This window comes from Mycobacterium colombiense (assembly GCF_001665835.1).
GTDB classification, from domain to species: Bacteria; Actinomycetota; Actinomycetes; order Mycobacteriales; family Mycobacteriaceae; genus Mycobacterium; species Mycobacterium colombiense_A.
Map to the genome: position 1 here is coordinate 115,344 of NZ_LZSX01000035.1, position 54,484 is coordinate 169,827.

63 protein-coding genes and 1 pseudogene (1 of these 64 running past the window's edge) are annotated in these 54,484 nt (G+C 67.9%); 28 read left to right on the forward strand and 36 right to left on the reverse strand.

What is annotated here, in order from left to right:
• A protein-coding gene (locus A5760_RS08610) for a DUF4192 domain-containing protein (RefSeq protein WP_064879652.1) crosses the window boundary here: on the forward strand, positions 1-713 show its 3' portion. The gene continues 346 nt to the left of window position 1, outside the view; only the last 713 of its 1,059 coding nucleotides appear in the window; the start codon falls outside the window, past its left edge; it ends in the stop codon at positions 711-713.
• Between the two features lie 20 nt (positions 714-733).
• On the opposite strand, the gene A5760_RS08615 is transcribed toward A5760_RS08610, so the two are convergent.
• The 3 genes from A5760_RS08615 to A5760_RS08625 form a co-directional block, all read right to left on the reverse strand.
• Positions 734-1,423 (reverse strand): metal-dependent transcriptional regulator, encoded by a 690-nt coding sequence (locus tag A5760_RS08615; RefSeq protein ID WP_064879654.1) that lies wholly within the window; start codon positions 1,421-1,423, stop codon positions 734-736.
• 128 nt (positions 1,424-1,551) lie between these two features.
• The gene (sigB, locus tag A5760_RS08620; protein WP_064879658.1) at positions 1,552-2,511 is read right to left on the reverse strand and encodes a sigma-70 family RNA polymerase sigma factor SigB; all 960 of its coding nucleotides are present in this window, start codon (positions 2,509-2,511) and stop codon (positions 1,552-1,554) included.
• Positions 2,512-2,679: 168 nt separating this feature from the next.
• The gene (locus A5760_RS08625; protein ID WP_155764258.1) at positions 2,680-3,114 is read right to left on the reverse strand and encodes a DUF3099 domain-containing protein; all 435 of its coding nucleotides are present in this window, start codon (positions 3,112-3,114) and stop codon (positions 2,680-2,682) included.
• Positions 3,115-3,172: 58 nt separating this feature from the next.
• On the opposite strand from A5760_RS08625, the gene A5760_RS08630 reads away from it, so the two are divergent.
• Positions 3,173-3,412, forward strand: coding sequence for a DUF3039 domain-containing protein (locus tag A5760_RS08630; protein ID WP_064879665.1), 240 nt, complete (start codon positions 3,173-3,175; stop codon positions 3,410-3,412).
• Here the strand turns inward: A5760_RS08630 and A5760_RS08635 are convergent, their stop codons facing one another.
• Both A5760_RS08635 and A5760_RS08640 read right to left on the reverse strand, forming a co-directional pair.
• Positions 3,413-4,414 carry a YihY/virulence factor BrkB family protein gene (locus A5760_RS08635; protein WP_064879667.1) on the reverse strand — a complete coding sequence of 334 codons (1,002 nt, stop codon included), beginning with the start codon at positions 4,412-4,414 and terminating at the stop codon, positions 3,413-3,415. It lies immediately after the preceding gene.
• Between the two features lie 65 nt (positions 4,415-4,479).
• Positions 4,480-4,665 carry a DUF7455 domain-containing protein gene (locus tag A5760_RS08640; protein ID WP_064879797.1) on the reverse strand — a complete coding sequence of 62 codons (186 nt, stop codon included), beginning with the start codon at positions 4,663-4,665 and terminating at the stop codon, positions 4,480-4,482.
• A 133-nt stretch (positions 4,666-4,798) separates the two neighbouring features.
• Here A5760_RS08640 and A5760_RS08645 point away from each other — a divergent pair, with 133 nt between their 5' ends.
• On the forward strand, positions 4,799-5,173 hold the full coding sequence (locus tag A5760_RS08645; RefSeq protein WP_064879669.1) for a DUF952 domain-containing protein: 375 nt from the start codon (positions 4,799-4,801) through the stop codon (positions 5,171-5,173).
• Here the strand turns inward: A5760_RS08645 and A5760_RS08650 are convergent.
• From A5760_RS08650 to ppgK, 3 genes are all read right to left on the reverse strand, one after another.
• Entirely contained in the window at positions 5,113-5,535 is a 423-nt protein-coding gene (locus A5760_RS08650) for a RidA family protein (protein ID WP_064879799.1), read from the reverse strand. The two genes, A5760_RS08645 and A5760_RS08650, sit on opposite strands and share 61 nt — an antisense overlap.
• Before the next feature lie 100 nt (positions 5,536-5,635).
• Positions 5,636-7,168 carry an RNA polymerase sigma factor gene (locus A5760_RS08655; RefSeq protein ID WP_155764259.1) on the reverse strand — a complete coding sequence of 511 codons (1,533 nt, stop codon included), beginning with the start codon at positions 7,166-7,168 and terminating at the stop codon, positions 5,636-5,638.
• Positions 7,169-7,343: 175 nt separating this feature from the next.
• On the reverse strand, positions 7,344-8,153 hold the full coding sequence (ppgK, locus tag A5760_RS08660) for a polyphosphate--glucose phosphotransferase (RefSeq protein WP_064879673.1): 810 nt from the start codon (positions 8,151-8,153) through the stop codon (positions 7,344-7,346).
• Between the two features lie 101 nt (positions 8,154-8,254).
• Between ppgK and A5760_RS08665 the strand changes: the two genes are divergently transcribed.
• Positions 8,255-9,133, forward strand: coding sequence for an inositol monophosphatase family protein (locus A5760_RS08665; protein ID WP_064879675.1), 879 nt, complete (start codon positions 8,255-8,257; stop codon positions 9,131-9,133).
• Positions 9,134-9,142: 9 nt separating this feature from the next.
• Here the strand turns inward: A5760_RS08665 and cei are convergent, their stop codons facing one another.
• Complete coding sequence (gene cei, locus A5760_RS08670; RefSeq protein WP_064879677.1) at positions 9,143-9,793, reverse strand: envelope integrity protein Cei; 651 nt, start codon at positions 9,791-9,793, stop codon at positions 9,143-9,145.
• A gap of 181 nt (positions 9,794-9,974) precedes the next feature.
• Here cei and A5760_RS08675 point away from each other — a divergent pair, with 181 nt between their 5' ends.
• The gene (locus tag A5760_RS08675; protein ID WP_036468275.1) at positions 9,975-10,277 is read left to right on the forward strand and encodes a DUF4193 domain-containing protein; all 303 of its coding nucleotides are present in this window, start codon (positions 9,975-9,977) and stop codon (positions 10,275-10,277) included.
• 9 nt (positions 10,278-10,286) lie between these two features.
• On the opposite strand, the gene A5760_RS08680 is transcribed toward A5760_RS08675, so the two are convergent.
• Positions 10,287-10,772, reverse strand: a complete 486-nt coding sequence (locus tag A5760_RS08680) for a DUF3093 domain-containing protein (protein WP_064879679.1) — start codon at positions 10,770-10,772, stop codon at positions 10,287-10,289.
• Between the two features lie 25 nt (positions 10,773-10,797).
• Here A5760_RS08680 and dut point away from each other — a divergent pair, with 25 nt between their 5' ends.
• Both dut and A5760_RS08690 read left to right on the forward strand, forming a co-directional pair.
• Positions 10,798-11,262: a dUTP diphosphatase gene (dut, locus tag A5760_RS08685; RefSeq protein ID WP_064879681.1), complete on the forward strand. Its 465-nt coding sequence runs from the start codon at positions 10,798-10,800 to the stop codon at positions 11,260-11,262.
• Entirely contained in the window at positions 11,259-12,032 is a 774-nt protein-coding gene (locus A5760_RS08690) for a DUF3710 domain-containing protein (RefSeq protein ID WP_064879683.1), read from the forward strand. Before dut ends, A5760_RS08690 begins: the two co-directional genes overlap by 4 nt.
• 5 nt (positions 12,033-12,037) lie before the next feature.
• Here the strand turns inward: A5760_RS08690 and A5760_RS08695 are convergent, their stop codons facing one another.
• Positions 12,038-12,736 (reverse strand): hypothetical protein, encoded by a 699-nt coding sequence (locus tag A5760_RS08695; RefSeq protein ID WP_064879685.1) that lies wholly within the window; start codon positions 12,734-12,736, stop codon positions 12,038-12,040.
• Positions 12,737-12,873: 137 nt separating this feature from the next.
• Between A5760_RS08695 and A5760_RS08700 the strand changes: the two genes are divergently transcribed.
• Positions 12,874-13,242 carry an OB-fold nucleic acid binding domain-containing protein gene (locus A5760_RS08700; RefSeq protein WP_064879687.1) on the forward strand — a complete coding sequence of 123 codons (369 nt, stop codon included), beginning with the start codon at positions 12,874-12,876 and terminating at the stop codon, positions 13,240-13,242.
• Between the two features lie 53 nt (positions 13,243-13,295).
• Positions 13,296-13,952, forward strand: coding sequence for a DUF3159 domain-containing protein (locus tag A5760_RS08705; protein WP_064879688.1), 657 nt, complete (start codon positions 13,296-13,298; stop codon positions 13,950-13,952).
• Here the strand turns inward: A5760_RS08705 and A5760_RS08710 are convergent, their stop codons facing one another.
• Complete coding sequence (locus A5760_RS08710) at positions 13,953-14,630, reverse strand: potassium channel family protein (RefSeq protein ID WP_064879690.1); 678 nt, start codon at positions 14,628-14,630, stop codon at positions 13,953-13,955. It lies immediately after the preceding gene.
• Between the two features lie 28 nt (positions 14,631-14,658).
• Positions 14,659-15,324 carry a potassium channel family protein gene (locus A5760_RS08715; RefSeq protein WP_142279296.1) on the reverse strand — a complete coding sequence of 222 codons (666 nt, stop codon included), beginning with the start codon at positions 15,322-15,324 and terminating at the stop codon, positions 14,659-14,661.
• 126 nt (positions 15,325-15,450) lie between these two features.
• Between A5760_RS08715 and A5760_RS08720 the strand changes: the two genes are divergently transcribed.
• Entirely contained in the window at positions 15,451-17,445 is a 1,995-nt protein-coding gene (locus A5760_RS08720; RefSeq protein ID WP_064879801.1) for an APC family permease, read from the forward strand.
• Between the two features lie 41 nt (positions 17,446-17,486).
• A complete protein-coding gene (locus tag A5760_RS08725) occupies positions 17,487-18,671 on the forward strand; it encodes a class I SAM-dependent RNA methyltransferase (protein ID WP_064879695.1) in 1,185 nt (394 codons plus the stop codon).
• On the opposite strand, the gene A5760_RS08730 is transcribed toward A5760_RS08725, so the two are convergent.
• Together A5760_RS08730 and A5760_RS08735 are read right to left on the reverse strand one after the other, a co-directional pair.
• Positions 18,668-19,957: an SLC13 family permease gene (locus tag A5760_RS08730; protein ID WP_064879697.1), complete on the reverse strand. Its 1,290-nt coding sequence runs from the start codon at positions 19,955-19,957 to the stop codon at positions 18,668-18,670. The genes A5760_RS08725 and A5760_RS08730 overlap by 4 nt on opposite strands.
• Positions 19,958-20,003: 46 nt before the next feature.
• Complete coding sequence (locus tag A5760_RS08735; RefSeq protein WP_064879803.1) at positions 20,004-20,447, reverse strand: CBS domain-containing protein; 444 nt, start codon at positions 20,445-20,447, stop codon at positions 20,004-20,006.
• A gap of 214 nt (positions 20,448-20,661) precedes the next feature.
• Between A5760_RS08735 and dxs the strand changes: the two genes are divergently transcribed.
• On the forward strand, positions 20,662-22,587 hold the full coding sequence (dxs, locus tag A5760_RS08740; RefSeq protein ID WP_064879699.1) for a 1-deoxy-D-xylulose-5-phosphate synthase: 1,926 nt from the start codon (positions 20,662-20,664) through the stop codon (positions 22,585-22,587).
• On the opposite strand, the gene A5760_RS08745 is transcribed toward dxs, so the two are convergent.
• The 3 genes and pseudogenes from A5760_RS08745 to A5760_RS08755 all read right to left on the reverse strand — a co-directional run bounded on the left by A5760_RS08745 (position 22,584) and on the right by A5760_RS08755 (position 25,446).
• Positions 22,584-23,879, reverse strand: a complete 1,296-nt coding sequence (locus tag A5760_RS08745; protein ID WP_064879701.1) for an HRDC domain-containing protein — start codon at positions 23,877-23,879, stop codon at positions 22,584-22,586. The genes dxs and A5760_RS08745 overlap by 4 nt on opposite strands.
• A gap of 1 nt (position 23,880) precedes the next feature.
• A pseudogene (locus A5760_RS08750) lies at positions 23,881-24,547 on the reverse strand (DUF3000 domain-containing protein).
• 89 nt (positions 24,548-24,636) lie between these two features.
• A complete protein-coding gene (locus A5760_RS08755; protein WP_064879703.1) occupies positions 24,637-25,446 on the reverse strand; it encodes an enoyl-CoA hydratase/isomerase family protein in 810 nt (269 codons plus the stop codon).
• A gap of 87 nt (positions 25,447-25,533) precedes the next feature.
• Here A5760_RS08755 and hemE point away from each other — a divergent pair, with 87 nt between their 5' ends.
• Genes hemE through A5760_RS08775 form a run of 4 tightly spaced genes read left to right on the forward strand, consistent with a single transcriptional unit; the run spans position 25,534 to position 29,406 of the window.
• Positions 25,534-26,583 (forward strand): uroporphyrinogen decarboxylase, encoded by a 1,050-nt coding sequence (hemE, locus tag A5760_RS08760; protein WP_064879704.1) that lies wholly within the window; start codon positions 25,534-25,536, stop codon positions 26,581-26,583.
• Complete coding sequence (locus A5760_RS08765; RefSeq protein WP_064879706.1) at positions 26,580-27,956, forward strand: protoporphyrinogen oxidase; 1,377 nt, start codon at positions 26,580-26,582, stop codon at positions 27,954-27,956. The genes hemE and A5760_RS08765 overlap by 4 nt, the downstream gene beginning before the upstream one ends.
• Before the next feature lie 5 nt (positions 27,957-27,961).
• Positions 27,962-28,657, forward strand: a complete 696-nt coding sequence (gene hemQ, locus A5760_RS08770) for a hydrogen peroxide-dependent heme synthase (RefSeq protein ID WP_064879708.1) — start codon at positions 27,962-27,964, stop codon at positions 28,655-28,657.
• The gene (locus A5760_RS08775; protein WP_064879710.1) at positions 28,654-29,406 is read left to right on the forward strand and encodes a class I SAM-dependent methyltransferase; all 753 of its coding nucleotides are present in this window, start codon (positions 28,654-28,656) and stop codon (positions 29,404-29,406) included. Before hemQ ends, A5760_RS08775 begins: the two co-directional genes overlap by 4 nt.
• Positions 29,407-29,549: 143 nt before the next feature.
• Here A5760_RS08775 and msrB read toward each other — a convergent pair whose 3' ends face one another.
• The 4 genes from msrB to A5760_RS08795 all read right to left on the reverse strand — a co-directional run bounded on the left by msrB (position 29,550) and on the right by A5760_RS08795 (position 33,793).
• The gene (msrB, locus tag A5760_RS08780) at positions 29,550-29,975 is read right to left on the reverse strand and encodes a peptide-methionine (R)-S-oxide reductase MsrB (protein WP_064879712.1); all 426 of its coding nucleotides are present in this window, start codon (positions 29,973-29,975) and stop codon (positions 29,550-29,552) included.
• A gap of 68 nt (positions 29,976-30,043) precedes the next feature.
• Positions 30,044-31,387 carry an arabinofuranan 3-O-arabinosyltransferase gene (gene aftC, locus A5760_RS08785; protein WP_064879714.1) on the reverse strand — a complete coding sequence of 448 codons (1,344 nt, stop codon included), beginning with the start codon at positions 31,385-31,387 and terminating at the stop codon, positions 30,044-30,046.
• Between the two features lie 28 nt (positions 31,388-31,415).
• The gene (locus A5760_RS08790) at positions 31,416-32,981 is read right to left on the reverse strand and encodes an alpha/beta fold hydrolase (protein ID WP_064879716.1); all 1,566 of its coding nucleotides are present in this window, start codon (positions 32,979-32,981) and stop codon (positions 31,416-31,418) included.
• Positions 32,982-32,995: 14 nt separating this feature from the next.
• A complete protein-coding gene (locus A5760_RS08795) occupies positions 32,996-33,793 on the reverse strand; it encodes a pyrimidine reductase family protein (protein WP_064879718.1) in 798 nt (265 codons plus the stop codon).
• Here A5760_RS08795 and zapE point away from each other — a divergent pair.
• Complete coding sequence (zapE, locus tag A5760_RS08800) at positions 33,792-34,913, forward strand: cell division protein ZapE (protein WP_155764262.1); 1,122 nt, start codon at positions 33,792-33,794, stop codon at positions 34,911-34,913. The genes A5760_RS08795 and zapE overlap by 2 nt on opposite strands.
• Here the strand turns inward: zapE and A5760_RS08805 are convergent.
• The 3 genes from A5760_RS08805 to A5760_RS08815 form a co-directional block, all read right to left on the reverse strand.
• The gene (locus A5760_RS08805) at positions 34,891-35,439 is read right to left on the reverse strand and encodes a GNAT family N-acetyltransferase (protein ID WP_064879722.1); all 549 of its coding nucleotides are present in this window, start codon (positions 35,437-35,439) and stop codon (positions 34,891-34,893) included. The genes zapE and A5760_RS08805 overlap by 23 nt on opposite strands.
• Positions 35,427-35,957: a DUF1942 domain-containing protein gene (locus tag A5760_RS08810; RefSeq protein ID WP_064879807.1), complete on the reverse strand. Its 531-nt coding sequence runs from the start codon at positions 35,955-35,957 to the stop codon at positions 35,427-35,429. Before A5760_RS08810 ends, A5760_RS08805 begins: the two co-directional genes overlap by 13 nt.
• Positions 35,958-36,050: 93 nt before the next feature.
• The gene (locus tag A5760_RS08815; protein ID WP_064879724.1) at positions 36,051-36,812 is read right to left on the reverse strand and encodes a Clp protease N-terminal domain-containing protein; all 762 of its coding nucleotides are present in this window, start codon (positions 36,810-36,812) and stop codon (positions 36,051-36,053) included.
• Positions 36,813-36,935: 123 nt separating this feature from the next.
• Between A5760_RS08815 and A5760_RS08820 the strand changes: the two genes are divergently transcribed.
• From A5760_RS08820 to A5760_RS08835, 4 genes are all read left to right on the forward strand, one after another.
• Positions 36,936-37,262, forward strand: a complete 327-nt coding sequence (locus tag A5760_RS08820; protein ID WP_064879726.1) for a DUF732 domain-containing protein — start codon at positions 36,936-36,938, stop codon at positions 37,260-37,262.
• 125 nt (positions 37,263-37,387) lie between these two features.
• On the forward strand, positions 37,388-37,708 hold the full coding sequence (locus A5760_RS08825) for a DUF732 domain-containing protein (protein WP_064879728.1): 321 nt from the start codon (positions 37,388-37,390) through the stop codon (positions 37,706-37,708).
• Positions 37,709-37,754: 46 nt separating this feature from the next.
• The gene (locus A5760_RS08830) at positions 37,755-38,099 is read left to right on the forward strand and encodes a DUF732 domain-containing protein (RefSeq protein WP_064879730.1); all 345 of its coding nucleotides are present in this window, start codon (positions 37,755-37,757) and stop codon (positions 38,097-38,099) included.
• 30 nt (positions 38,100-38,129) lie between these two features.
• A complete protein-coding gene (locus tag A5760_RS08835; RefSeq protein ID WP_064879809.1) occupies positions 38,130-39,086 on the forward strand; it encodes a cytochrome c oxidase assembly protein in 957 nt (318 codons plus the stop codon).
• Between the two features lie 12 nt (positions 39,087-39,098).
• Here A5760_RS08835 and A5760_RS08840 read toward each other — a convergent pair whose 3' ends face one another.
• From A5760_RS08840 to A5760_RS08865, 6 genes are all read right to left on the reverse strand, one after another.
• Entirely contained in the window at positions 39,099-40,019 is a 921-nt protein-coding gene (locus tag A5760_RS08840; RefSeq protein ID WP_064879732.1) for a cation diffusion facilitator family transporter, read from the reverse strand.
• Between the two features lie 294 nt (positions 40,020-40,313).
• Positions 40,314-40,526, reverse strand: a complete 213-nt coding sequence (locus A5760_RS08845) for a hypothetical protein (RefSeq protein ID WP_007774815.1) — start codon at positions 40,524-40,526, stop codon at positions 40,314-40,316.
• Between the two features lie 89 nt (positions 40,527-40,615).
• The gene (locus A5760_RS08850) at positions 40,616-42,079 is read right to left on the reverse strand and encodes an aldehyde dehydrogenase family protein (RefSeq protein ID WP_064879734.1); all 1,464 of its coding nucleotides are present in this window, start codon (positions 42,077-42,079) and stop codon (positions 40,616-40,618) included.
• A gap of 25 nt (positions 42,080-42,104) precedes the next feature.
• Positions 42,105-42,935: a carboxymuconolactone decarboxylase family protein gene (locus A5760_RS08855; protein WP_196772035.1), complete on the reverse strand. Its 831-nt coding sequence runs from the start codon at positions 42,933-42,935 to the stop codon at positions 42,105-42,107.
• Positions 42,919-43,740 carry a mycofactocin-coupled SDR family oxidoreductase gene (locus A5760_RS08860; RefSeq protein WP_064879738.1) on the reverse strand — a complete coding sequence of 274 codons (822 nt, stop codon included), beginning with the start codon at positions 43,738-43,740 and terminating at the stop codon, positions 42,919-42,921. The genes A5760_RS08855 and A5760_RS08860 overlap by 17 nt, the downstream gene beginning before the upstream one ends.
• A gap of 7 nt (positions 43,741-43,747) precedes the next feature.
• Complete coding sequence (locus tag A5760_RS08865) at positions 43,748-44,578, reverse strand: mycofactocin-coupled SDR family oxidoreductase (protein WP_064879740.1); 831 nt, start codon at positions 44,576-44,578, stop codon at positions 43,748-43,750.
• Positions 44,579-44,650: 72 nt separating this feature from the next.
• Here A5760_RS08865 and A5760_RS08870 point away from each other — a divergent pair, with 72 nt between their 5' ends.
• Together A5760_RS08870 and A5760_RS08875 are read left to right on the forward strand one after the other, a co-directional pair.
• Positions 44,651-45,283, forward strand: a complete 633-nt coding sequence (locus A5760_RS08870) for a TetR family transcriptional regulator (RefSeq protein ID WP_064879742.1) — start codon at positions 44,651-44,653, stop codon at positions 45,281-45,283.
• A gap of 145 nt (positions 45,284-45,428) precedes the next feature.
• A complete protein-coding gene (locus A5760_RS08875) occupies positions 45,429-45,776 on the forward strand; it encodes a DUF732 domain-containing protein (protein ID WP_064879811.1) in 348 nt (115 codons plus the stop codon).
• 51 nt (positions 45,777-45,827) lie between these two features.
• Here A5760_RS08875 and A5760_RS08880 read toward each other — a convergent pair whose 3' ends face one another.
• The 3 genes from A5760_RS08880 to A5760_RS08890 all read right to left on the reverse strand — a co-directional run bounded on the left by A5760_RS08880 (position 45,828) and on the right by A5760_RS08890 (position 46,943).
• Positions 45,828-46,169 carry a DUF732 domain-containing protein gene (locus A5760_RS08880; protein ID WP_155764268.1) on the reverse strand — a complete coding sequence of 114 codons (342 nt, stop codon included), beginning with the start codon at positions 46,167-46,169 and terminating at the stop codon, positions 45,828-45,830.
• 94 nt (positions 46,170-46,263) lie between these two features.
• Entirely contained in the window at positions 46,264-46,638 is a 375-nt protein-coding gene (locus A5760_RS08885) for a DUF4189 domain-containing protein (protein ID WP_064879746.1), read from the reverse strand.
• Between the two features lie 86 nt (positions 46,639-46,724).
• On the reverse strand, positions 46,725-46,943 hold the full coding sequence (locus A5760_RS08890; RefSeq protein ID WP_064879813.1) for a hypothetical protein: 219 nt from the start codon (positions 46,941-46,943) through the stop codon (positions 46,725-46,727).
• A 128-nt stretch (positions 46,944-47,071) separates the two neighbouring features.
• Here A5760_RS08890 and A5760_RS08895 point away from each other — a divergent pair, with 128 nt between their 5' ends.
• Complete coding sequence (locus tag A5760_RS08895; RefSeq protein WP_064879815.1) at positions 47,072-48,346, forward strand: amidohydrolase family protein; 1,275 nt, start codon at positions 47,072-47,074, stop codon at positions 48,344-48,346.
• Here A5760_RS08895 and A5760_RS08900 read toward each other — a convergent pair.
• The gene (locus tag A5760_RS08900; RefSeq protein ID WP_064879748.1) at positions 48,343-49,230 is read right to left on the reverse strand and encodes an IclR family transcriptional regulator; all 888 of its coding nucleotides are present in this window, start codon (positions 49,228-49,230) and stop codon (positions 48,343-48,345) included. The genes A5760_RS08895 and A5760_RS08900 overlap by 4 nt on opposite strands.
• Positions 49,231-49,295: 65 nt before the next feature.
• Between A5760_RS08900 and A5760_RS08905 the strand changes: the two genes are divergently transcribed.
• Genes A5760_RS08905 through A5760_RS08920 form a run of 4 tightly spaced genes read left to right on the forward strand, consistent with a single transcriptional unit; the run spans position 49,296 to position 53,536 of the window.
• The gene (locus tag A5760_RS08905) at positions 49,296-50,234 is read left to right on the forward strand and encodes an SDR family NAD(P)-dependent oxidoreductase (protein ID WP_064879817.1); all 939 of its coding nucleotides are present in this window, start codon (positions 49,296-49,298) and stop codon (positions 50,232-50,234) included.
• Entirely contained in the window at positions 50,231-51,034 is an 804-nt protein-coding gene (locus A5760_RS08910; protein WP_064879750.1) for an acetoacetate decarboxylase family protein, read from the forward strand. The genes A5760_RS08905 and A5760_RS08910 overlap by 4 nt, the downstream gene beginning before the upstream one ends.
• A gap of 5 nt (positions 51,035-51,039) precedes the next feature.
• Complete coding sequence (locus A5760_RS08915) at positions 51,040-52,254, forward strand: amidohydrolase family protein (protein ID WP_064879752.1); 1,215 nt, start codon at positions 51,040-51,042, stop codon at positions 52,252-52,254.
• Positions 52,255-52,267: 13 nt separating this feature from the next.
• Complete coding sequence (locus A5760_RS08920; protein ID WP_064879754.1) at positions 52,268-53,536, forward strand: amidohydrolase family protein; 1,269 nt, start codon at positions 52,268-52,270, stop codon at positions 53,534-53,536.
• Positions 53,537-53,555: 19 nt separating this feature from the next.
• On the opposite strand, the gene A5760_RS08925 is transcribed toward A5760_RS08920, so the two are convergent.
• Positions 53,556-54,227: a TetR/AcrR family transcriptional regulator gene (locus tag A5760_RS08925; protein WP_064879756.1), complete on the reverse strand. Its 672-nt coding sequence runs from the start codon at positions 54,225-54,227 to the stop codon at positions 53,556-53,558.
• Positions 54,228-54,484: the final 257 nt, after the last annotated feature.

Below are 54,484 nucleotides of genomic sequence, written 5' to 3' on the forward strand. Positions count from 1 at the left end.
TCGACCACGTGGCCCTCGGCGGCCGCTGGCACTGCGCCGAGGGCTGCGGGTCGAGCGGCCTGGTCGACGATCCCGCGGCCTCCCCGCTGGCCGCCGCGGCGGTGCTGGAAGGCAGGCGGCTCTATCCGAGGCGTGCCGACCTGCAGGCGGTCATCGCGCCCGACGACCCGGCGCGCAGCGCCGCGCTGGCCGACGCGGTCCGGCAGCAGGCCGCCAGGAGACGGGCGGCGCATCGTGCGCATCCGGTCCGCTGCACCCGCGGCGACGTGGAGACGGCGATGGCCGCAGCCGCCAGGGTCGCGGCCGGGGAACCGCTGCCCGACAGCGAGATGGCGGCGCTGGGCTGTGCCCTGACCGACGCGCAGGTGCGCGACATCCTGTATGCCCTTGCGGTCGGGGAGAGCGCCGGCGACGTCGAGTCGTTGTGGGCGCTGCTGGCGCGCACGCTGCCGCCGCCGTGGCGGGTCGAGGCCCTGGTGCTGATCGCGTTCAGCGCGTACGCCCGCGGCGATGGCCCGCTCGCCGGGGTGTCGCTGCAGGAGGCGCTGCGCTGTGCGCCCGACCATCGGATGGCGGGGATGCTGGATACCGCGTTGCAGTCGGGTCTGCGGCCCGAGGACATCCGGGACCTGGCGCTGACCGGCTACCGGCTGGCCAAGCGGTTCGGCGTGCAGCTGCCGCCGCGGCGGCCGTTCGGCCGAAGGGCGGGATAGGTGGGCACGAACGGCCCGGGTCAGACCTTCTCGACCTTGACCGCGTGCGCCATCTCGTGCGGCAGGGTGACGTTCTCGTGGCCCGGGATGACGATGGTCACCCCGGCGGAGCCGTTCTCGACGGTGACGCGCGCGTTCGGGACGACGCCGGCGTCCTTCAGGCGTGAGATCAGGTCGATGTCGCCCTGGACGTGCTCGGTCAGCTGGCGCACCACCACGGCCACCGGCGCGCCGGCGGGCAGCTCGGTCAGCCGGACCAGAGGGCCGTCCTCGGACCAGGACTCGGGGCCCACGCCCAGATCGAGGAGTCCGGGGATCGGGTTGCCGAAGGGCGAGGTGGTCGGGTGGTTGAGTACCTTCACCAGGCGCCGCTCGACGTCCTCGCTCATCACGTGCTCCCAGCGGCACGCCTCGGCGTGGACCTCTTCCCAGGGCAGGCCGATGACGTCGACCAGCAGGCGTTCGGCGAGGCGGTGCTTGCGCATCACGGAAATGGCCAGCGCCCGGCCCTTGTCGGTGAGCTCGAGGTGGCGGTCACCGGCCACGTGGAGTAAACCGTCCCGCTCCATGCGCGACACGGTTTGGCTGACAGTCGGCCCGCTCTGATCGAGGCGTTCGGCGATGCGGGCACGTAGCGGCGTCACGCCCTCTTCTTCGAGGTCGTAGATGGTCCGCAAGTACATCTCGGTGGTGTCAACCAGGTCGTTCATTCAGCACCCTCCGTCGACGCTGAGTCTACTTGGCCAGCAGCGCGAATGGTTGTAACGCCTCCCAGGCAAGCAGTATGCCCGCCGCTGACGCGGCGGGCATACCGTCTGTACCTAGCTTGAGTGAGGTGTTAGCTCGCGTACGACCGTAGCCGGTCGGCGCGCTCCCCGTTGCGGAGTTTGGACATTACGTCCCGTTCGATTTGGCGGACCCGCTCGCGGGACAGGCCGAACAGCTTGCCGATCTGGTCCAGGGTGCGCGGCTGGCCGTCGTCCAGGCCGAAACGCAACCGGATCACCTGGTGCTCACGCTCGTCCAGGGTGGCCAGCACGCTGCGGATGTCGGTGTGCAGCAGCTCGGCGATCACCGCGTTCTCGGCGGACATCGCCTCGGCGTCCTCGATGAAGTCGCCCAGCGGGGCCTCCTCCTCGGAGCCGACGGGCATGTCCAGGCTTACCGGGTCGCGACTGTGCTCGAGCAGGTCGTTGATCTTCTCGACCGGGATGCCGGACTCGGCGGCAAGTTCCTCGTCGGTCGCCTCGCGGCCCAGGTTCTGGTGCATCTCGCGCTTGATCCGCGCCAGCTTGTTGACCTGCTCCACCAGATGAACCGGCAGCCGGATGGTGCGGCTCTGGTCGGCCATGCCGCGGGTGATGGCCTGACGGATCCACCACGTCGCGTAGGTCGAGAACTTGAAACCCTTTGTGTAGTCGAACTTTTCCATCGCGCGGATCAGCCCGAGGTTGCCCTCCTGGATCAGATCCAGCAGCGGCATGCCGCGACCCGTGTACCGCTTGGCCAGCGACACCACCAGACGCAGGTTCGCTTCCAGCAGGTGACGGCGCGCCGCCTGACCGTCGCGAACCACGGCCTCCAGATCGCGTTTGCGGTTCTCCCCGAGGCGCTTACGCGTTCCAAGCAGGTGTTCGGCGTAAAGCCCGGCTTCGATGCGCTTGGCGAGTTCAACTTCGCCGGCGGCATTGAGAAGTGCCGTCTTACCGATTCCGTTGAGATATACGCGCACCAGGTCCGCTGCGGGGCTTTGAGCATCCAGATCGCCGTCAAATCTGCTCGTGCTGGCGTTCGCCATAGCGACCTCCCGTTCGGCTTTGTTCTGTCATGGAGTTCAACGACAGATCAGCTCTGAGAGTTCCCAGCGATTCGCCATCTCACACGTCTTGACGTGCAGGAATGTGCCGCAGACCTGAGAATGTCCTGAGAAGTCCGCCCGTGCGGTCACCTTCACCAGAAACGACGGCTAGCCGTGATCGATTCCGCCCCCTGCGCCCGGAGGCCACTCCGGCTGCGGGTGCTGCGGGGGCTCGAGCGCACGATGTTCGGCCCGGGGGAAGAGGGGGGTGCGCTGGCGGGCGTTGTCGAACCGGCGCGGCTCGTCGGCGCTGCGCGGCGGCCGGTCATTCGCGATCAGAACGGCCATCCACGGCAACGGGATTGACAGCGCGACGATCGCCAGGGAGATCAGCCCGTTGTGCCACGCGCCGTAGGCGACCGCGGCCAGGATGAGCGCCGGGATCCGGAAAGCCATCAAGGTCAGGTACTTACGGACCCGCGCACGGTGCTGCTCCTCATACGAGGTCGCTGCCGCGGTGATGAGCACTGGGCGGCCTTTGTTGCCGTCAAAGTCATCGAACCCCGGATCGGAGCCGTGCTTCATTTCTCCACTGTCCCACAACTGGCGGATTCCGGCTCGGCCGGTTTCCGGGGCTGCCGGGCAGTGCACAATGTCAGGTATGCAGACCCAAACGATCGAACGCACCGAGACCGACGAACGCGTCGACGACGGGACCGGCAGCGACACCCCGAAGTACTTCCACTACGTCAAAAAGGACAAGATCGCCGAGAGTGCGGTGATGGGCAACCACGTCGTGGCGTTGTGCGGCGAGGTTTTTCCCGTCACCAAGGCGGCCAAGCCGGGCTCACCGGTCTGCCCGGACTGCAAGCAGATCTACGACCGGATGAAGAAGGGCTGATCACCGGGGCGGCTCCGCCGGCGCGACGTCGCGCTGCTGCGTCGCGGGGTTCGCAATCGGGCTGGCGAGGGTCTCCACGGTCCGCTTCAGGGCGGGCGACCGGGTGAACAGCCATTTGCGCAGCCGGTGGGCGTGCGTCCGGGGTGCGGGGAATTCCTCCTGGATGGCCGCGTTGAGTTCGGCGCCGAGCATGATCGCGAAGCCGCCGAAGAACGCGAACAACAAGAACGCGATGGGCGTGGAGAGCGCGCCGTAGGTGTAGCCGGTGCTGGTGATCCACCCCAGGTAGAACCGCAGGCCGAGCGTGGCGGTGACGAACACCGTGGTCGCCAGCATTGCGCCCAGGATCAGCCGGTGCGACGGCAACGGCTCGGGGAGTGCGACCCGGTACAGGATCATCACCCCGATCGTCAGACCGACAATCAGCGCCGGGTAGTAGCCGTAGCGCAGCACGTTGGACAGGCCCAGCGGGATGTGTTCACCCACCTTGCGCGGGCCCATCACCACCAGCGGCGCCGTGGCCACCACGAACACCAGCATCACCACGTAGAGGAACAGGGCGAACAGGCGCTGGCGCACCGGGTGGCGCAACGGCGTCTGGTCATGCGCCTCGACCACGGAGTCGACGAACGCCGAGATGGCCGACGACCCCGCCCACAACGAGATGATGAACCCCAGTGACACCACCTCGCCGCGGGCGTTGTTGGCGATGTCCCGGACGGTCGGCTCGATGATCTCGTTGACCACGCTGCGGGAGAACACGCTGTGTGCGGTCGAGATCAGCTGACGCAGGATGCTGGGCAGCATGTCGGGGCCGAACAGCGGCGCCACATAGGCCAACGTGCCCAGCATCCCGAGCAGCAACGGCGGCAGTGACAACGCCGACCAGAAACCAGCCTGAGCCGACTCCGAGAAAATCGAGTCGTCCCAACTCTTGGACAGGGTCCTCAGGGTGATTCGCCAAATGTGGTGGCGCGACGGTTTCGCGACCTGCTCGCTCATACCCGTCCAGCATTACCGAAGATCGCTCGCACCGCCCACATTGGCGATGGGCGAGTTCGCTGCGGCTAGCTTTCGCTGAACTCCAGCACGGCGTCCAGCTCGCTCAGCTTCGCCTCGTGCTCGTTGGCGTGATGCTGGCAGAAGAGAAGCTCAAGACCGGAAGGCAGCTTGGCGCGTACCCGAGCCGCAGCACCGCAGCGGTCGCAGCGGTCGGCACGGGTCAGTTCTGGACTCGTCAGAGTTGCATTCATGGCTTCTCCGTTCTCGTACATTCACTTTCTCAGACGTATGGCGTTTTCGCCTTGTTCCCCGATCGTTATCGGGTGTGTCGTTTCTCACGGGCTGGTCAAGTTTGGTTTGGGCGGTCTCTAGGGTGTCGAAGTTGTGACCTTCGTTCCTGACACCCTGGTGCACCTGTGCGGAACCGAGCAGTGGGTGCAGGCCCGCCGACGAGGCGCAATTTACCCGGACGCCGGGAGCGGTGGCGAGTTCATCCATCTGTCGGCGCCCGAGCAGGTGCACCTGCCGGCCAACCGGCTCTACCGCGGTCGTGACGACCTGGTCCTGTTGCACATCGACCCGGCCCGGCTTGCCGCGCCGGTGCGGTGGGAGCCGGGGGTGGCAACCGATCCCGAGTCGATGTTGTTCCCGCATCTGTACGGCCCCCTGCCGGTGGCCGCTGTGATCCGGGTCACCGCCTACCCGCCGGCCGGCGACGGCTCCTTCGCGCCGATCTCGGGCGACGGGGAGTCGACGTAGGCGTCGGCCTCGATCTCCACCAGCAACTCGGGCGCGATCAGCGCCGACACCTCGACCATGGTCGCCGCGGGGCGTATCGCACCGAAGACCTGCTCGTGCACGGCTCCCACCTCGCGCCAGCGCGAGATGTCGGTGACGTAGATGCGGGTGCGCACCACGTCGGTGAGCGCGGCGCCCGCTTGGTGCAAGGCAATCTCGATGCGGCGCAAAGCATCTCGTGCCTGGGCGGCAATGTCACCGGCGGGCCCGGTGCCGGTCGTCCCGGCCACCGCCACATGCGGACCGACCCGCACCGCGCGCGAGTAGCCGACCGCCAATTCGAAGTCGGATTCCGACGAGACGAGGGTGCGGTCCGCTGACATGGACGTCACCGTACGGCGCCCGCGCGGCGAGCGCAGCCGAATTTCAGCGCCCATCGAGATGGCGTGTGGGGCAACCTCTTTCGATCGACGGCCGCCTCGGCTAGTCGAGGTAGTCGCGCAGCACCTGCGAGCGGCTGGGGTGGCGCAGCTTCGACATCGTCTTGGACTCGATCTGGCGGATGCGCTCACGGGTCACGCCGTAAACCTGCCCGATCTCGTCCAGGGTGCGCGGCTGGCCGTCGGTGAGACCGAAGCGCAGCCTTACTACGCCCGCCTCGCGCTCCGACAACGTCTCCAGTACCGACTGCAGCTGGTCCTGCAGCAGCGTGAACGACACCGCGTCCACCGCTACCACGGCCTCGCTGTCCTCGATGAAGTCGCCCAGCTGGCTGTCGCCCTCGTCGCCGATGGTCTGGTCCAGCGAAATCGGCTCGCGGGCGTATTGCTGGATCTCCAGCACCTTTTCGGGCGTGATGTCCATTTCCTTGGCCAGCTCTTCGGGCGTGGGCTCGCGGCCCAGGTCCTGCAGCAGCTCGCGCTGGATACGGCCCAGCTTGTTGATGACCTCGACCATGTGCACCGGGATGCGGATGGTGCGGGCCTGGTCGGCCATGGCGCGGGTGATGGCCTGACGGATCCACCACGTCGCGTACGTGGAAAACTTGTAGCCCTTGGTGTAGTCGAACTTCTCGACCGCGCGGATCAGGCCCAGGTTGCCCTCCTGGATGAGGTCCAGGAACGCCATGCCGCGGCCGGTGTAGCGCTTGGCCAGCGACACCACCAGTCGCAGGTTGGCTTCCAGCAGGTGGTTCTTCGCGCGATCGCCGTCGCGGCAGATCCACACCATGTCGCGGCGCTGGGCGGCGGGCAGCTTGTCGCCGCGCTCGGTCAGCTCGGTCATCAGCTGCGTGGCGTACAGCCCGGCCTCGATCCGCTTGGCCAGCTCGACCTCTTCCTCGGCGTTGAGCAGCGCGACCTTACCGATCTGCTTGAGGTAGGCGCGAACCGAGTCGGCGGAGGCCGTCAGCTCGGCGTCTTTGCGGGCCTGCCGCAACGCCTCGGATTCGTCCTCGTCCCACACGAAATCGCCGGAGGCCTTGTCCTTTTCGCTGGGCTCGGCGATTTCCTCGTCGTCCTCCGCGGCGGCCACGGCGGCCTTGGCGGCGGGCTTCGCGGCGACTTCTTCCTCGCCCTCGACCTCGACCTCGACCTCGGCCTCGTCGGAGTCTTCGCCGTCGGACGCTACCTCCTCCTCGAGGTCGTCGAGGCTGAGGTCGGCCTCGATCTCGAGTTCTTCGCCCGGCTCACCCTCGAGGTCGGGTTCGTTGTCGAGATCCTCGACGGCACCGTCGGAATCGAGGGCGTCCGGATCCGCCGGCCCGCCCTTGGCCGCTTTGGTGCCGCGCGCCGACGGCGCCTTGGCGCCCTTGGCCGCGGCGCGGGTCTTCTTGGGGTCGGCGGCCGCGTCGTCGTCGGACTTGGTGGACGGCGATGCTGCCTTGGCCGCCCGCTTCGCGGGTGCCGATCCGTTGGCGGCCTTGGCCGCCGGTCGCTTGGCGGGGGACGACGGAGACTTCGTGGCGGTGCGTTTCACCGGCCCATCCGTCGCCGGGCTTGCTTTCGTCGCTGCCACTTACACCCCTTCGTTTGGGCTCACCTTCGGTGGGTATTGGGCATGGTTAACCGAAAGTGTCTGCTATGTCGATGTCGGCGTTGGTATCAGCGTGGTAGGTGCACGCTATCGGTTGGGCGTTCGCCGAGGACCATTGTAACGACAGTGCGCGGTACTACGGCTCTGCCGGGCGAAATCAGTGGGTCACGTCCGAGGTGGCGGCCATGGCCGCGCCGACGATCCCGGCGGTGTTGAGCAGGGCCGCGGCCACCACCGGGGTGCGGTTGGTCAGCAGCGGCACCCATTTGTCCGCCTTGCGGCTGATCCCGCCGCCCGCGATGAACAGATCCGGCCACACCGCGTTCTCGATGCTCACCAGCACTTTGGTCACCTGCCTGGCCCACTTTTCGTAGGACCAGTCGTTCTTCTCCTTCACCGAGGACGCCGCCCGCTGCTCGGCCTCCTTGCCGCCGACCTCGAGATGGCCCAACTCGGTGTTTGGTATCAGCGTCCCGTTGTGAATCACCGCGGAGCCGATCCCGGTGCCGAAGGTCAGCAACACCACCAGGCCCGACTGGCCCTTGCCCGCGCCGTAATGCTCCTCGGCCAGCCCGGCCGCGTCGGCGTCGTTGAGAACGGTGACTTCCTGACCGTTCAGCTCGGCGCTGATGATGTCGCGCGCGTTGGTGCCGATCCACGCCTTGTCCACGTTGGCCGCCGTCTGCACCACGCCGTGGGTGACGACTCCGGGATAGGTCACGCCGAGCGGACCGGTCCACTCGAAGGCGTTGACCACCTGGGCGATGATCTTGGCCACCGCCGAGGGCGTCGCGGGCTGTGGGGTCAGCAGCTTGACCCGCTCGCCGATCAGCTGCCCGGTCTCCATGTCGACGATGCCGCCCTTGATGCCACTGCCGCCGACGTCGACGCCGAATCCGAGACGCTGCGGCCTGCCGTCGGCGATGGCGGTGCCGGGCGTGTCCGTGGTCGAGTCGGTGCTGGTCATCGAATCTCCTCGGCGTGACAGGGCTGTCCGCCCACCTTAGCGCCGTGGCCATGTCGCCCGTGGCGTCTGCGCGGCCGTCGCGACTGTGATGCGATAGACCGGTGACCCCTTCCGATGACGAGCTCGTACGGCTGCGCTCGGTCGCCGAAACCCTGGCCACGGAGGCCGCCGCGTTCGTGAGGCGTCGGCGGGCAGAGGTTTTCGGCGCCGACGCGGCCGGCTTGCAAACCCCAGACAGTGGTGCGGTGCGCTCGAAGAGCACCCCGACCGACCCGGTGACCGTGGTCGACACCGAAACGGAGCGGCTGTTGCGCGACCGGCTGGCCGAATTACGGCCAGGGGAACCAATTCTCGGCGAGGAGGGCGGCGGGCCCGCCGATCCGGCGGGCACACCGGCCGGATCGGTCACCTGGGTGCTCGATCCCATCGACGGCACAGTGAATTTCGTCTACGGCATCCCCGCCTACGCGGTGTCGGTCGGCGCACAGGTCAACGGCGAGTCGCTGGCCGGGGCGGTCGCCGACGTCGTCGGAAACCGGGTGTACTCGGCGGCGCTGGGCCTGGGTGCGCATGTCACCGACGACGCGGGGACGCAGCCGTTGCAGAGCTCCGCGGTCGACGATTTGTCAATGGCGTTGCTGGGCACCGGTTTCGGCTATTCGCGGCAGCGCCGCGCGGCGCAGGCGGCGTTGTTGGCCCGGATGCTGCCGGTGGTCCGCGACGTCCGTCGCATCGGTTCGGCCGCACTGGATCTGTGCATGGTCGCCTCGGGCCGGCTCGACGCCTACTACGAGCACGGGCTGCAGGTGTGGGATCGCGCCGCCGGTGCGCTGATCGCCGCCGAGGCCGGGGCCCGGGTGGTGCTGCCCGCGCCCGGCGCGAACGGGGCCGGCCTGGCGCTGGCCGCCGCGCCCGGCATCGCCGACGAGTTGCTGGCCGTCCTGGAGCGCTTCAACGGCCTGGATCCGATTCTGGATTGACCCGCCGCGTCAGCAGCTGCTGGCGTGAATCTTGGCCAGCAGAGTGGGATCTGAGGGCTCGGTGGCGCCGGGACGCAGGGTGGCGAGCACCGCGTCGATGTCGTCGTTGTGGGCCAACGCGCTGAAGTCGGTGCCCAGGGACAGGTCGACGGAATCGTCGGCGCGGTTGTCGTTGAACAGCTCGGTGCACGGCGCCACCAGCCACACGGCCGCCGCGGTGGCCTGTCCGGCGGTGCCGAACCGGATTTGACCCTGGCAGGTGAGTCTGGTGCCCGCATAGAGGGGGTCGTTGGCGGCGGTCGGCTGCGCGAAGCCGAGGTCTTTCATCGCCCCGGCGACATCGCCGGCCTGCCCGCCCCGGCCGCTGGCGTTGAGGACGCGAACCTTGGTGTCGGCGAGTTTGGCGGGTGTGACGTCCATCATGGCGCTGCGCGACACCTGCTCACCGAGCTGGGCCGGCGCCGACCCGGCCGCCTCTGGCGGGGGATTGCACACCACGGCCTCGTGCACCTTGGCGGGCCGCGTCAGCGCGATCGTCCAGATCACGCCGGTGGCCACCGAGAGAAGCGCCACGACGACGATGGCCGGCCGGGGGTTGCGTCGCCGAAAAGGCCGACCGTGCTTGTCAAAGGCTGTACCCTCGGTGATTTGCGTGACCACAGCTGCACTCTAGCCGCACGCTAAACCCACTGTTCAGACACGAGCGCAAGGGTAAAAATAGGGGTGTGATGCAAATCACACCTTAATGGGCCGGGATACGGGCACGAATCGTTTGGTGGATGCGTTCGACGCTGGTACAAAGCGATGCTTGGATAACGAGGGCATGTGAGGGGATAGGGCAATGCCTACCGACTATGACGCTCCACGGCGTACCGAGACTGACGACGTTTCGGAGGACTCGCTGGAGGAGCTCAAAGCGCGACGGAACGAGGCGGCTTCGGCCGTCGTCGATGTCGACGAATCTGAATCCGCTGAGAATTTTGAACTCCCTGGTGCCGACCTGTCTGGTGAAGAACTGTCGGTGCGTGTGATCCCGAAGCAGGCGGACGAGTTCACCTGCTCGAGCTGCTTTTTGGTGCAACACCGCAGTCGGCTGGCCAGCGAGAAGAACGGCGTGATGATCTGTACCGACTGCGCGGCCTGATAGCTGCCCTCACTGTGTCAGGGCCGACAGCACCCGCTCGGGGTGACGGCAGCTCACCAGCCAGTACGGCGTCGGATCGTCCGGATCGTCGAGTACCGCCAGGATCATCGGCCCTACCCATGCCCTGTGCAGCACGTACGCCGCTGGGTCGAGTTGGCGCCCCAGGGCTGCGGACTTGGCCGAGGCCGCTATCTCCGCAGACCGGGAGATCACGGTGACCGGCAGATGCGCCTGGCCGGCCCACAGCTGCACCTCGCCCGGCGCCGCCGGGTCGGCGGTGACCCGGATCTCGATGCGGCCCAGCCACAGCAGCGCCGCGGCCGCCACCGCGAACAGGGTCGCGTACGGCCACCAGGACGACTGGCGGGTGACCCCCATGTTGAATTCGAAAGCGATGATGCCGGCCAGCGCGAAGGCCGGTGGCCACCACCACCACGGAACCCACAATCGTTCGCGATACCGCACGTTGTGCGGCGCGACGCGCGTATCGGACACGCAGTCAAGGGTAGTCTGTGGCCCCGTGTCGACCAGTCTGGCCATCGTCCGTCTTGACCCCGAGCTTCCGCTGCCCGGCCGCGCCCACGAGGGCGACGCCGGGATCGATCTGTTCAGCGCCGAAGACGTCAAATTAGAACCCGGGCGGCGCGCCCTGGTGCGGACGGGGGTCGCGGTCGCCATCCCGTTCGGAATGGTCGGCTTGGTGCATCCACGCTCGGGACTGGCTGCGCGAGTTGGACTTTCGATCGTCAACAGTCCGGGTACCATCGACGCGGGCTATCGCGGCGAGATCAAGGTTGCGCTGATCAACCTGGACCCGACCGAGCCGATCGTGGTGCACCGCGGCGATCGCATCGCCCAGTTGTTGGTGCAGCGAGTCGAATTAGTGGAGTTGGTCGAGGTGTCGTCGTTCGACGAGGCCGGGCTGGCCGAAACATCCCGTGGCGATGGTGGTCACGGTTCCTCCGGCGGACATGCGAGTTTGTGATGGCATTCGGTAAACGCACACCCAAAGACGACGACGCCTCCGGCGCCGACACCTCGGCGGCCGACGAGGTCGGGGCCCCCGACGCCGACCAGCCGACTCCCGACGAGCTCGAGGGCCCGTTCGACATCGAGGACTTCGACGACCCCGCGGTCGCGGAGCTGGCGCGGCTCGACCTGGGCTCGGTGCTGATCCCCATGCCGGAGGCCGGCCAGCTGCAGGTCGAGCTGACCGAAACCGGTGTGCCGAGCGCGGTCTGGGTCGTCACGCCCAACGGGCGCTTCACCATCGCCGCCTACGCCGCGCCCAAGACCGGCGGCCTGTGGCGCGAGGTGGCCGGCGAGCTCGCCGAATCACTGCGCAACGACTCGGCCCAGGTCAGCATCAAGGACGGCCCGTGGGGTCGCGAGGTGGTGGGCACCGCGACCGGCGTGGTGCGCTTCATCGGCGTCGACGGCTACCGCTGGATGATCCGCTGTGTCATCAACGGCCCGCACGAGACGATGGAGGCCCTGGAGCAGGAGGCGCGAGCGGCCTTGGCGGACACCGTGGTTCGGCGCGGCGACACGCCGCTTCCGGTACGCACACCGCTGACCGTGCAGCTGCCCGAGCCGATGGCGCAGCAGCTGCGCGAGGCCGCCGCCGCGCAACAGGCCGCACAGCAAGACACTCAACAGGCCGAGGGGCAGCAGGCGCCGACCAACGAACCGGCCGCGCGCCGCAGCGTCGACGGGTCGGCTATGCAGCAGCTGCGCACCACCACCGGCGGCTGAGCCGGCTACAGGTCGGCCAGCGCGCCCAGGCAGGCCGCCCCCAGGGCGGCCGGGTCCGCGCCGATCTGATGCAGCGTCACCGTCCGCAGCGCCGCGCGCGGCGCGGCGGCGACCCAGTCGAGCCCGGCCTGCAACGGATGGATCGGATCGTCGACCGCGGACGCCACGCCCAGCGGCGCGGCCAACCCGGCCAGCTCGTCGCAGCTCGGCGCGACGTAGGTGGCCGCCTCCTCCATGGCGTCGGGCAGATGCGGCCATTGGGCGCCCCACGACCGGGTCAGCTCGTCGGCCAGCCAGGCCGGGCTGGATGCCCGCATCTGGGTCGTGGTCGCCGCCAGCCCGTCGGCGCGCAACTGTGACGCCGAATACCGCGCAGCAAGGGCCGCGGGCGCGGCCCCGGGAGCGCCCGCCCAGGCCGGCAGCGCGGCCAGCACCGCGACCGTCCGGTCGGGATGGGCCAGCGCCCAGGCGGCCGCCACCGCGGCGCCGATCGAGACCCCGCCCACAGCGATCGGCGCTTGGTGGCCCGCGTCATCCAGCGCCCTCAGGTAGCCCTCGATCAACCGGTCGGGCCGCGGCCGCGGGGTCACCAGCAGCGCGCCGAGCTCGGACAAGGGACCGGAAAATGCCCGGTGAACGTAGTCGTCGTCGGAGCCGGTTCCGGGCAACAACACCGTCGTGACACCGCGCAGATCGACCACCACCTCTTGATAGTGCCCCGCCGTTCAGTTGCCCTCCAACACGACGTTTGAGTCGGTTGGCGCTGGGGAACCAAGAGGTCTACGGTGTCCGTTGGCATAAATGGAAGCGTCGAGGCTTATCAGCATTGTCAGGAGTGGCCATGAGGGCCCAAGGGTATCTGCGCCGGCTGACCCGTCGATTGACGGAGGATCCGGAGCAGCGCGACTCGGAGGAACTGTCCGACGAGGTCGCAAGCACCGGCGCGCAACGGGCGATCGACTGCGAGCGTGGCCAAGAGGTCACGATGGTGGGGACGCTCCGTAGCGTCGAGTGCAACGGCAGGGCCTGCGCCGGCGGAGTACGCGCAGAATTGTTCGACGGCAGCGACACCGTCACGCTCGTATGGCTGGGACAGCGCCGCATCCCGGGCATCGACTCGGGCCGCACCCTGCGAGTGCGTGGACGCCTCGGCAAGCTGGAGAACGGAACCAAGGCGATCTACAACCCGCACTACGAAATTCAGCGGTGACCGACCCCGAAGATCTTGGGGCAACCCCGCGGGACTCGGGCGCATCGGAACAAATGACCTCTAACCGCATCAACCCGGAACGTCTGCTGGCACAGGCAGGCGGGGTCAGTGGTGTCATCTATTCGTCGCTGCCGGTGGTGGTCTTCGTCGTCGCCTCGAGCGTGTCGGGACTGGTTCCCGCGATCATGGCCGCGCTGGGTGTGGCCGCGCTGATCCTGGTGTGGCGGTTGATTCGACGCGAATCCCCACAGCCGGCGTTCTCCGGCTTCTTCGGTGTCGCGCTGTGCGCACTGATCGCCTACGTGCTGGGGGAGTCCAAGGGCTACTTCCTGCTGGGCATCTGGATGTCGCTGGTGTGGGCCGTGGTGGTCGCGGCGTCGGTGCTGATCCGCCGTCCCCTGGTCGGCTACGGGTGGAGCTGGGCCGCCGGGCGTGGTGACGGCTGGCGCGAGGTTCCCCGGGCCGTCTACGCGTTCGACGTCGCCTCGGTGGGCTGGGTGCTGGTGTTCGCCGCCCGGTTCGTGGTTCAGGGACTGCTGTACGACGCCGACCGGACCGGCTGGCTGGCGGTGGCGCGGATCGCGATGGGCTGGCCGCTGACCGTGCTGGCCGCGTTGGCCACCTACGCGGCGATCAAGTCGGCGCAACGCGCCATCGCCGCCGCGGGTGCCTCGGCGGTCGACGTGGAACCCGGCGCCGTCACCGACTGATCAGCCGCCGGCCGGGTTGTGGCTGCCCAGCAGCAGCTTCTGCAGGTCCTCTTCCGCCTCGGCGACCGCGACGAACAGCAGCTCGTCACCGCCCTCCAGCGGCTCATCCTCCTCGGGCACGATCACCCGCGGGCCGCGCAGGATCGTCACCAGCGAGGTGTTCCGGGGCAGTTGCAGTTTGCGCACCGGCTTGCCGCCCCATGGCGTGTCGTCGGGCAGCGTGATCTCGACCAGGTTGGCCTGCCCCTTGCGGAACTCCATCAGCCGCACCAGATCGCCGACGGCGACGGCCTCTTCGATGAGCGACGCCAGCATGCGCGGCGTCGACACCGCCACGTCGACCCCCCACGCGTCGGTGAACAGCCATTCGTTGCGGGGATCGTTGACCCGCGCCACCACCCGCGGCACCGCGAATTCGGTTTTGGCCAAAAGGCTTAGCACGACGTTGGCCTTGTCGTCGCCGGTCGCGGCCACCACCACGTCGAACTCCTGCAGGTGCACCGACTCCAGCAGGCTCAGTTCGCAGGCGTCGCCCAGTCGCCAGTGCGCGGCCGGGATGGCGTCGACGTCGACGTGATCGGGATTACGTTCGATCAGCGTCACATCATGGCCGTTGCCGATGAGTTCGCGGGTGACCGATCGGCCGACCGCCCCGGCGCCGGCTACAGCTACTTTCATCTGCGCCGCTCCTCAACGCTCGAATTCATCACAGGTCTTCACTGGGTGGCAGGGCGGCAATGGCCACCGCCTCGGCGGCGCGGCCGGAGATCGCGGCGACATACACCTGGTCGCCGGCCTGGATAACCGATTTGGGTTCCGGCAACACGCCGGCCCCGAACCGGATGAGGAACGCGACCCGGGCGCCGGTGGCCTGCTCCAGGTCGGTGACCCGATGCCCGATCCAGTCCTCGTGCAGGACGACCTCGGACACGGCGACGGTGCCGGTCGGATCGCGCCACTTGGCCGTCTCGGTCTCACGCAGCAACGCGTTGAGCAGGCGGTCGGTGGTCCAGGGCACGGTCGCGATGGTGGGAATGCCCAGCCGCTCGTAGACCTCGGCGCGTTTGGCGTCGTAGATGCGGGCCACCACCCGCTTGACGCCGAACGTCTCCCGGGCCAGCCGCGCCGAGATGATGTTGGAGTTGTCTCCGGAGGACACCGCGGCGAACGCGTCCGCTTCGTCGATGCGGGCCCTCAGCAGCACATCTCGGTCGAATCCCTGCCCCAGCACCCGCTCGCCGGCGTATTCGGGGCTGAGGCGATTGAACGCGGTGCTGTCACGGTCGATGACCGCGACGTCGTGACCGATGCGGGAGAGCCCGTCGGCGACCGAAGAACCGACCCGGCCGCAGCCCATCACCACTACTCGCAACTTGAGGTCCTCTCGGCCGCGTCCTGCGCCCTTCACCGGCAACCCACGTCGGCCGGCCGTTTCGGTCGGCGAACATTCTCCTACGAACGCTACCGCCAGGGCCGTCTGGGCTTACTCTTGGCTCTCGTGTCCAAACTTTCAACCGCCACCCGTCGGTTGCTTATCGGTCGGCCGTTTCGCAGCGACCGGCTGAGTCACACGCTGCTGCCCAAGCGGATCGCCTTGCCGGTGTTCGCCTCCGATGCACTGTCCTCGGTTGCGTACGCGCCCGAGGAGGTCTTCCTGATGCTCTCGGTGGCCGGGGTGACGGCGTACGCGCTGACACCGTGGATCGGGCTTGCGGTGGCCGCGGTCATGCTGGTGGTGGTGGCCAGCTACCGGCAGAACGTTCACGCCTACCCGTCCGGCGGCGGCGACTTCGAGGTGGTCACCACTAATCTCGGCGACACCGCCGGGCTCGTGGTCGCCAGCGCGTTGATGGTGGATTACGTTCTGACCGTTGCGGTCTCGACGGCCTCGGCGATGGCGAACATCGGCTCGGCGATCCCGATCGTGGCCCAGCACAAGGTGTTCTTCTGTGTGGTGTCCGTCCTGCTGGTGATGGCGCTGAACCTGCGTGGGGTGCGCGAGTCCGGGTTGGCGTTCGCCATCCCGACCTATGCGTTCATCATCGGCGTGCTGGTGATGATCGGCTGGGGTCTGTTCCGGATCTTCGTGCTGGGCAATCCGCTGCGGGCCGAATCCGCCGGATTCCAGATGCACTCCGCGCACGGCCAGGTCGTCGGTTTCGCGCTGGCGTTCTTGGTGGCGCGGTCGTTCTCGTCGGGGTGTGCGGCGCTGACGGGTGTCGAGGCGATCAGCAACGGGGTGCCGGCGTTTCAGAAACCCAAGTCGCGCAACGCGGCGACCACCCTGCTGATGCTGGGCGGCATCGCAGTGACCCTGCTGATGGGAATCATCGTGCTGGCCCAGCAGATCGGGGTTCAGCTCGTCGAGGATCCCGCGACGCAACTGGGCGGGGCGCCGAAGGGTTACTACCAGAAGACCCTGGTCACCCAGCTGGCGCAAGCGGTGTTCGGCAGCTTCCATATCGGGTTCCTGCTGATCGCCACGGTAACCGCCCTCATTCTGGTGCTGGCGGCCAACACCGCCTTCAACGGGTTCCCGGTGCTCGGCTCGATCCTGGCGCAGCACAGCTATCTGCCGCGCCAATTGCACACCCGCGGAGACCGATTGGCGTTCTCCAACGGCATTCTGTTCCTGTCCGGGGCGGCGCTGCTTGCGATCATCGCGTTCCGCGGCGAGGTCACCGCCCTGATTCAGCTGTACATCGTCGGCGTGTTCATTTCGTTCACCCTGAGTCAGATCGGCATGGTGCGGCACTGGACCCGGTTGCTGCGCAGCGAAACCGATCCGCGGGCGCGGCGCAAGATGATGCGCTCGCGGGTGGTCAACACGGTCGGATTGCTGTCCACCGGCGCGGTGTTGCTGGTGGTCCTGGTGACCAAGTTCGCATCCGGGGCGTGGATCGCGCTGTTCGCGATGGGCCTGCTGTTCGGAATCATGAAAATGATTCACCGGCACTACAACACCGTGAACCGCGAGCTGGCGGAGCAGGCTGCCGCCCAGGACGACGTGGTGCTGCCCAGCCGCAATCACGCCGTGGTGCTGGTGTCGAAGCTGCACCTACCGACGCTGCGCGCGCTGGCCTACGCCAGGGCCACCAGGCCCGACGTTCTGGAGGCCGTGACGGTCAGCGTCGACGACGGGGAAACCCGCGAGCTGGTGCACAAGTGGGAGGAAAGCGATATCAGCGTCCCGCTCAAGGTGATCTCATCGCCGTATCGTGAAGTCACCCGTCCCGTCCTGGAATACGTCAAGCGGGCCCGGGAAGAGTCGCCCCGCACCGTGGTGACGGTGTTCATCCCGGAGTACGTGGTGGGCCACTGGTGGGAGCAGGTGCTGCACAACCAGAGCGCCCTTCGGCTCAAGGGCCGGCTGCTGTTCATGCCGGGCGTCATGGTGACTTCGGTTCCGTGGCAGTTGAGTTCGTCGGAACGGCGCAAAACCCTGCAGCCGCATGTGGCGCCGGGTGACGCTCGTCGGGGAATCTTCGATTGACCCGCGAATCGACCCGCGCGCCGCGCGCAACTCCGCCCCCCGTGGGGGAGCTGACCCTGACCACCGATGCCCCGGCCAACGGCGGCAGCTGCGTCGCGCACCACGAAGGCCGTGTGGTGTTCGTCCGGTATGCGTTGCCCGGTGAGCGGGTGCGTGTCCGGGTCACCGCGGATCGCGGATCCTATTGGCACGCAGAGGTTATCGAGGTCATCGACGCGGCGCCGGGCCGTATCGCATCGCTGTGCCCCATCGCCGGGGTGGACGGCGCCGGCTGTTGCGACATGGCGTTCGCCGATCCCGAGGTGACCCGCACGCTCAAGGCCGATGTCGTGGCCAACCAGCTCGAGCGCCTCGGCGGGCATGCGTGGAGCGGCGAGGCCCAGCCGCTGGCGGATTCCGCGCCGACCGGGTGGCGCACCCGCGTTCGGCTCGACGTAGGCCCCGACCGTCGCCCGGGCTTTCACCGGTACCACAGCGATGATTTGGTGACCGACCTGCGTTGTGCGCAGCTGCCGGCGGGCATGCTCGACGGGCTCGCCGACCTCGAGTGGCCGCCGGCCGCCCAGCTGCACGTGGCCGTCGACGACGACGGCGCGCGCCACGTGGTGCGCACGCTGCGGCAGGGCAGGCAGACCGCGACCAAGGTGGTGGAGGGTCGCTACGAGGCGGTGCAGCGAGTGGCCGGGCGCAGCTGGCAGGTGCCGGTGACCGCCTTCTGGCAGGCGCACCGCGACGCGGCGGGGGTATACAGCGAGCTGGTCGCCGACTGGGCGCAGCTGGGCACCGGCATGCGCGCATGGGATTTGTACGGCGGCGCAGGCGTTTTCGCCGCGGTGCTCGGCGATGCCGTGGGCCCGTCCGGGCGCGTACTCAGCGTCGACACCTCGCGCGCGTCGACCCGCGCCGCCCGGGCCGCCCTGGCCGATCTGACGCAGGTGCACATCGTCACCGACTCGGTGCGGCTTGCGCTGGCCGCGCAGCGCGGGCGTGCCGACGTGGCGGTCTTGGATCCGCCGCGGGCGGGGGCCGGGCGCGAGGTCATCGATCTGCTGGCCGCCGCCGGCATCCCGCGGGTGGTGCACATCGGTTGTGAGGCGGCATCTTTCGCCCGCGACATCGGGATCTACCTCGGGCACGGTTACACCGTCGAGAAGATCAAGGTGTTCGACGCCTTCCCGCTGACGCATCACACCGAATGCATCGCGCTGCTGACCCGGCGCGCTTAGCCGAACACGAAATACCGCAACCACAGGTAGAGCGCCGACAGCGCGACCGACACCGCGGTGACCACTATGCCTTTGCGGGTGAACTCCCAAAAGGAGATGGGACTGTCTGCGCGCCGGGCGATTCCGAGGATGACGACGTTGGCGCTGGCTCCGACGGCGGTGAGGTTGCCGCCGAAGTCGGTGCCCAACGCCAGGGCCCACCACAAGACGCCCGGGTTGACGTGGTCGTTCAGGGCTGGAATCAAATCGGCGACGATCGGTGCCATTGTCGCGGCATAGGGAACGTTGTTGACGATCCCGCTGATCAGTAGCGACACCGTGAGAATCACCATCGTTGCGACCAAGGTGTTGCCGGCGGTGGCGGTGACCGCCACGTGCGCGAGCTGTTTGACGACACCAGTCTTCACCAGGGCGCCCACCATGATGAACAGACCCGCAAAGAACAGCAGCGTGTCCCACTCGACACTGGACAGGTAATCGGAATGGTCCAGCTTGGACACCACGACGAGGACGCCGGCGCCCAACAGCGCCACCACCGAGGGGTCCATATGCAGCGGCGAGTGCGCCACGAACGCCGCAAACACCGCGACCAGGACCGCGCCGCACGTGATCAACAGCCGGGGATCGCGGATCGCCTCGCGCTCCTCCAACGACATCACGTCGGCAACCCGCTCGGGATCGACGGTGAAGGCACCGGGAAACAAGCGCGGCAGCAACAGGATCAACACGACCATCACGATGGCCACGATCGGCGCCAGATGGATCAGGAAGTCGTTGAAGGACAGGCCGCCCTTGCTGGCGATGATGATGTTGGGTGGGTCGCCGACCAATGTCGCCGTGCCGCCGATGTTCGATGCGAAGGCCTCGGCCATCAAAAACGGCGCCGCGTTGATCGCCAGTCGGTCACACACCAACAGCGTCACCGGCGCGATCAGCAGTACCGTGGTGACGTTGTCCAGCAGCGCCGACGCGACCGCGGTGACCGCGACCAACAGGATCATGACTCGCAGGGGGGAGCCGCGGGCGCGTTTGGCCGACCAGATCGCGACGTACTCGAACACACCGGTCTGGCGCAGCACGCTGACGATGATCATCATGCCGAAGAGCAAGAAGATGACGTCCCAGTCGATTCCGGTGCTTTGGGAGTAGAAGATGTCTTCGGATCTGATGATCGGTAATAAGACAACGATCGCGGCGCCCGTCAGCGCCACCAATGTCTTGTTGATGCGGTCGCTGGCTATCAGGGCATAAGCGACCAAAAACACGACGATCGCGATGACGCTCATCGCTTTTCCCGCGCCCGCACACCTTTGATCGAGAAATTGTTTGAAATCAAGGCTTCAGCGCCGCCTCGAGCACACGCGACGCCGTGATCACTCCAATTAGCTTGCGGTCCTTGACCACCGCGACCAGCGGGCTTCTCAGTCGAGCCATCAGCGCCGCCACCTCGATGATGGTGTCGTCGGCTTTGGCCGGCGGTATGTCCACCAGATGGTCGGGCAGCACGTCGCGCACCTTCTTGCCGCTCAACTTTTCCGCGCAGCGGTCCGCCATCGGCTCGTCGAGGACACCGGCCAGTGAGGGATCGTCCTGTACATAGCGGGGCACGATGAATCGGACCACCTGGGAAGCGGGGAGCACCGCGTAGGGGCTCCCGGAGGCGTCGGTGACCAACAGGCCGGGCAATCGGTGCTCAGCGAGCATGCGCGCCGCGGCCAGCGCCTCCGTGTCGACGCTGACTACTGGAAAATCCTCGGCGATCTGCTCGGCGCGCATGCTGTGACGATACGACCGCACATCGCGTGTGGTGTGGTCGACGTCAAGGCTCATGGCGGCACTCCGGGGTCGGGGACAGCTCGGAATTCATTGCCGACCAGGCTTCCCGGCTCACCGCGCATTGACGCTACCAAAGGTGCGGCCGGGGCGGCGGATGACGGAAATGGTGGACTTCTAACGGGACCACGCCGCGGGCGCTGCGTACACTGACTGGATGCTGGAACAGATCCGCGGGCCCGCTGATCTGCAGCACCTTTCCCAACATCAGCTTCGCGATCTGGCCGCCGAGATTCGCGAGTTCCTGATTCACAAGGTTGCTGCCACCGGGGGACACCTGGGGCCCAATCTGGGCGTGGTTGAGCTGACGCTCGCCCTGCACCGGGTGTTCGACTCACCCCACGATCCGATCATCTTCGACACCGGCCATCAGGCCTACGTCCACAAGATGCTGACGGGCCGCTCCCGCGAGTTCGAGAACCTGCGCAAGAAGGGCGGGCTGTCCGGGTATCCGTCGCGTGCCGAGAGCGAGCACGACTGGGTGGAGTCCAGCCACGCCAGCGCGTCGTTGTCCTACGCCGACGGCCTGGCCAAGGCCTTCGAACTCAGCGGGCACCGCAACCGGCACGTGGTCGCGGTTGTCGGCGACGGCGCGCTCACCGGCGGCATGTGCTGGGAGGCGCTGAACAACATCGCCGCCTCGGGCCGCCCGGTCATCATCGTGGTCAACGACAACGGCCGCAGCTATGCACCGACGATCGGCGGTGTTGCCGACCATCTCGCCTCGCTGCGGCTGCAGCCGGCCTACGAGCAGGCCCTGGAGAGGGGCCGCGACGCGCTGCGCGCGCTGCCGCTGGTCGGCAAGATCGCCTACCGCGTCATGCACAGCGTCAAGGCCGGCATCAAGGACTCGTTGTCGCCGCAGCTGATGTTCACCGATCTGGGCCTGAAGTACGTCGGCCCCGTCGACGGTCACGACGAACGCGCGGTGGAGGCCGCGCTGCGGCACGCCCGCGGCTTTGGCCGCCCGGTGATCGTGCACGTGATGACCCGTAAGGGGATGGGCTTCGCCCCGGCCGAGGACGACGAGGCCGAGCAGATGCATTCCTGCGGCGTCATCGACCCGGTCACCGGCCAGGCGACCAAGATCGCCGGACCCGGCTGGACGGCAACGTTCTCCGACGCCCTCATCGGCTACGCCCGGAAGCGCCGCGACATCGTGGCCATCACCGCGGCGATGCCCGGCCCGACCGGGCTGACCCCGTTCGGGCAGCAGTTCCCGGACCGCTTGTTCGACGTCGGCATCGCCGAGCAGCACGCGATGACGTCGGCGGCCGGCCTGGCCATGGGCGGCATGCACCCGGTGGTGGCCATCTATTCGACGTTCCTCAACCGGGCCTTCGACCAGATCATGATGGACGTGGCGCTGCACAAGCTGCCCGTCACCATGGTGCTCGACCGGGCCGGCATCACCGGTTCGGACGGCGCCAGCCACAACGGCATGTGGGACATGTCGATGCTGGGCATCGTGCCCGGCATGCGGGTGGCCGCACCCCGGGACGCCACCCGGTTGCGCGAGGAACTCGGTGAGGCGCTCGACGTCGACGACGGCCCCACGGCGCTGCGCTTCCCCAAAGGTGATGTGGGCGACGACATTCCGGTGATCGAGCGCCGCGGATCGGGCATCTCGGGCGTCGACGTGCTCGCGGTCCCGGCGGCCGGGTGTAACCACGACGTGCTGCTGATCGGCGTCGGCGCGTTCGCGCCGATGGCGCTGGCGGTGGCCAGGCGGCTCCAGGACCAGGGGATCGGCGTCACGGTCATCGACCCGCGCTGGGTGCTGCCGGTCTCGGAGAGCGTTCTGGAGTTGGCGGCCCAGCACAAGCTCGTCGTCACGTGCGAGGACAACGGCGTCAACGGCGGGGTGGGCTCGGCGGTGTCGGCCGCCCTGCGCCGCGCCGAGATCGACGTTCCGTGCCGCGATGTCGGGCTGCCGCAGCAGTTCTACGAGCACGCTTCGCGCGGTGAGCTGCTGTCGGATCTGGCGCTGACCGACCAGGACGTGGCCCGCCGCATCACCGGTTGGGTCGCCGCGCTGGGCAGCGGTGTCACCGAAGCGGGGATCCGCGAGCACCTCGACTAGTCAGCGGGCGCGGGCGGGGCCTGCAACGCGCGGGCCAGAACCGGATCCACCAATTCCCGCTGCCACGGCCGCGCCTGTCCGGCGCGCAGGAACGTCTCGACGGCGTCGAACGGATCGGGCGCGGGCGCCCAGTCCCAGCACAGCCGTCGCACCAGGTCCGGCGAGACCAGGTTCTCGGTGGGGACGTGGACCCGCTCGGAGACCTCGGACAGCGCCGCGCGCGCGGCTTCCAGCCGGGCGGCGGCCTCCGGTTTGCGCCTGCTCCACCGCGCCGGCGGCGGCGGACCGTTCGGCGGCTCGCTGTCCTTGGGGGGGTTCTTGTTCCGCCGGGCCTCATCCAGCGCCCCCAGCCACGTCGCGGCGCTGCGCCGCTGGTTGCGCCCACCGAACACCGGCAACGCGACGAGTTCCTCGACGGTCGTCGGGTTGGCCAGGGCCGCATCGATGATGGCCGAGTCGGGCAGGATGCGGCGCGGCGCGATGTCGCGGCGCTGCGCGATGCTGTCGCGCGTCAACCACAGTTCGCGGACCGCGGCCAGGCCCCGCTGATCGCGCACCCGGTGGATGCCCGACGTTCGCCGCCACCGGTCCCGGCGCACGGCGGCACCCGGATCTTTCGTACCCGCGTCGCGCAGGTAGTCGAATTCCTGTGCGGCCCAATCGGTTTTGCCCTGATCGGCCAGGACATCGGCGATCGCGGCGCGCAGCTCGATGAGCAGTTCCACATCCAGCGCGGCGTAGTTGAGCCATTCGCCGGGCAGGGGCCGTTTGGACCAGTCGGCCGCGCCGTGCCCCTTGGCCAGCCCGAACCCCAGCAGCCGCTCGATCATGGTCGCCAGGTTCACGCGTTCGAACCCGGCCAGCCGTCCGGCGAGTTCGGTGTCATACAGCGCCGGCGGCCGCATACCCACCTCGGCCAGGCACGGAAGGTCCTGGTCGGCCGAGTGCAGGATCCATTCGTCGCTGCCCAGGACCTCGGCCACCGGCCGCAGGGCCTGCAGCGGGTCGGCGCCGTGGCTCACCGGATCGATCAGCACGGTGCCGGAACCGGCTCGGCGGATCTGGATCAGGTAGGCCCGGTTGGAGTAACGGAAACCCGACGCCCGCTCGGCGTCCACCGCGAACGGCCCGTGCCCGCGGTCCAGTCGCTTCGCCGCGGCCTCGATCTCGTGCACGCTGACCGAGATGGGCGGGACGCCCCCGGAGGGCTGCCGGAGCGGGGTGGGGGCGGGGTCGGTGCCTAGGTCGCCGGGCGCGCTGCTGCCCGGCCCGTCGGCCGACGGTTCGCCCATGCTAGGCGCGTGACCGCGAGCTCAGATCGGTGACTCCTGCGGGTGGTAGGCCCGCGGCGTGCTCCAATACCTCGCAGAACGCCTCGACATGCCCGCCGACCGCGGGCGACGTCGCGGTCCAGGACGCACGCAGCTCGAGCTGGTGGGCGCGCGGCGGCCCGGAGATGTCTCCGTAGCGCACCGACGTGGTGGCGGTGACGGTGCCGCCCAGGGCGACGACTTGTTCCATACGTGACTCCAGTGCCTCGACTAGCCAGCTCCACGCTACTTCGGGCAGCAGCGGGTCGACCGCCTCACTGGGGTCAAGGTCGGCCTGGATGTAGGCAACCATGCGGATGGTGCCGTCCCACGCGTCGGCCCCTTCGGGGTCGTACAGCAGGATCAATCGTCCGAAGGCGTCGCCGTCGGACCGCTCGGGAATGATGTCGGTATCGGGATGTTTGACCTCGGCGCCCAGGGCGTAACTGTGGGGAGCCAAGCGTTGCGGCGGCCGGATGGGACCCAACTCGATCTCCGACCGCACGACGACGGCGTTCATCGCCGCCACCGCCTCGCGGAATGGGGCCGGTTCGGATGAGGTCACTTGGCGCCGCTCCTGTTCATCCCGACCGTTCTGCGTCGTCACGGCACGGGTCACAGGGATCGACGCTAGACCCACACCCCGACACGCCGCGACAGGCGCGCCGCGTTTCAAACCGGCCGCGACCAAGCCGTTACCAGGCCTCCACCAAAGCTATATGTGCAGCTCAAGCCGCAGTCAGCGGGTGAAACGCGCCTGGCGTTTCTCGCGGTGCGCGGCCAGGCCTTCCTGCACGTCGGGACCGCTGAAACTGAGGAATTCCAGGCCCACCGAGGTCTCGAAGGTTGGGCCCATCATGCGATACCAGTGGTTGAGGCTGCGCTTAGTCCACTGGATCGCGTTCTGCGCGCCCAGCGCCAGGTTCTCGGCGATTCCGGTGGCGGTGGACAGCACGTCATCATCGTTGACGCAGGTGGACACCAGCCCGATCCGCTCGGCTTCCTCGCCCAGCAGCGTCTCGCAGGTCAGCAGGTAGTACTTGGCCTTGGCCATGCCGACCAGCAGGGGCCAGCAGATGGCGGCGTGGTCGCCGGCGGCCACGCCCAGCTTGGTGTGCCCGTCGATCAGCTTTGCGGTCCGGCCCGCCACCGAGATGTCGGCGAGCAGCGCTACCACCAGGCCCGCGCCCACCGCCGGCCCCCGGATGGCCGACACCACGGGGGTGTCGCAGTTGATCATGTTGTGCACCAGGTCGCGGGCTTCGCGCATGATGCGGAGCCGGCCCTCGTAGTCATTGATCGTCTCGTCGATCAGGTCGAAGCTGCCGCCGGAGGAAAAGGCCTTGCCCTCACCGCGGACGAGGACGGCGCGCACCGCGGGATCGCGGTCGATCACCGGCCAGATGTCGGCGAGGTCGCGGTGCATCTGCGGCCCGACCGAATTCAGGCCGGGGGAGTCGAGAACCAGCGTCAGCACCCCGTTTTCCCCGAGTTCGCAGCGCAGGCTGGGAAACGCGTCGTAGCTCGCTGGGGGCTGACTCACTGGCATCTCGAGCTCCTGACGTTCAAACGGTCGCGGTCGTTGATCGTACGCAGCGCAGTTCGGTGTTCTGCGGTCATGGCAGCATTAGGGCTGATGAGTACTCGCCGCGACCTCCCCGAGTCGCCGTATCTGGCCGCCGTGAGCGGCCGCAAACCCAACCGGGTGCCGGTGTGGTTCATGAGGCAGGCCGGTCGCTCGCTGCCCGAATACCGGGCGCTGCGGGCCCAGACCGACATGCTGTCGGCCTGCTTCGACGCCGAGCTGGTCTGCGAGATCACCCTGCAGCCGGTGCGCCGCCACCACGTCGACGCGGCGATCCTGTTCTCCGACATCGTGGTGCCGTTGCTCGGGGCGGGCATCGACCTGGACATCGTCGCCGGGGTCGGGCCGGTCATCGAGTCGCCGGTGCGCACCGCCGCCGACGTGGCCGCCATCAAACCCCTTGAGCGGCAACGGGTTCAGCCGGTGTCCGACGCGGTGTCGCTGCTGGTGGCCGCGCTCGGCAACGTGCCGCTGATCGGCTTCGCGGGCGCCCCGTTCACGTTGGCGTCCTATCTGATCGAGGGCGGCCCCAGCCGCCACCACGCGCGCACCAAGGCGATGATGCTGGCCGAGCCGGACACCTGGCACGCGCTGATGGAGAAGCTGACCGACATCACCGTGGGTTTCTTGCGCGTGCAGCTGGAGGCCGGGGTGGACGCCATCCAGGTTTTCGACTCGTGGGCCGGGGCGCTGTCCCTGGCGAATTACCGCACCTACGTGCAGCCGCACAGCACCCGGGTGTTCGCCGCGCTGGCCGACTACGGCGTGCCGATGACCCACTTCGGGGTCGGCACCGCCGAACTGCTGGGCGCCATGTCCTCGGTCGGTGCGAACGTGGTGGGCGTGGATTGGCGAACCTCCCTGGCCGACGCCGCCGCCCGCGTGCAACCCGGTACGGCGTTGCAGGGCAACCTCGATCCGGTGGTGGCGCTGGCAGGCTGGCCGGTGGTGGAGCGCGCGGCACGCGCGGTCGTGGACGACGGCCGGCGCGCGATCGACGCCGGCGCCGCCGGTCACGTCTTCAACCTCGGCCACGGCGTGCTGCCCGAAACGGATCCCGGCGTGCTGACCGACCTGGTGTCGCTGGTCCACTCCCTATGACTTCTCCCTCGTATTGTGTTGTGGGGGGCGGTATTTCGGGTCTGACGGCGGCCTATCGGCTCCGCATGGCCGTCGGTGACCACGCCGCGATCACGTTGTTCGATCCCGGAGACAGGCTCGGCGGCGTCCTGCGCACCGAGGCGGTCGGCGGGGCTCCGATGGACATGGGTGCCGAGGCTTTCGTCCTGCGCCGACCCGAAATGCCCGCACTGCTGGATGAACTGAATTTGTCTGGACGCCAGCGGGTTTCGACGGGTGCGCGCCCGCTGATCTACAGCCGGCAGGAACTTCGTGCGCTGCCCGCGGGCACCGTGGTCGGTATTCCGTCGTCGGCGGCGTCGGTGGCAGGGCTGGTCGATGAGGCCACGGTGGCCCGCATCGAGGCCGAGCCCACCCGCCCGCTGGCATGGGAACCGGGCGTCGATCCCGCGGTGGCCGACCTGGTGGGCGAGCGATTCGGCGAGCAGGTGGTGGCCCGGTCGGTGGATCCGCTGCTGAGCGGGGTCTATGCGGGTTCTTCGGCCACCATCGGCCTGCGCGCGGCCGCCCCGACGGTGGCGGTGGCGCTGGACCGCGGCGCAACCAGCCTGACCGACGCCGTGGGTCAGGCACTGCCGCCGGCCACCGGGGCGCCGGTGTTCGGGTCGCTCGAGGGCGGCTACCAGGTGCTGATCGATGAGCTGCTCGCGCGCGGGCGCCCGCGCTGGGTGCGCGCCGCGGTGTCGCGGCTCGAGCGCGACGGCGCCGGCTGGACGGTGGTCGACGACACCGGCGCGCGCTGGGCCGCCGACGCGGCGATCCTGGCCGTGCCGGCGGGGCAGTGCTGCCGGCTGCTGGCCGAGATCGCCCCCCGCAGCGTCGCCGCGGCCGGCCGCATCACCAGCGCATCCTCGGTGGTGATGGCGCTCGCCGTGCCCGGCGATACCGCGTTCCCGGACTGTTCGGGCGTGCTGGTGGCCACCGGTGAACGATTGCGGGCCAAGGCCATCACGCTCTCGTCGCGCAAGTGGGGCGCCCGGGGTGACGCCCAGTTGCTGCGGCTGTCGTTCGGGCGGTTCGGCGATCGCGTGGCGGCCGACACGTCCGACGACGAGCTGCTGACCTGGGCGCTTGGCGACCTGGCCACCGTGTTCGGACTGACCATCGACCCCGTCGACGTCCGCATCCAGCGCTGGATCGACGCGATGCCGCAGTACGGGCCAGGCCATGCCGACCTGGTCGCCGAGGTGCGGGCGGGCCTGCCCCCCACGCTCGCGGTGGCCGGCAGCTACCTCGACGGCATCGGCGTGCCGGCCTGCGTCGGCGCCGCCGGTCGCGCCGCCGAACGTGTGATCAGGGCCATCGGAGACTTGGACGCGCGGGTGGCACGATAGGTTCCATGGCCAAGCTCGACTACGACTCGCTCAACTCCACGATCCGCTACCTGATGTTCTCGGTGTTCTCCGTAGAGCCGGGTGAGCTCGGTGAACAGCGCGACGACGTCATCGATGAAGCATCGACGTTCTTCAAGCAGCAGGAGGAGCGCGGCGTCGTGGTGCGCGGCCTCTACGACGTGGCGGGCCTGCGCGCCGACGCCGACTTCATGATCTGGACCCACGCCGAACGCGTCGAAGCGCTGCAAGCCACCTACGCCGATTTCCGGCGCACCACGGCGCTGGGGCGGGCCAGTTCGCCGGTGTGGAGCAGCGTGGCGTTGCATCGGCCGGCCGAGTTCAACAAGAGCCACATCCCGGCGTTCCTGGCCGGCGAGGAACCCGGCGCCTACATCTGCGTGTATCCCTTTGTGCGGTCCTACGAGTGGTACCTGCTGCCCGACGAGGAACGCCGCCGCATGCTCGCCGAGCACGGCATGGCCGCGCGCGAATACAAGGACGTCCGCGCCAACACCGTCCCGGCGTTCGCGCTCGGCGACTACGAATGGCTGCTGGCCTTCGAGGCCCCCGAACTGCACCGCATCGTCGACCTGATGCGGGAATTGCGCGCCACCGACGCCCGCCGGCACACCCGCGAGGAGACGCCGTTCTTCACCGGCCCCCGGGTTCCCGTCGAGCAGCTGGTGAACGCCCTGCCATGACAACGCCATTCGACCCGACCGATCCCACCCGCTTCGAAGAGATGTACCGCGACCAGCGGACGTCTCACGGTCTGCCGGCCGCCACACCGTGGGACATCGGCGGCCCGCAGCCGGTGGTCCAGCAGCTCGTCGCGCTGGGCGCCATCAAGGGTGAGGTGCTCGACCCGGGCACCGGGCCGGGCCATCACGCCATCTACTACGCGTCCAAGGGATATTCGGCGACCGGCATCGACGGGTCGGCGGGCGCCATCGAGCGGGCCCGGGAGAACGCCCAAAAGGCCGGGGTGTCGGTCAATTTCGAGCTGGCCGACGCGACGAAGCTGGAGGGGTTCGACGGCCGGTTCGACACGGTGGTCGACTGCGCCTTCTATCACACCTTCAGCACCGAGCCCGAGCTGCGCCGGTCCTATGTGCAGGCGCTGCATCGCGCCACCAAACCGGGCGCACGGCTGTACATGTTCGAGTTCGGCGAGCACAACGTCAACGGTTTCAAGATGCTACGGTCGTTGTCGGAGAACGACTTTCGCGACGTGCTGCCGGACGGTGGCTGGGAGATCACCTACCTGGGCACGACCACCTACCGGGTCAACGTCAGCGTCGATTCCATCGAGGCGATGGCCGAACGCAACCCCGACATAGCCGATCAGGCGGAGAAGTTGCTGGAGCGTTTCCGGGTGATCGAGCCGTGGCTCGAGGGTGACCGGGCGCACGCGCCGTTCTGGGAAGTGCACGCCACCCGGGTGGACTGAATCGCCGTCAGTGCCAGCGGTACGCGCCGAATTGTAAACGGTTGGAAGGCAAGTGGGCTTTTGCCCACCTTTCAGCGACAACTGGGCAATCGGCATGGCCCGCCGGCGCGGGACTCCTCAGAACTTTGGGAAACGGTCCCGGGCTATCCGCCCGCCGGCACCAGCCGCAGCGAGACCGAGTTGATGCAGTAGCGCTGGTCCGTCGGCGTCGGGTAGCCCTCGCCGGCGAACACGTGGCCCAGGTGGCTGTGGCAGTTCGCGCACAGCACCTCGGTGCGCGTCGTGCCCATCGAGTGGTCGGGCCGCAGGATCACCGCCTCGGACTTCGCCGGGTCGAAGAACGATGGCCAGCCGCAGTGCGACTCGAACTTCTCTGTACTGCGGAACAATTCGGCACCGCAGGCTCGGCATTGGTACACGCCTTCGGTTTTGGTGTCGGTGTATTCACCGGTGAAGGGCCGCTCGGTGCCGGCCTGGCGCAGCACGTGGAACTCTTCCGGGCTGAGTTTTTTGCGCCACTCGTCGTCGCTGAGTTGCACCTTGGGCTGCGACACGTCGGGGGAGGTCATGCATCCACGCTAGCGCGCACGGCCGCGATCCGCCGCGCTCGGCCGTCAGCGCGCGATCAAAACGCGGCTCAGTGGACGTGAGCCGCTGCGCCCGGCTCCGCCGCGAGCGCGACCGCCTCGCGCTCGCGCTCGGCCGTCAGCCACGCCGGATCGATGCCGTCGTCCAGCCGGTTCTCGGCCCTGGCGTCGAGGTAACGGAAGAGCAGCACGGTGAAGGCGACGATCAGCAGCAGTGACCAGCCGTAGGTGATCTTGAGGTAATGCAGCCCGCGGCCGTATCTCATCGCCCGGTAGATCAGCCAGTCGTCCAGCGTCATGAAGCCGTAGATCCCGAGCCAGGCGGGCCAGTTGCGGATCAGCGAATTCCGCAGCACCACCGTCATCAGGAACGGGAACAGCATCATCGAGTAGTAGCCCTGGGCCAGCGGGAGCACCAGCCAGGAACACAGCAGCAGCACGCCCGAGGAGCTGGTGAACCAGAACAGCGGGTCGCGGGTGCGGTAGTAGCGGTACAGCAGCCACAGCGCGCCGATCGTGATCAGGACGAACATGATTCGCATGAACACGATCAGCCAGGTGGGCAGGCCGAAGTAGACGCCGTTGCCCTCGATGGAGCTGTTGAAGTAGTCCCGGGTGCCGCCGATGTACGGCAGCGTTTTGGTGAAGAACTCTATCGGGTGGCTGACCAGCGGCCAGGCGGCGATGTTGATCACCACGGGCACGACGAACGCGGGTATCAGCGTCCGCCATTGCCGGTTCAGCAGCGGCAGCAACAGCAGCGGGCCCAGCACGGGTTTGAGCGTGAGCGTGAGGCCGATCGCCAGGCCAGCCCACCACTGTCGGCTGACCCTCCCGTCCAACAGCCAGCGCAGGAACAGCATCTCGGCCAATAGCACGCAGCCGTTGATGTTGGTGAACACCAGCGTGCTGGTCACGCTCTCGGTGCAGAACATGGCCAGCAGCAGGGCGGGCGCGGCGACCGAGGACAGCGTGAATTTGAACATCCGGAGCAGCAGGTACCAGGCGATCAGGATCGCGACGGTGTTGATCAGGATGAACAGAAACCGCGACGGCGTGAAGGGCAGGTACCCGAACGGGGCCATCAGCAGGGTGCCGCCCGGCGGGTACAGGTAGTGCGGGTCGACGTAGTCGAAGTGCTCGTTGTAGATGTCCCAGCCGTGCCGGAAGTTGAGGACCGCGCGGTACACCGGTTTGAAGTCGTCGGTGATGTTGCCGTTGAGCGTGAGGATGATGCTGCGGTGCAGCACCGAGAAGATGGCCAGCGGCCACAACGCCATCCGCAGCACGGTCGTGACGCTCGGTGCGCCGGTACGGGGGCCAAAGGCTGCCAGGGTCCGATCACGCAGGCCGGTTCGGGTCGATTCAGCTGCCGTCACCAGCGCACCGTACACCGGCGCCCGCGCGGGCCGGAAAGCAGCGTCAGGCCGGGCAGTAGGTGTCGGTGCTGGGCAATTTGCCGCTGCTGAGGTAGCCGATCAGCGGCGCAACGGCGCAGCCCGAGAAGATGCTGGCGCCGTGGCCGATGCCCTGCCACATCACCCGCTTGCTGGCGGCGTTGGCGTTGATGATGCTGGCCGCGGTCGCCGCGACGCCGTCGGTGCCGACGATCGGGTCGTGCTGCACACCGAGCAGCAGCACGTCGACCTTGAGGGTCTTCGGCATGGGCGGCGGCGAGCCGGTGGGCCAGTGCACGCACTTGACCATGTTCAGTGCGGCGACGGTTCCGAAGTCAGGGTAGAGCTTGCCCCAGGCGACGACGAGTTCGCGCACCCGGTCCGGGGTGGGGCGGTTTACCGCGTCGCTGCACACGTTGACGAACTGGCCGTCGGAGTCCTGGATGGCGTTGGCGTGGTTGATCAGGTTGTTCAGCGCGTTGGTGTCGCCGGAGCGGGCGCCTGCGAGCGCGTCGGCCAGGCCGGTGGTGGCGTTGACGCGGCCGCCGGCGGGATAGCCGAGCGCGACGGTGATGGCGTTGGCCACCTGCGCCACCGACGCGCCGCCGGGGCCCTTACCGGCGCGGGCGTCTGCCAGCAGGGCGCTGACGGCACCCTTCGGGTCCGCGCCCAGCGCGCAGTTCACCGCGATGCACTGCGCGGCGAAGGCGTCGAGCGCGGCCTGCTGCCCCTTGACCTGCTGCTCGGCGGCGGCTTCGGCGTTGGTGCCCAACGCAACCGGTGAGTCGAGGATCAACCGGGCCACCTTGTCCGGCCGTGATCCGGCGTAGGCCAGCGCCACCTGCGCGCCGTTGCCGATGCCGACCAGCGCGAGGGTGGGCACGTCCCACAGGCTGCGCAACCGCTCGATGTCGGAGGCGGCGTGCGCGTCGTCGTAGGAGGAGGCGTTGGGCCCGATCCCGACTGCGTCGCCGCAGTTGGTGGTGGCGGTGTTGGAGATCTCGGAGAGGTTGGCCACCGGGTCGTCGCCGGTCTGGAATTGCGACTGGTCGCGCATCTGCTGACGGTCGAACTTGTCGCGGCAGTCGATGGGGCTCGACATCCCGATGCCGCGGCGATCGACGGACACGATGGGGTGGGTGGCGAGCACGTCGGCGCCGGCCCGCGACAGCCAGATCGGCAATTGCGCCGAGGACGGCAGATCGGAGCCGGTGGTGAAGACCAGCGGCCCGGCGTCCTTGGGTGTCTTGTCGGAGCGGGCTCGCACCACGCCGATGCTCAGGGTTCCGCCCCCGCCGTTGGCCGGGTCCAGGTCGGCGTCGTAGTTCGCGCAGTCCAGCTGGACGCCGCCTGCGGCGGGGACGGCCGCGTCGGCGAAGATCTTGGAGGTGCAGTCGTGCCACGCCAAGTCGTTCTTGGGTGCGGCGATCGGCGGTGGGCCGCTGGGCGCCGGCTTCGAGGTCGCCGCCCCCTGCGGCCGCGCACCGGAATTGGTGGCGAAGCGCGGATCGGCGGCCAGGCCCGGGACGCAGCCGGCCAGCAACGCGGTCACCGCAACCAGGATCGTGGCGCACGTGTACGGCCGACTCATGCCGACCACAGTAGCTAGGCCTTGACGTAGCGGGTGTAAAGGTAGCCGGCGTCGTCGGTCAGGACGTGGGCACACCGCATCCGGGTGAGCAGCTGCCCCGAGCCGGTCGCGATGCGTCGTGCCTGGCCGCCGACGAGGCAGGGCGCGATCGTCAGGCACAGCTCGTCGAGCATGTCGCGCTGCATCAGCGAGTCCAGCAGCGTCGGCCCGCCTTCGGTGAGGACGCGGCGCATGCCGCGCGCGCCGAGGGCCGCCAGCAGGGCGGCCTCGTCCACTTTTTCGGGATCGCGGCCGGAGCAGTCGAGCACCTCGCACAGGCCGCTGAGCGCGCGGCGCGTCTGCTCGGCCGCCGCCGTGCAGGTGAGCACCAGCGGCTGCACCGCCGTGCGGGTGAACACCGGCATATCCCGGTTGAGGTGGCCGGATCCGGTGACGATCGCCAGCTGCGGGACCTCGCTTTGGCCGCGGGCCTGCCGCCGCTGACGCTCGGCGGCGCCAACCTGGGCGCCCGAGTAGCCCTCGATCCGCACCGTGCCCGCGCCCACCATGATGACGTCGGCGAGCTCGCGCAGCAGGTTGAAGATGAACCGGTCGCCCGGGCCGCCCATCGCGCCGCTGCTGCCGCCCGTGGTGGCCCCGCCGTCGACGCTGGTGATGAAGTTCGCCCGCACCCACGTCCCGTCGTGTTCGGGATAGCCGTAGAGCCGGGGGAGGTCGCCGTCGTCGAGTCCGCGAACCGAGCCGAGCAGGGACAGCGGCGTCTCCGAGGTCGCGGAGGCCGCGAAACTCTCGAGGCCGCCAGAGTCGGACATGAGTCTGATTGCAGCACGCCGCTACAGTTCCTGCATGCACGGGTCCACCTCCGCGGGCGCTTCGGGCGGCGTGGCCCACCTGGTGGATCGGCACCCGACGGTGTCGCCGCAGCGGCTGATCGCCCAGTTACGACCGCCCCCGACCTTCGCCGACGTGAGCTTCGCGACGTACCAGCCCGATCCGGCGGAGCCGACGCAGGCCGCCGCGGTGGTGGCGTGTCAGGAGTTCTGCCGGCAGGCCGTCGAGCGTCGCGCCGGCCGGCGAAAACTGTTGGGCCGACGAGAAATTCTGCCCGGCGTCGGGCTCTACCTGGACGGAGGGTTCGGCGTCGGCAAGACGCACCTGCTGGCGTCGGCCTACTACGAGCTGCCCGGCGACGGTCCCGGCGCGTCACCGGATGGCCCGGCGCCCAAGGCGTTCGCGACGTTCGGTGAGCTGACCCAGCTGGCCGGGGTGTTCGGCTTCGTCGAGTGCATCGAGCTGCTGGCCGATTACACCGCGGTCTGCATCGACGAATTCGAACTCGACGACCCAGGCAACACCACGCTGATCTCGCGACTCCTATCGTCGCTGGTCGAGCGCGGCGTCTCGGTGGCCGCCACGTCCAACACGCTGCCCGAGCAGCTCGGTGAGGGCCGGTTCGCAGCACAGGATTTTCTGCGTGAGATCAACACGCTGGCAAGCATTTTCACCACCGTGCGGATCGAGGGGCCCGACTACCGGCACCGCGGGCTGCCGCCCGCGCCGCAGCCGCTGTCCGACGACGAGGTGGCCGCGCGCGCCGCGCGGGTCGACGGCGCGACGCTCGACGACTTCGACGCGCTGTGCGCGCACCTGGCCACCATGCACCCCTCGCGCTATCTGACGCTGATCGAGGGGGTGAGCGCGGTGTTCCTGACCGGCGTGCACGGCCTCGACGATCAGAACGTCGCGCTGCGGCTGGTGGCGCTGACCGATCGGCTCTACGACGCGGGCATTCCCGTGGTGGCCTCGGGCACCAAGCTGGACACCATCTTCAGCGAGGAGATGCTGGCCGGGGGATACCGAAAGAAGTATCTGCGGGCCACTTCCCGGCTCCTGGCGTTGACCGCGGCGGCTAATCCAGCTCGCGGATCATGACATAGTCGCTCTCGATGCCGGCGCCGAGTTGAAACGTCCTGGTGCCATTGATGGTGAACCCACTCTTGAGGTAAAAGCGTTGTGCGCGCTGGTTTGCCCGGTTCACGCCCAGCCACACGCAGCGAACACCCCAGTCGGCCGCGACGGCCAGCATGCGTTGCATCAGCGCCGCCGCGGCCCCGCTCGCATGGCGGTCGGGCAGGACATAGATCTTCGACAGCTCGGCGGCCGGGCGGATTTCGACGGCCTGCTGGGCGTCGGCGTGCTCGGAGACACCGCGAACCAGCATGGCGTAACCGACAATCCGGCCGTCCTGGCGCGCGGTGACGACGGCGCGATTTGGATCGCCGAGATACTGCGCGAAGTGGGCGGCCGACAGGTTGGCGTCGATGAACGACGCGATGTTCTCCGCGGTCGCCGACGGCGGACACGCCAACGGAAAGGTTTGTGCCGCAACGGCGGCCAGCTCTGGGGCGTCACCGGAATCCGCCGGCGCGATCTGTAACGTTCCGGTCAGAGGTTCCACTGCGCCAGGTGATAGCCCGTCTTCTTGTCCAGTAGGACGACGGTGGAGACGGGATCGCGGTAGGCGTCCCAATACACGCCGCCGCGCACGATCGCCCCGTTCGGGGCGTTGACGAGCACGTTGTCCAGCGCGTCGGGTGCATCGGAGGCACGCGGCTTGTAGGCGTCGGCGTTGGGGGTCACGCCGTTGAAATCCATCACGGTCGCCATGACGTACGGGTTGGGCACCCGGATCGCGCGGATGGTCACGTCGGCGCGCTCGACGGTGCTGCCCGGAAAGCCCTTGTAGGTGCCTTCGCGGGTGTAGCCGAATCCGGGCGGCGGGTCGCAGGGCCCTACGCCGCTCACCGTGATGTCGGCGATGAACGTGCCGTTGTCCACCCGCAGCGTGTCCCCGATGTGGCCGATCGGCGCGTCCCCGGCCCACGCGCGGGGCATCGGAACCGCGCCGACGACGACGGCGATGACGCCGGCAACGGCAACCAGAAAGGCGGACGCCACCATCGGCCAGCGGTGCATCTTCGCCATGTCGTGCCTCCTCGGCGCCGTAGCAGGGGACCCTCGCATGATTGCACACGCGGTGATGCCGAAGGGAGGGGTCGGGCGCACCGGTCAGCCGTCTCCGGCCGCGCCCGGAGCGGCGTTCCCGCCGCCGGACAGGGATTGGAGCGCCGTGATCAGATCCGCCTCGACCCGGTCTTTGTCGACGCCGCATCGGTGCAGCGGCCCGTCCCCGCCCTCCAGCTCCAGCAGCGCCAGCAACTGGTGCTCGGTGCCAACGTAGTTGTGGCCGAGGCGAAGTGCCTCGCGCACGCTCAGTTCGAGCGCCTTGCGCGCCGGCCCGCTGAACGGAATGAGCTGCGGCGGTTCGGCATCCGCGCGCAGCCCGGAGATCGCGCCGGTCGCGGCGGCACGCAGCGCCTCGGTGTCGACCTTCTGCAGCTGCAGCAACACCGTCGCCAGGGCGGCCGCATCGCCGAGCACACCGAGCAGCAGGTGATCGGGGGTGATCTCGTCGTTGCCCGCTTCGTGCGCGGCGTTCTGCGCCGCCACCACCGCGCCCCGCGCCCGCGGGGTGAAGCGCGCGAACCCCTGTTCGAGATCGAGGGCGGCGGCCTCGGCGCGGGGGACGAAGCGCTTTTGGGCGGCCTGTTTGGTGACGCCCATGCTCTTGCCGATGTCGGTCCAGGAAGCACCGGAGCGGCGGGCCTGATCTACGAAGTGGCCGATCAAATGGTCGGCGATCTCGCCCAGGTGCTCGGCGGCCAGGACGGCGTCGGCCAGCTGGTCCAGCACGTCGGGTCGGGTGGACTTGATGGCGTCGATCAGCTCGTCGAGGCGGATCGGGTAGGCGATGCGGACGGGCTCGGACATGGCGTCAACGCTAGGTTGACGCGGGCGGTGTTGTCAACCGTGGGTTGACGCAGTCATTGAGGGGGGTGCAAAATTGCTGCACAAGATGCGGACTCGTCGCGCGTCTGGGAGTATTTCGAAGTTATGAAGCTCGCTCTGACGATGGCAAGTGTCGCGGCCGTAGTTGGCTTGGCCGCGCCCGCGCACGCCGATGACACCGACGACGCGTTCCTCGCGTCGCTGAATTCGGCCGGCTTCACCTATAACGATCCGGGCCAAGTTATCCAGGCCGCCCACTACGTGTGCTCCGCGGCCGGCGGCGGGACGGGGATGGCGGATATCGCGAAGGCGATGACATCGAAGGCGGCCGCACTGACCGAGGAGAAAGCGGAGAAGTTCACCGCGATCGCGGCCAGCGCGTACTGCCCGGACGCCATCTCGTCGTCCACCCCGACGACCGCGAGTTCGTAACCGGCTGACCCGCCCGCGAGACGCGGGTCGGCGTCAGGTCTGGACCATCGTTCCGACCGGCGCGGCGTATCGGGCGAGGGCGGTGTAGGGGTTTTCGCCAACGGCTCTGCGACAATCGCTGCGTAATGCGATTCCTACCGGTCTTTGCGAGCGTCGCCTTCGCGATCGGCCTGGCCGTGCCGGCCCGCGCCGACGGCGCCGACGACGCGTTCCTCGCGTCGCTGCAGGCGGCCGGCATCACCTTTTCTGACCCGGGCAAGGCCGTGGGCGCGGGCAGGTGGGTGTGCGACACGGTCGGCCAGGGCACGCCCATGGCCGACGTCGTCAAGACGCTGCTGTCCAAGAACCCCGCATTGCACCAGGACAAGGCCAACCAGTTCGCGGCCATCGCCGCCAACACGTACTGCCCCAGCGCCATCACGACAAGCACCCCGAACCCCTCGTAGCACTCGAGATGCCAATCACCAACACGTTTGCGACAATCACTGCGTTATGCGATTTCTCCTGGGGTTGACCAGCCTCGCCGCCATGCTCGTCCTGGCCGCGCCGGCGCACGCGGACATCGACAACGATCAGGACTTTCTCAAAGACCTCCGCGACGCCGGCATCACCTACCAGGACGGCGGCAACGCGATCACCATCGGCAAGTCGGTGTGCGAACTGCTCGACGACGGCCAGTCCGACGCGAAGATCGTGACCGACCTGCGCAACCAGAATCCGGCCTTCCAGGGCGCCGCTGCGGCCAAGTTCACCTACCTCTCGGCCGCGCATTACTGCCCGAAGTACATCACCGGCGAGGACCGCGGTCCGAAGCCGGAAGGGGCCGTCGGCAACTGAGCCGATTGCGGCCGCAATAGGCTGGTGGCCGTGCGCGTCGATCCCGGACCGCTGACATGGGACGCGGCCGTTCAGACCTGGCATGTCGACCTTGTCTCCGCGGCCGTCGTCGCGGTGCTCGCCACGGGATACGCATGGTGCTACCGGCGCACCGGTGACGCCGAACGTCCGGTCCGCGCCGCGAATGCCGCGTGCTTCGGCGCGGGCCTACTGGTGTGGCTGCTGGCCACGATCAGCGCGCTCGGTGCCTACGCCTACGTTCTGTTCTGGGTGCGCGCGCTGCAGGTGTTGCTGCTGCTTTACGTAGTGCCGTTTCTCATCGCGCAGGCCAAGCCGGTCACCGTCTTTCGCGACGCCGTCGGGCCGGCGGGCCGCGACCGCATCGATCGGTTGTTGGCGACCCGGTTCGCGCGCGTGCTCGTGCATCCCGCGACCACGTCGGTGGCGATGCTCGCCACGCCGTGGCTGCTGTACCTGACGCCGTGGTACACCGCGGCCCTGCGGACCGAGTGGGTTGGTGAGCCGACGCGAATCCTGTTGGTGGTCTTCGGCTTCTGCTACTTCTATGCCCGGCTGCAGGAAGACCCCGTACCACACAGGTACCCGCAGTCGATCTCGCTGCTGATCACCGTCGCCGAGGCGCTGGGCGACGGTGTCCTGGGATTGGTCATCTGGCAGGGCTCGTTGATCGGCGCGGCGTATTACGCGGGGCTGCAACGGTCTTGGGGCCCCGACCCCCGGCTCGACCAGACGATCGGTGCCGGCGTCTTGTGGATCCTCGGGGATCTGGTCGGGTGGCCTTTCGTGCTTCTGTTGATGCGCGCCATGTCTCGCGACGAGAAGGTCCACGCCGTCGCGGTCGATGCCGAATTGGACGAGGCCGAGGCGCGAAGCGCCGAGAGCGGCAGCGCCGAGAGTGAAACCCCTGCGCCGTCGGGGCTTTGGTGGGAGAACGACCCGCAGCTGCGGGAGCGGTTCCGCCGCTGAGGTGCGGCTGCCTCAGGCCGCGCGTGCCGTCCACGTGAAGCTTTGCATCTCCGGGATCCGTGGCGCGAGCGCCGCGGCGACGCTGCGACCGATCTGGTCGGAGGCCGCCAGCGACGTGTCGGCGTTCAGAAACCCTTCCACCTCGACGCGCAGGGTCCGCCCGGTCCACCTGGCCCGGGCGTGCGCATGCGTCACACCGGGAACCGAGGCGGCGACGGCCTCGGCGGTGGTGATGATGTCGGGGTCGACGCCGTCGAGCAGGCGGTGCGCGATATCGGTGGTCACCTCCCAACCGACGTGGCAGATGAACCCGGTGACCACGATCCCGGCGACCGCGTCGGCCCAGCCCCAGCCCAGTGCCACGCCGATCAACCCGAGCACCGCACCGCCCGACGACAACGCGTCCAGCCACGAATGCTTGGCGTCGGCCACCATGGTGGCCGACCGAATTCGCCTGCCCACCACCAGTTTGTAGCGGGCCACCAGCTGATTGCCCACCACGCCGACGACGGCCGCGCCGATGCCCCAGCCCACGTAACCGGTGCCGCCATGACGCAGCAGCTTGGTGACGCTTTCGAAACCCGCGACGACGGCGCTGCCCCAGATCACCAGCGCCACCCCGATCCCGGCGAGGTCCTCGGCGCGTTCGTAACCGTAGGGATACCGCTCGGTGGGCAGCTTGCGTGAGGCGCGGAAGCCGATGAACACCAGCGCGCTGGTGGAGACGTCCGACAGGTTGTGCAGCGCGTCGCCCAGCAGCGCCACCGAGCCGGACAGCAGCGCGATGACCAACTCGACCAGGCCGGTCAGCGCCAGTCCGACGGCGCTGACGGCAACCGCGCGATTGGCCTGCCGGCGCTCGCCGGCATCGTCCGCCGCGTTGTCGAGGGGAAAGCTTGCCGCCGGGTCGCGCACTCCCTTGATCACATGCATACCGCCAGCATGCCCTACCCAGCGGCGGCTCCCAAGTCCTTTACGTACCCCTGCGTTCGTACACCGTCACCCGGTCGCGTCGGCCCCACCACAGCACCGGTTGACGGGAATCGACTTCGGCCCACTGTGTTTCGAGGATCTGATGCATCCGGTCATCACCCGTGCCGCCGCTTCGGCCATCACCGACGTAGATGAGACGATTCCCGTTGTAGGCCAGCAGTATTCGCGCGCCGACGTCCTGGTCGTGTGGCGGCCAGGACAGGAACAGTGTGCGGTCGGGGTGCAGGGCCGCCGCTACTTGGCCTGCTCCGGGTTGGACGGGCCATCGCGCCAGGGGCGGGGGCTCTTGGGCAGGATCATGAATGCCACGGGTAGGCGTACGAGTGCGTCGCGCGCGGCGACCTCGAGGAACACGATCTCCATTTCCAGGCGGTTCAACGGCCGCGTTTCCATCATGAAACGCGTCCGCAGATAGCGGGGCGTCCTGAGCCACTCGACCAAATTCATGCCCGCGACTCTACCCCTTTAGCGGAAATACTTGGTCTGCACAATATTTCACGGCAACCTCTGCCGGTTGGGACGCAAATTCGAGAACGTCAGCTCATGCCGATGCGAATGTTTTTCACCTGCAGAAACTCGTACAGGCCTTCGATGCCCCCGGTGCGGCCGAACCCGCTCTGCTTGTAGCCGCCGTAGGGCCCCTGGGGCTCGATGTCGCTGTGCCTGTTCACCCACACCGAGCCCGCCTGCAGCTGACGCGCAACCCGGTGTGCACGTTCCAGGTTGGACGTCGCCACGAAGGCATTGAGACCGTAACGGGAATCGTTGGCGATCCGGACCGCCTCCGCCTCGTCGCCGAACGGCATCACCGAAGCCACCGGCCCGAAGGTCTCGGTCTGCGCCAGTGAGGAACGGTTGTCGACGTTGGTGAAGATCGTCGGCTCGATGAAATAGCCCGACGCCAACTCGCCACCCAGTCGTCGTCCGCCGGTGACCAGATCACCGGCGGATTCGCTGACCGCCCGGTCGATGACCCCGAGGATGCGTTGAGCGGCGGCTTCGGTGATGACGGGACCGAGCATCACGTCGGGTTGCAACGGATCACCGATCTTGGCGGCCTGCACGGTCGCCACCAGTTTCTCCACGAAGCGGTCGTACACGGATGCCTCGACGAGGATCCGTGAGGCGCAGGCACAACTTTGGCCCGCCTGGGTGATCGGCCCCTGGTGGGCCGCGATGACGGCGGCCATGTCGAGGTCGGCGTCGGCGAACACGAGATAGGCGGATTTGCCGCCCAATTCGGCCGTCACGGGGGTGAGGTTGTGCGATGCCGCTTGCAGCACCTGCTGGGCGGTCGCCTGGCCGCCGGTGAAGTGGATCTTGCCGACCCGGGGATGACGCACCAGCGCGTCACCGCCTTCCGGACCGGCCGGCAACACGTTCACCAGTCCCGGCGGCAGGCCCGCTTCGATGCACAGTTCGCCAAAGCGCAAGGGCGCCAACGACGCAAGCTCGGAGGGTTTGAGGATCACCGCGTTGCCCGCTGCCAGCGCGGGAGCCACTGCAGCGCCGGCGACCACCAGCGGTCCGTTCCACGGCGCGATGACGCCGACGACGCCGTAGGGCTCGCGTTCGACGAGATTGACGTCGAACGCGCCGGCGACGGGAGTGCTTGCCCCGTGCGTCTTGTCGACATAACCCGCGTAGTAACGCAGGAATCGTTCGGTCAGCACGGAGTTACCGGCCACCGAGACCGGGACGCCGTAGTCGTGCACGTTGAGCTCGGTCAGCTCCGCGAAATGGTCGCGCACCACATCGGCCAACGCGAACAGCAGGTCGCGGCGGTGATCGACGGGATAGGACATCCATTCCCGGTGCGCCTCCCAGGCGCTGCCGACTGCCCTGTCGATCTCGCTCTCGCCGGCCATGGGGATGGTCGCGTTGGGCCGGCCGGTGCCGGGGTAGACGTGCGCATAGGTGCCGCCCGATGCCGTGGTGATGCGTTCTCCGCCAATGAGTAACGCGCCCGAGCGCGGTGGTGAGGGCGCGGTTGCCGTCATGGGAGAGTTTTCCTCCGTTGTGGTGTCAGCCGACGGACGTGTGCTCGGCCTGGTTCTCGGCCCTCATCCGCTGCTTCTGTTCCGCGATCACCTGGTTGAGGTATTCGGCCTTGGCGCAGCCGTAGTACGCCGCGAACTGCAGCGCGAGTTCGTCCATCTCCTCGAAGGAGACGTCGCCACTCTTCAGCGCCGCGTACACGTGGGACATGATCGGGATTTCGGCGTCCTGGAAGGCGACGCAGGCGACGGTGATCAGCCGGCGTTCCTTCATCCCCAACCCGGGGCGCAGCCACATCTCGCCGAAGACGAAGTTCAGAATGCCCGCCCCCGAATACGGGTTGTCACGCATCGGCGCGAACGGCAGGCAGTTGATCTCCTTGAACGATTCCTCGCCGCCTCGCAGCCGCTGCTCGGGATCGCTGGCGGTGACCAGCGGCAGCAACGGTTCCGGGGGAGGGGGTGCCTCGCCGCGCGCCTCGGCGATCTTGGCCCACTGCATGTCCACCGCGATGTTGAATCGGGACGCCTTCGGCCAGCCCGCGTAGACTGCGAAATGCAGCACGGTTTCCCGCATTTCGGTGATGGTGAGGTCACCGCTGTTGAGCGCGGCGTAGACGTGTTGCTCCAGGGGGGCCTGCGCATCGGCGGCCGCGACACAGGCCAGGGTCACGAACCGTCGATCGCGGCGGCTGAGGCCCGGCCGTGACCACACCTCGCCGAACACGAAGTCGATCAGCCCGTCCCGGTACGGGCTGTCGCCATCGGGCGGGTCGATCGTCATCACCTCGGCGAAGGTGCGCACCCCACGTTCATGTCGCGCACCGTCGCGGATGGCAGCCTTATCGGATTGTGACACCGGCGTCGACTTTCAGTTCGAGTCCTGTGACGTAACGGGATTCATCGGACATCAGGTAGAGCACCGCGTTGCTCACGTCGGACGCTTCGATCAGCGGTGCGGGCAGGGCGTTGAGAAAGATGGGCACCAGGTCGGGCCGCTGCTCGGCGATCAACGTGTGCATGCTCGGCGGCGCCATTCCGGTGGCCACCCCGGTGGGATGCACGGTGTTGACGCGAATGCTCTGTGCGGCAAGCTCATTGGCCAGCGCCAGGGTCATTCCCACGATGCCGTGCTTGGACGCCGTGTACGGCACGTGCAGCGGGGTGCCCTTGATGCCGGCCGACGAGCTGATGTTGACCAGGCTCCCGCCTCCCTGGGCGACCAGGTGGGGGAGTGCGGCCGCGCAGGTGTTCCAGGCGCCGATGAGGTTGACGTCGAGGACCAACCGCCACTGCTCGGCGCTGGTGGTGTCCCAGGTACCGACCGTGAGCACGCCGGCGTTGGCGACGGCGCCGTCGAGTCCGCCGAGTTCGCCGACGGCCGCGTCGACCGCCGACTTCATGGCGGCCTCGTCGCGCACGTCGACGACTTGGGTGATCGCCCGGCGGCCGTGCTTCTCGACCAGTTGCGCGGTCTCGTTCAGGTCATCCTCGGTGGCCAGCGGATATTCCAAACCCTCTGGCGTGGAACAGATGTCCACCAGGATGCAGTCGGCGCCCTCTTCGGCCAGCCGCACCGCGTGCGAGCGTCCCATGCCGCGCGCGGCCCCGGTGATCAAGATCCGCTTGCCCGCGACCCGGCCCGTTGCGTTGTTCGTTGTCATCCGCGTATCAAACCTTGTTGCAGAAGCCCGCGTCGACGGGGAAGGTCACGCCGGTGACGTACTTCGCCTCGTCGGAGACCAGGTAGGCGATCGCGGCGCTGACGTCCTCGGGTTCCAGCATGCCGACGGGCATCGGGTTTTGCAGGTGGGGACCCGCTCCGGGATTCTTCTCCAGGAACTCGGTCATGTCGGGATTGGTCGCCATCATCGTGTTCACCGCGGTCGGGTGCACCGTGTTCACCCGAATGCTCAGCGGCGCAAGCGCATTGGCCAGGGTGCGCATCAGTCCGACGATGCCGTGCTTGGATGCCGCGTAGCCCAGGCCGCCGCCCTGCAGGCCGCCGAAACCCTTGATGCCGGCGGTCGAGCTGGTGAAGATGATGACCCCGCCGCGGTTGCCGGACAACAAATGCGGGACGGCCGCCCATGCCGTGTGGTAGGCCCCGTCGAGGTTGACGCTGGTGACCGCGCGCCACTGTGCCAGCTCCTCCTCGATGCTCAACTGCCGAAACGCCAACGGCGCGATCCCGGCGTTGGCCAGCACGATGTCGAGGCGGCCGAAGTGTTCGACGCCGGCATCCATCGCGGTCTTGACTTGCTCGAAGTCGCGGACATCGGCGACCGTGCCCAGCATCTTGCCGCCGGCTTCTTCGACCAGCGCGACGGTTTCGTCCAGCTCCTCATGGGAGGCCATGGGATAACCGTTGGCGGGAATGTCGGCGCAGATGTCGATGCCGATGATGTTGGCCCCCTCGCGGGCGAGCCGCACCGCGTGGCTGCGGCCCTGGCCGCGCGCCACCCCGGTAATGAAGGCGACTTTGCCGTCTATTGCACCCACGGCGCTCGTCCTCTCTGTTCATCGGCCCAGATCAGGGCAGAGTAACGCCGTTACTCACCTGCGCACAGTAACATGGTTACTGTGACGGCAAAAGGGGCCTCGCTGCAGGCCGCGGAGGGCACTTCCGGGCAGCAAGCCGATCCGATCCTGGACATCGTGGTCGAGATGCTCGATAACGAGGGCTACGAGGCCGTGCAGTTGCGCGAGGTGGCCCGGCGGGCGCGGGTTTCCCTGGCGACCATCTACAAGCGGTATCGCACGCGCGACGAGCTCATCGTCGCGGCCCTCGACGGGTGGATGGACGCCAATCGCTATGCGGCCCTGCCGTCGCTGATCGATGATCTGCCCGGCGAGTCGATCTATGTAGACCTGATGCATGTGATGAGGACCATCTTCGAACCCTGGGAACGCCATCCGTTGATGCTGCGCTCCTACTTCCAGGCGCGATCGGGCCCCGGCGGAAAGCGCCTGATCCAGCGCGGTGTCGACGCCGTGGTGCCCGTTGCGAAAGCCGTTCTGGCACAAGCAGAGCCGGGCTTCGCCAAGGATCTCGAGCTCATCCTCACCGGCGTGGTCTACGGGCTTCTCACCCGGTTCACGCAAGGGGAGATCGGCGTCACCGAAATCGTGCCCGGGATCGAACGCACAGTGTTCTGGTTGACCGCCGCCTACGAGCACGGTTCCGCCGGCGTGACACCGGGCTGACGCCGACGTCGCACGCTTGCAATGGTGCGGAAATCCGATTATTCAGCCGTTCATAAGCCATTTTTTCCCGGCTGTCCCTATTCTTCGTGTTCATGCCGCTATGGGTCGACGGCATCGTGAACGTCCAGAAGAAAGGAAGCGCATGATGTCCTCACCTCGCCGACTGGCCGCGTTGGCCGTCCCGGTCTTGGCGGGCGCGGCTCTGGTTGCCAGCGCCGCGGTCGCTACCGCCGATCCCCTCGACGACGCATACCTGGCTCAACTGCGCGGCGCCGGTTTCAGTTGGCCGCCCGAGCACGACGCCGCCCTCACCGGAATGGGCCGCCTGATCTGCGACGACATCGGGTGGGGCTGGACGTATGACCAGATCGCCCAGAGCATCCACCAAACGCTGGATCCGAGGAACGTGACGTTCGGAGACGTCGGATCCATGGTGAGCCTGGCACATTCGACCTACTGCCCGCTGCAGCGCTGCTGGACCGAGCACTGCTAGCCGAAATCCGTTGTGCGGCCGCGACTGCGGTCACGTAATTCGGGCAGCTGTTCAGCCCACCGAAGGGCCGACCCTGTCTTTGTATTGCGGGCAGTAGGTGGCTACCGAAAGCCCGACGAAGTAGCCGGCTTGTCTCGGCGACAGATCGGTGTCCCTCGCCAGTACAAACGCCAGCATCGGGGCGGTGGGATTCGCCTCGAGGCCGCTGCACACCGCATGTGCCATCGCAATCGCATTTCCGTTGTCGGGCATGGTGATTCCGCCGTTGGAGAGGTTCGCGATGAACGCGTCGTCGGTGTCGTCCGCTGCCGCCGGCGTTGCGAGGGTCAGCGCCGCGCCGGCCAGGAACATCGCGCAGGCGGGCGACCACTTTCCAGGCTTCATCGGGGTGATGGCCTCCCCTCGGTGCGCGGGCCGAATCGGCGGCGAGTCAAGGACGACTTCCTTGAACGATAGTCGGTGTCCCTCGTGCGCTGACGCGTGCACGTCAGGACGAGCAGTGTGTGGTCTTGATCCGGCCGTTGGGTGACCCCAGCCTGGCCAGCGCGTCGTTCGCGGACGCCGTCGTGTCGGGACCCGAGCCGCCCTGGAACCGGCCGGAGGCACGATCGAACGCGACCGATGCGCAGCCGTTGCGCGTGCCGGCCACGACCTCACACGCGTCACCGGCTTCGGCGGTGCAGTGGGCCAGCGCGATCTGGTTCGCCTGGTCCTGACTGCCCCCGGTGCCCCAGCCGGCGGCTCGTCCGGTTCCGACGGACACGGCCAGGGCGACGAAGTCGTCGTCGGCCCGGGCCGTCGGCGTCGGCAGCGCGACCATACCGCTGACGACTGCAACGACGATGGCAATGATCGAGCGCACCGCTTCACTCCTTTGCAATGCTCAGGAGAGGAATTTAGCGCCAAGGACGGTGACTGCGCGGGCAAATGGGCCGCCGCGTCGCCAGGCTACGCATTGTCTTCCGGGTCTTCGGCCAGGTAGGTGACGTCGTACCACCGCCGGCTGCGTTGCGCGGCGAAAGCTTCGGTCGCGGTTGCCCGCTCGAGCCGGATGTCGGTCAGATGCGGATTGTCCACGCGGATGCGGTCTTCGAGCTCGGCATGCAGCGCGTCGCCGTCCAGGGCGGTATCAGCGTCCGCTCGGCCCGTGTACCTCGTCCAACTCACGCCCACATTGTGCTCCGGCCGCCGCGCCGCACGAAATCCTCGGGCCACCTGTGGGTCTCACGAACAAATTCGCCCTTCGCGAGTCGATCGGTTTCTTCTATACTCGGCATACTTCGGTGGAGGATGCGATGGCTACAACCTGGGACACGCTCGATCGCTATGTCGTCATCTCGACGGATACCCACGCCGGTGCGGATCTGTACGGCTACAAGCCGTATCTGCCGGCGCGGCTGCACCAGGAGTTCGATGGGTGGGCCAAGGCCTACGCCAGCCCGTTCGACGATCTGATCGTCGCCACCGCCAATCGGAACTGGGACCACGAGCTCCGGATCTCTGAGATGGACGCCGACGGGGTGGCCGCCGAGGTGCTGCTGCCCAACACGGTTCCGCCGTTCTTCCCGAGCACCCCGAACATCACCATCAGCCTGCCCCGCACCCGAGCGGACTTCGAGAAGCGTTGGGCCGGTGTGCAGGCGCACAACCGGTGGCAGATCGACTTCTGTTCGCTGGCTCCGGCCCGGCGCCGCGGGTTGATTCAGATCTTTCCCAACGACATCGAGCTGGCGCTGGAAGAAATCCGTTGGGGCGCCGAGCAGGACTGCTTTGGTGGCGTGCTCATTCCGGCGGTCTCGCCCGGTGACCCGCTCGTTGCCCCGCTTTTTCACACCCGCTATGAACCGATTTGGGCGCTGTGTGCGGACTTGGACCTGACGGTGGTGCAGCACGCGGGTGCCGGCAGCCCCGAGATGCCGATGGACCAGCCGGCGTCCAACGCGGTGTTGATCACCGAGATGGCGATCTGGGCCCAGCGCACCCTCGGTCACCTGATCTTGGCGGGGGTTTTCGAGCGCTATCCGACGTTGCGATTCGTGCCGACCGAGCAGGGCACGCTGTGGGTGCCCGGCCAGCTCGGCATCCTCGACGCCATGGTGCCCACCATGAAGTCCGACGCCGGCAACCGCACCTACGGAATGTTCGGCGGGTCCTCCGTCGATGCGCTGACCCTGACTCCGAGCGAATACGTGCAGCGGAACTGCTATTTGGCCAGTGAGCTGATGCCGTTCGACGGCGCGATGATCGACTTCATGGGCCCCGATCACATCATGTGGGGTAGTGATTATCCGCACGAGGAAGGCTTTGCACCCCACTCCAAGTTGGCCATTCGCTGGGCTCTGCACGACAGGTCGCAGGACGCCTGCCGAAAGATCTTGGGCGGCAATGCCGGTCGCCTGTACCGATTCGATCTCGACGCATTGGTGCCCGTGGCGACCAAGATCGGCCCCACCGTCGCCGAGGTGCACACTCCCTTGGAGGACACCGGCTATCGCGCCCCGGCCGCTTTCGGCTACCGGCCGTTTGAGGGAGGGCTGGCCCTCAAGCGGCTGGCTCCGGAACGACGCTAACCGGACTCTTCGGTCAACGCGGCGCTGAGTCGCGTTGTCGCAGCAGCGAGTTGGGCTCCCAGTCGGGTGACCGCCGCGCCGCTCATCGGCTCGGCGCTGGGGACCAGGCTGAGCATCAGCGCGATGCGGGAGTCGCGTTCCAGGATCGGGGAGTCGATGTGGCTCACCTCGTAGCTGCGGTCCGGGTCCAAGTCGACCGGGAACCACTCCTCCTGGTGGATGAGTTCGTCGGTCAACTCGTGCGCCAGCCGGCTCAGCCGGGTGGAACGCACCTCGGCACTGCGCACGATTTGCGCCAGTTCCCGCAGGCGCAGATCAGGCAGGATGTGCAGACCGACCGCGTAGCCGCGCTGCTGGGCGGAGGTGATGGCCCGGCGGTAGCGATCGCGCACGTCTTCGGGCAGCGCGGCCAGCCAACTCTCCCGGGCTTCCGGCCCGGCCCAGGCGACCGTCGACGCCCCGTACGGAGGGCGGTGGGGGAACTGGGTACCGATGGGCATCGGGTGACCGCCGCCATGCGGGCTTCTTACCTGATCGACGACGGTGGAGTAGTCGTCGCTCACCGAGAACGCAACGCAGTGAGCGCCCGTCGCGGCCGACAGCTCGGCCATCGCGGAACGGGCCAACACCAGGGCCGGATAGCGGGCCGACGCCTCTCGGCCCAGCCGGACCAGGGCGGGACCGAGGTGATACGTCTTGCGCACCGGGTCGCGCAGCAGCCAGCCGGCGCGAAGCAATTCGGCGAGCATCGAATGGCAGCTGGCCTTGTGCACGCTCAACTGGCGCGACACCTCGGCCAACGTCATGCCCCGGCTCGTATCGCCTGCCAGCTGTTCGAACAGATTCACCACCCGCTCGGTCTGTGGTGAGGGACGCGGAGCCATAAGCGCAATAGTCGCATAATGCGACCGCTTGCGGTGCCATGCGCGACCATGTGACGATGGCCACAATGAAGGTCCTTCCGGGCAAGGTGGCGGTAGTAACCGGTGGAGCCGGCGGCATCGGCCGTGCCATGGGCAGGCGTTTCGGTCAAGAGGGCATGAAAGTGGTGCTGGCCGACGTTCTCGCCGAACCGCTGGACAGGGCGACCCGGGAACTCGCGGACGAGGGCGTTGAGGTGGCCGGGGTGGTCACCGATGTCACCGACTATGCGTCGGTCGAGTCGCTGGCCAAGGAGGCGCTCTCGCGCTTTGGCGCGGTGCACGTGGTGTGCAACAACGCCGGCACCGGCGGGGTCTCCGAGGGGTACATGTGGGAACACGACCTGGCCGATTGGCGCTGGGGGATCGACGTCAATGTGCTGGGCGTCATCCACGGCATCAAGGCCTTCGTGCCCATCCTGCTCGAGCAGGGCGAAGGGCACGTCGTCAACACCTGCTCGGGCAACGGCGGATTCGCGCCGATCGCCCGAGGGGCCATGGGCGGACCCGCCACCGCGGTCTACCCGATGACCAAGGCCGCGGTGCTCTGCCTGACCGAGAGCCTCTACACGCACCTGGAGATGACCGGGACGCGGGTTCGGGCGCACGTCCTTTTCCCGGGCGGCTTTTTGAACACCGGCATCTGGGAGTCGTGGCGGCACCGGCCGGAGCGCTACGCCGCGACCCAGGAACGCCGCACACCCGAGGCGACACTGGCCAAGGTTGTGGCCCGCTTCGAGGCTGCCGGGGCGCATGTCGAGTTCGCCCCGCTCGAGACCGTCGCCGACCAGGTGGTGGACGGAATCCGGGCAGACCGCTTCTGGATGATGGGTCCGCCCACACCGGCCGATGAGGTCGTGAGCAGCAAGGCGGCATCGATCCTGAATCGCGGCGCGCCCGATTACCTGGTCGACGTCCTCGGCCGACATGCCGGAAGCGACTCGGAAACGGAAGGAGAAAAGCGGTGAGCAGCAGAGCAATTCGCTACGGCCCCCGCCCACCCGAGGCGCAGGTCGACCACGAGATCGATGCCACCAAGGCGCCCATCGCTACCGAGGCGGTGACCGTCACCTACCTCACCGATCCGGAGATTGTCGCGGCCGTGCTACCCAGGCCGCTGGAGCCTACGGCCGAACCGCTGGTGCGAATCCAGCTGCAGCGGGTCCGGATAGAGGGCATGGCGCCCTTCGGGTCGGCGGTGTTTTCGGTGACCGCCCGGCACGGCGAACGCGAGGGCGACTACCCCCTGTTCATGCCCCAGTCCACCGAACAGTCCGTCACCGGCGGCCGCGAAACATTCGGCGAACCAAAGAAATTGGCTCACATCGAGGTGGAGCGCGACGCGGACCGTATCACCGCCACGGTTGACCGGTTGGGCTATCAGCTCATCAAAGTGAGCGGTCAAGTCGACGGTCCGGCGGAGTTGCCGCCCGACCAGATGAACACCGAGTTCTACTTCAAGTTCCTGCGTGCCCCCGATGGTGGCGGCATCACCGACCCACACCTGGTCTACGGCGAGTACCACCGGCATTACGAGCTGTTGGAGAACATCGACGGAACCCTCGAGTTGGGGGAGTCGCCGTTGGATCCGGTGGCCGACATCGTCGTTCGCCAAATCCGGTCGATCACGTGGTGTCGCCGGCGCACCATCCAGGTGGGGCGGATCGCGGCGCCGGTGCCGCAGGAATGGCTGCTACCGTACGTGCACCAGCGCTACGACGACGTGGCCCTGCTCGCCGCCCCTCGGCCCGAGCCGGCGCGGGCATAGCGCAAATGGACCGGTACACGGTCATTTCGGCCGACTGCCACGCCGGCGCCGACCTGCTCGGCTACCGCGATTACCTCGATTCGCAATACCGAGATGAATTCGACGGCTGGGCAAAGACTTTCGTCAACCCGTTCGGTGACCTCACCGAGCCCGAGGCGGAGCGCAACTGGAACAGCGATCGGCGCAACTCCGATCTGGATCGTGAAGGCACCGCGGGGGAGGTCATTTTCCCCAATACCGTGCCGCCGTTCTTTCCTCAGGCCAGCCTGGCCGCGCCCCCGCCGGAGACCGCCCGGGAGCTCGAGCTGCGCTGGGCCGGGCTTCGGGCGCACAATCGCTGGCTGTCCGACTTCTGCTCGTTGTCGCCCGAGCGGCGCGCCGGGGTGGGCCAGATCCTGCTTTCAGATCTCGACGAAGCCGTCGCCGAGGTGGCACAGATCGCCAAGTTGGGGCTGCGCGGCGGTGTGCTGCTGCCCGGGGTCGCCCCGGGCACGGGCATTCCCGCGCTCTACGCCGAGCACTGGGAGCCGCTCTGGGCGGTATGCGACGAGGCGGGCCTGGTGGTCAACCATCACGGCGGCAACGCCGGACCGACTCCGACGGACGGGTGGGGTAGTTCGTTCGCGGTCTGGGTGTACGAGACGCACTGGTGGGCCCATCGGGCGTTGTGGCACTTGATCTTCAGTGGTGTGCTGGATCGTCATCCGGATCTCACGGTGGTGTTCACCGAGCAGGGCGCCGGGTGGATACCGGCGACCCTGGATTCGCTCGATGTCGCGGCGGTCCGTTACGGGCGGGCGAATTCGGCGATCGCGCGTTTCGCCGGGCCCACCGCCGGCTCGCTCACCCTCAAGCCCAGCGAGTACTGGTCCCGTCAGTGCTATGTCGGTGCCAGCTTCATGCGACCCGTGGAATGCGCCGAGCGCCACGGTATCGGCATCGATCGAATCATGTGGGGAAGTGACTACCCGCACTACGAGGGGACCGCTCCTTACACCCGAGAAGCGTTGCGCCACACCTTCAGTGACGTCCCGGTGGAAGAGGTGGCGGCCATGGTGGGCGGGAATGCAGCGGCCGTGTACGGCTTCGACCTCGAGGCCCTCGCCCCCCTGGTCGACCGGATCGGCCCGACCGTGGCCGAGGTTGCCGAGCCGCTGGCGGCGGTGCCCGCCGACGCGCGCAGCACCGTCTTCGAACCCGACCCGATCCGTACCTGGTAGCGAAAGGTCCACCGTGAACCCCTACATCATCATCAGCGCGGACACCCACGCCGAGCTTCCGACCGAGCGGTACCGCGAATACGTCGACCCCGAATACCGGGAGGATTTCGAGGTCTACCTGGCCGAGAAGACGGCCGCGGCCCAGGCGGGCGGATTCATCGACGAGGAGTTCGCCGAGCAGTGGTTCTCCGAGCATGGTGACGGCATCGCCGGCGGATGGGATGTAGGCCTGCGGGACAAGGAATTAGACGGCGACGGGGTCGTCGGCGAGGTCATCTTCCCCGATGCCGACGCCGTCACCGGGGTCGCCGGGGCTCCGTTCGGGGCCGGCCTGGGCCAGTCTGGCGACCTCGACCCCGGGCGCGCGATGGCCGGGGCGCGGGCCCACAACCGCTGGTTGGCCGAGTTGTGCAGCCACAACCCCGAGCGGCGGGCCGGGGTCGCGGTCGTGCCGATACTGGCGGACATCGACGCAGCGGTCGCCGAGATCACCCGGGCGGCAGAGTCCGGACTGCGGGGCGGGATTCTGATTCCGGCGCGCTGGGTCGGCTACCCGCCCTACCACGACCGTCGTTACGACAAGGTCTGGGCCGCCTGCCAAGACCTGCAGATGCCGGTCCATACCCATTCCGGCCCCGCCCCGCAGGAGGAGTACGGAGGACACCTGGGCATCTATGTCACCGAGGTGCGCTGGTGGGGTGCCCGGCCCCTGTGGTTTGCGTTGTGGTCCGGCGTGTTCGAGCGCTTTCCCCGGCTGCGATGGGGGGTCACCGAGTGCGGTGCCTTTTGGGCGAATGACCTTCTGTGGCTGATGGATACGCGGTATCTGCGTGAGCACTCGGCCAAGAAGATGAGCCATATGATGGAGGGCGACCTGACGATGCCGCCCTCGGCCTACTTCGACCGGAATTGTTTCATCGGGGCGACCACCACCGAACGCAGGGAGCTGGCGCGGCGCTACGAGATCGGCGTCCCCAACCTGCTGTGGGGCAACGACTTTCCCCATCCGGAGGGGACTTGGCCGCACACCCGCGACTGGCTACGCCGCTCCTTCTGGGACATCCCCGTCGAGGAGACGCGGCAGATGCTGGGCCTGGCGGCGGCCGAGATTTACAACTTCGATCTGGATGCCCTCGCCGGGCTGGCCGACCGCATCGGCCCCACCCCTGAGGACCTGGGCCAGGACGACGCGGTGAGCATCCCCAAGTGGGAGGCGGCCCGCAGGGCCGGTCGCCATTGGCTGACGGACGCGGAGCCCATCCCCGACCTCGTGGAGAACTGAGGTCGCTCAGTACGTTTCTTCAACGCCCTCGGGGCGATGGTTCAGCAGGGCACTGCAGGCTGCAGGTTTGCATCACCGCATCAAGCTGTTCATCGTCGAGTGCGTCTACCGGTAGCGGCGTCTGGTCGCTGCGGTGCCGCAGGCCTTCGAGGACGATCGCCACGTACCGGCGCCACAGCTCGGCATCGACATGCCCCGCGTACTCACTCACGGTTCCGGCCAGTAGTCCGAAGATAGGCATGTCGCTCGGCGACACCCCCGGACGCAAATGACCGTCTTTTTCGGCACGTTCGACCAACTCGGTCAATCTCGGCACCAGCCGGGCCTTGGCGGCGTCTACTCGATTGCCTCCGTAAGCGTTGCTGAAAGCGATCTCCCGCATTCCTCGGTCGGCCGCGGTAAGCCCGCACATTTGCTCGACGAACCACACGAAGCCTTGCCAAGAGTCACGCTGACGCAACGCCGTTTCCGCCAGGGCGGTGAGTTCATCGATGCCGCCTTCAAAGATCGCTTCGAGCAGGTCCTGCTTGGTGGGGAAGCGCCGGTAGACGGTCCCCACTCCCACGCCCGCATGGTGAGCGACGTCGTTGAGTGTGGCCTCCAGGCCTCTTGAAGCGAAGAGTTCGCGCGCGGCCTCGATCACCCGCTGCCGGTTGCGCTGAGCGTCTCTCCGGAGCCGGCGGCCTGTCATCTCACAAGCGCTCACCCGGAGAAGTGTAACCGCGGCTACACTTTGCCTAAGCGGATTGACTCTATCCACTTATCTCGTTAGGTTGCCTAGCTAGACGTTCATCGGTCGCCGGCTCTGATGGTGGCCTCGAGTCGCTGAAAGGCCCTCAATTGATTGCCGATCTGGATACCGCCGCCATGAACCGATCCGGATTACGTCATTCGGCTACCGGCCACTACGAGTGCGAGTCGGCGGGCAACCCGAATGCCGGGCGCTGC

Coding starts and splice junctions, on each gene's coding strand:
- A5760_RS08615 (WP_064879654.1), bottom strand. CDS start 1,423: ATGAACGACCTGGTTGACACCACCGAGATGTACTTGCGGACCATCTAC.
- sigB (WP_064879658.1), bottom strand. CDS start 2,511: ATGGCGAACGCCAGCACGAGCAGATTTGACGGCGATCTGGATGCTCAA.
- A5760_RS08630 (WP_064879665.1), top strand. CDS start 3,173: ATGCAGACCCAAACGATCGAACGCACCGAGACCGACGAACGCGTCGAC.
- A5760_RS08635 (WP_064879667.1), bottom strand. CDS start 4,414: ATGAGCGAGCAGGTCGCGAAACCGTCGCGCCACCACATTTGGCGAATC.
- A5760_RS08640 (WP_064879797.1), bottom strand. CDS start 4,665: ATGAATGCAACTCTGACGAGTCCAGAACTGACCCGTGCCGACCGCTGC.
- A5760_RS08650 (WP_064879799.1), bottom strand. CDS start 5,535: ATGTCAGCGGACCGCACCCTCGTCTCGTCGGAATCCGACTTCGAATTG.
- ppgK (WP_064879673.1), bottom strand. CDS start 8,153: ATGACCAGCACCGACTCGACCACGGACACGCCCGGCACCGCCATCGCC.
- A5760_RS08675 (WP_036468275.1), top strand. CDS start 9,975: ATGCCTACCGACTATGACGCTCCACGGCGTACCGAGACTGACGACGTT.
- A5760_RS08700 (WP_064879687.1), top strand. CDS start 12,874: ATGAGGGCCCAAGGGTATCTGCGCCGGCTGACCCGTCGATTGACGGAG.
- A5760_RS08705 (WP_064879688.1), top strand. CDS start 13,296: ATGACCTCTAACCGCATCAACCCGGAACGTCTGCTGGCACAGGCAGGC.
- A5760_RS08710 (WP_064879690.1), bottom strand. CDS start 14,630: ATGAAAGTAGCTGTAGCCGGCGCCGGGGCGGTCGGCCGATCGGTCACC.
- A5760_RS08730 (WP_064879697.1), bottom strand. CDS start 19,957: ATGAGCGTCATCGCGATCGTCGTGTTTTTGGTCGCTTATGCCCTGATA.
- A5760_RS08735 (WP_064879803.1), bottom strand. CDS start 20,447: ATGCGCGCCGAGCAGATCGCCGAGGATTTTCCAGTAGTCAGCGTCGAC.
- dxs (WP_064879699.1), top strand. CDS start 20,662: ATGCTGGAACAGATCCGCGGGCCCGCTGATCTGCAGCACCTTTCCCAA.
- A5760_RS08745 (WP_064879701.1), bottom strand. CDS start 23,879: ATGGGCGAACCGTCGGCCGACGGGCCGGGCAGCAGCGCGCCCGGCGAC.
- A5760_RS08755 (WP_064879703.1), bottom strand. CDS start 25,446: ATGCCAGTGAGTCAGCCCCCAGCGAGCTACGACGCGTTTCCCAGCCTG.
- hemE (WP_064879704.1), top strand. CDS start 25,534: ATGAGTACTCGCCGCGACCTCCCCGAGTCGCCGTATCTGGCCGCCGTG.
- A5760_RS08765 (WP_064879706.1), top strand. CDS start 26,580: ATGACTTCTCCCTCGTATTGTGTTGTGGGGGGCGGTATTTCGGGTCTG.
- hemQ (WP_064879708.1), top strand. CDS start 27,962: ATGGCCAAGCTCGACTACGACTCGCTCAACTCCACGATCCGCTACCTG.
- A5760_RS08775 (WP_064879710.1), top strand. CDS start 28,654: ATGACAACGCCATTCGACCCGACCGATCCCACCCGCTTCGAAGAGATG.
- msrB (WP_064879712.1), bottom strand. CDS start 29,975: ATGACCTCCCCCGACGTGTCGCAGCCCAAGGTGCAACTCAGCGACGAC.
- A5760_RS08790 (WP_064879716.1), bottom strand. CDS start 32,981: ATGAGTCGGCCGTACACGTGCGCCACGATCCTGGTTGCGGTGACCGCG.
- zapE (WP_155764262.1), top strand. CDS start 33,792: ATGAGTCTGATTGCAGCACGCCGCTACAGTTCCTGCATGCACGGGTCC.
- A5760_RS08795 (WP_064879718.1), bottom strand. CDS start 33,793: ATGTCCGACTCTGGCGGCCTCGAGAGTTTCGCGGCCTCCGCGACCTCG.
- A5760_RS08810 (WP_064879807.1), bottom strand. CDS start 35,957: ATGCACCGCTGGCCGATGGTGGCGTCCGCCTTTCTGGTTGCCGTTGCC.
- A5760_RS08815 (WP_064879724.1), bottom strand. CDS start 36,812: ATGTCCGAGCCCGTCCGCATCGCCTACCCGATCCGCCTCGACGAGCTG.
- A5760_RS08820 (WP_064879726.1), top strand. CDS start 36,936: ATGAAGCTCGCTCTGACGATGGCAAGTGTCGCGGCCGTAGTTGGCTTG.
- A5760_RS08825 (WP_064879728.1), top strand. CDS start 37,388: ATGCGATTCCTACCGGTCTTTGCGAGCGTCGCCTTCGCGATCGGCCTG.
- A5760_RS08830 (WP_064879730.1), top strand. CDS start 37,755: ATGCGATTTCTCCTGGGGTTGACCAGCCTCGCCGCCATGCTCGTCCTG.
- A5760_RS08840 (WP_064879732.1), bottom strand. CDS start 40,019: ATGCATGTGATCAAGGGAGTGCGCGACCCGGCGGCAAGCTTTCCCCTC.
- A5760_RS08845 (WP_007774815.1), bottom strand. CDS start 40,526: ATGAATTTGGTCGAGTGGCTCAGGACGCCCCGCTATCTGCGGACGCGT.
- A5760_RS08850 (WP_064879734.1), bottom strand. CDS start 42,079: ATGACGGCAACCGCGCCCTCACCACCGCGCTCGGGCGCGTTACTCATT.
- A5760_RS08860 (WP_064879738.1), bottom strand. CDS start 43,740: ATGACAACGAACAACGCAACGGGCCGGGTCGCGGGCAAGCGGATCTTG.
- A5760_RS08870 (WP_064879742.1), top strand. CDS start 44,651: ATGGTTACTGTGACGGCAAAAGGGGCCTCGCTGCAGGCCGCGGAGGGC.
- A5760_RS08875 (WP_064879811.1), top strand. CDS start 45,429: ATGTCCTCACCTCGCCGACTGGCCGCGTTGGCCGTCCCGGTCTTGGCG.
- A5760_RS08895 (WP_064879815.1), top strand. CDS start 47,072: ATGGCTACAACCTGGGACACGCTCGATCGCTATGTCGTCATCTCGACG.
- A5760_RS08900 (WP_064879748.1), bottom strand. CDS start 49,230: ATGGCTCCGCGTCCCTCACCACAGACCGAGCGGGTGGTGAATCTGTTC.
- A5760_RS08905 (WP_064879817.1), top strand. CDS start 49,296: ATGAAGGTCCTTCCGGGCAAGGTGGCGGTAGTAACCGGTGGAGCCGGC.
- A5760_RS08915 (WP_064879752.1), top strand. CDS start 51,040: ATGGACCGGTACACGGTCATTTCGGCCGACTGCCACGCCGGCGCCGAC.
- A5760_RS08925 (WP_064879756.1), bottom strand. CDS start 54,227: ATGACAGGCCGCCGGCTCCGGAGAGACGCTCAGCGCAACCGGCAGCGG.